Origin of the sequence: Actinomyces sp. oral taxon 170 str. F0386, assembly GCF_000195595.1 — a bacterium.
Taxonomy (GTDB): Bacteria; Actinomycetota; Actinomycetes; order Actinomycetales; family Actinomycetaceae; genus Actinomyces.
The window spans coordinates 57672-113367 of sequence record NZ_GL882511.1 but is presented as its reverse complement, the minus strand read 5'-3'; the positions used below and the strand labels follow the sequence as shown (position 1 = coordinate 113367).

The window sequence follows — 55696 nt, the reverse complement described above, 5'->3', positions numbered from 1 at the left end:
CGGGTGACGCGCGCGGCCGTGGCCGCCGGACCGGGAATGCGTGTCCTGGACCTGGCTGCGGGAACCGGCACCTCCTCGGTGGAGTACGCCGCCGACGGCGCTGAGGTCGTGGCCTGCGACTTCTCCACCGGTATGGTGGCCGAGGGCAAGCGCCGCCACCCCGAGATCGCCTTCGTGGCAGGGGATGCGACCTCCCTGCCCTTCGCCGATGAGACCTTCGACGTCGTCACCATCTCCTACGGGCTGCGCAACGTGCAGGACACGGCGCGGGCGCTGGCGGAGATGCACCGGGTGACGGTCCCGGGCGGACGGATCGTCATCGCGGAGTTCTCCACCCCGGTCTCGCGAGTATTCCGTCGCATGTACCGCTTCTACCTGGGCAGCGCCCTGCCGGCCGCGGCGCGCCTGGTCTCATCGAACACGCAGGCCTATGACTACCTCGGCGAGTCGATCCTGGCCTGGCCGGACCAGAGGGAGCTGGCCGGTCTCATGCACGAGGCCGGTTGGCGAGGCGTGGGGTATAAGAACCTCTCCGGCGGAATCGTCGCCGTCCACCGGGCAACTCGCGGCGCGCAGACCGCGCAAGCCGAGTCGTGAGGGCCGATCACTGCCGGGCAGCTCCGCCGCGGCTGTCCTTCCGCACCCACGAGCTGCCTGACGGAGCACTGGAGGGGCTCGAGCTCATTGACCTGCTGGCGGGCCGCACCGATGTCTGCTCCTGGGTCCACGAGAGGCACGGGCTCATCGGTCTGGGACGCGTCCTGACGGTCGAGGCGCGCGGCGACGAGCGCATCGAGGCACTGAGGACGGCGTGGCGGTCCGTCGTCGGCGCGGCCTGGTGGCGCGACGCGCTGGTACGCCCCGGGACCGGGCCGGTCGCCCTGGGCGCGATCACCTTCTCCCCCGCCTCAGAGCTGGCCTCGGTGATCCTGGTCCCCGAGGTGCTCATCGGGCGCGATGACGACGGCGCCTGGCTGACAACCGTCATGTCCGCGGCATCCGAAGGAACGGAACCGGAGCACCCGGATCCCCAGGCGCTCATCAAGACGCTGGTGGCCAGGGCCCGCACCGCCCTCGGCCAGGAGCACGCGCACGGCGGCAGCGACCCGGACGAGGCTCGCGCCGCCGTCGAGATGGGGGCGCTCAGCGAGGAGCAGTGGTGCCGAGCGGTGGCGGACGTCCAGGAGCGGATGCACTCGGGGCGGGCCCGCAAGGTGGTCCTGGCCCGAGACGTCCTGACCTACCCATCCGCACCGGTCGCCACCGGCACGGTACTGCGGCGCCTGACCGCCGACTACCCCTCCACCTGGACCTTCGCTGTCGACCAGATGGTGGGAGCCAGTCCCGAGCTGCTGCTGCGGCTGCGCGACCGGCGTCTCATGAGCCGGGTGCTGGCTGGTACCGCCCGACGACGCACCGGTGAGGACGCGCTGGCCACAGCCCGCCTAGCGGCCTGGCTGGAGGGATCGGAGAAGAACAATCGGGAGCACGAGCTGGCCAGGGCCTCGGCGATCACGGCGCTGGAGCCGCTGTGCTCGGTGGTGGAGGCCCCGGCGCGCTTCGTCCTGACGCTGCCGAACGTGCTGCACCTGGCCAGTGACGTCACCGGGGTCGTCGCCGGGGACACCGGCGCCCTGGCACTGGTGGACGCTCTGCACCCGACGGCGGCCGTGTGCGGGACACCGACGCCGGCGGCCGCGCGCCTCATCGAGGAGGCGGAGTCCATGGACCGGGGGCGTTACGCCGGCCCCGTGGGCTGGGTCGACTGGCACGGCGAGGGCGAGTGGTGCATCGCGCTGCGCAGCGCCCAGCTGCCCGCCGACGGCGTCGGCCCGCACGCCCCCGCTCGGGTCTTCGGGGGCTGCGGCATCATGCCGGACTCCGATCCGGTCGATGAGCTGGCCGAGACCACCGCCAAGATGCGCCCCGTGCTGGGCGCGCTGGGCGTACTCCCCTGATCAGGAGTCCTTGCGCTCAGCCAGGGTCACATCGATGTCCTGCTTCTTGGAGTCACGGATGACCGCGAGCTTGACCTTGTCGTTGGCGGAGTACTGACGCACGTAGCCGGTCAGTGCCGAGCCCTGGGAGGTGGTCTTGCCATCGATGGCGATGACGACGTCGCCCTTCTTGAGGCCGGCCTTGTCGGCGGGCGAGCCGCTCTCAACCGAGGTGATCCTGGCACCGGCTCGCTTGGCGCCGTCGGCCTCAGCGGCGTCGGTGTCGAGGCTGACCCCCAGGTAGGCGTGGGTGGCCGACCCCGACTCGATGAGCTGCTTGGCGACCTTGTCTGCCAGCTTGACGGGAATGGCGAAGCCGATCCCGATGCTGCCCGAGCCGGCCTCCCCGGAGCTGGAGCTACCCATCGTGGCGATCGAGCTGGTGATACCGATGACCCGGCCCTTCTCGTCGAACAGGGGGCCGCCGGAGTTGCCGGGATTGATGGCGGCATCGATCTGGATCGCGTTGGTGTACACCGCCGAGGCCGATGAGCCGCCGCCCGAGTCTCCCTCGCCCCCCTCCCCCTGGGCGTTGACGACCGGGCGGTCGAGGGCCGAGACGATGCCCGTGGTGACGGTGGAGGACAGACCCAGCGGGTTACCGATGGCCATGACGTCCTGGCCGGTGGTCAGCTTGTCGGAGTCGCCGAGCTGGGCGACGGTGAGGTCGTCAGGAGCGTCCTTGAGCTGGATGACCGCCAGGTCGGTAGCGGGGTCGGTACCAGTGGTCTCGGCCTCGTAGACGCGGCCGTCGGCCAGCGTCACCTGGATCTGCGAGGCGCTGGCCACCACGTGGTTGTTAGTGATGATGTGCCCCTCCTTGTCGAAGATGACGCCGGAGCCGAGGGCGGTGCCCTTGTCCGTGGCGATGGCGATGGACACGACGGCGTTGGACACCGCGGCCGAGACGGCCTCCCAGTCGGGGGCCTGGCCGGCGCTGTTGACGGTCTTGGTCGTGTCTCCGGTGGCGATCGCGGTGGGGGCGGCCGAGGAGCGCTGTGACGCGCCGCCGTCCCGGGCGTCGAGAGCCTTGATCGCTCCTACGGCACCGCCGGCCCCCAGCAGGGAGGCGACCACCACGGAGGCGACCAGGGCGAACCATCCCGGTCCCCGGCGCCGCTTCGACCCGTTCTCGCTGCCGGTGACGTTCGAGGTCGCGTAGAAGGACTCCCCGGCGCCGGCCGACGCGTAGCCACCGGGCGTCGTCGGAACGCTCGTGTAGGGCGAGCCGAGGTGGGCCTGCTGGCCCGGGTGGGACTGCTGGGAGGCTGACTGGTTGTAGGGCGCCTGCTGCCCCTGGGAGTAGGCGGGGTACTGGCCCTGCTGCTGGGACGCGGCGTAGACCGACGTCGGCTGGTCGGCGGGCATCTGCGACGTGGCCTGGCCCGCGGGCAGCTGCTGGGTGTACTCCGTGCGCCCGCCGGCCACGGCCGGAGCGGCCCCGGGCAGGGCCGGTGCGTCCTGGGAGGCGCCGGCGCCGTAGGCCTGTGACAGATCCTCATAGCCGGCCTGGTGCGGGGGCACGCTCGGGGGCTCACTGCCGGAGGCGGCTGCGGCCGATCCGCCCTGGCTCAACGCGGACGGGGAGCCGACACCGGTGTGACTGCCCTCTGCCGCCTGTCCGGGCTCAGCGGGCCGGTAGGCCTCCGGGTTCGTCTCGTCGTATCCGCTCATCTGTGTGTTCCTCCTCGGGCCGTGTGCCCTGTCCAGGTCCGCAGGTAGACAACATCAGGGCTCTGCGCCGTTTCCGACTATTTCCTGAGGCTCTGCTGTGGATCGTGTAACCGTTGTGTCGCAGCGCGCTGAGACGGAGGGGCGCGGGCCCGGAGTGAGCCGACGATCGCCCTCTACGGATCTCATCGTGCGCGGTGGTGTCTATCTCTATCGTCGTTCATGTTGTCTCAGCGTGAAGCGTGCGCATCCTCGACCGCCCAGACGACGACGCTGAGGCCTTCGACCGGCTCTGCCAGGAGCGTCTGAAGGGCCGCGGCATCCTCGGGGATGCCGACACGAGCCCCCAGGGCGGTGGCCAGTGCAGAAATACTCGCACACTGCGGGGCGGCGAAGAGGCGTTCGAACCGACCGGATGCCGTGGTGCGGGCATACTCGAGGTGGGAGAAGATCGTTCCTCCGCCGTCGGCGACGACGATAACCTGAAGGTCGGCCTCCGCCTCACGGACTCCTCTCCCCATTGACATGGCGTCGTGCAGGAAGGCGAGATCTCCCATGACGGCACGAACCGGCCTGCCCGAGGCCATCCACAGTCCGATACCGGTGGCGATGGTGCCGTCGATTCCCGCCAGGCCGCGGTTGGCGGTGGCCCTCGGGGCCGCATCCGCGGGACGGGCGAGGCGGTCGAGGCGACGCACCGTCATCGAGGAGCCGACCAGCAGGGCGGGGGCGTCGGGCGCCAGACTCGCCTCCCACACGGCACTCACCGCGGCGTTCGCGACGGCGTCGGCACTGCCGGGATGCTCCGGCTCGGGCAGGTCCGCGACGGCCCGGCGCCAGGCCGCGGTCCAGGCGGCGTCGGCCCGCACCAGGCCGAGGCCGGCGATCAGGCGGGCCGCCCGGGAGCCGACCTCCTCGGCGGGGGCGAGCCCGGTGCCGTCAAGGGGGATGACGCGGTCGGCGCACCCGGAGACGTCGGTCCACCGGGCACGCTCGGTCAGGACGGTGATCTCCAGGTCATCACGCCCCAGGAGCGCGGTGACGGATCGGCTGAGGCTGGGGTGGCCGACGACGATGAGGTGTCCGGCCTGCTCAACGAGATCTCGTCCCGGTCCGGTGGCCAGGAGCTCGGCGTAGCGGGTCAGGGCCTGGGGGCCACTGCGGGCATGGGACGTGGGCTCGGCCAGAAGCGGCCAGTCGAGGAGCTCGGCCACGGTCCTGGCCAGGGCGCCGACGGCGGGACGGGCGGTATCCCCGGCGACGACGACACCCGGGCGTCCCCCGTCCGGTCGGTTGCGGTCGACCTGCTCGATGCCCCTGGGAACCTGCAGCGGCTCGGCGCCCGGCACTACGTGAGCCGTCGACGGCGTCGGGAGCGGCACAGCCGCCGGCGCCGCGTCGCTCACCGCCAGGGGCGGGCGGAAGCGGGCGTTGATCTGGGCGGGACCAGGGTCTCGGCTGAGGGTCCCGGTGGCCGCGGCGACGGCGCGGCGCACCTGCCCGGCGATGGCGGCGCGGGCCGCGTCACCGCCAAGGTCGCAGGACAGGTCGGCGGGCAGGTCGACGGCCAGGCGCAGGGCCGGGGCGAGAAGACCGATCTGCTCAGTGGTCTGGCTGGCGCCGGTGCCGACCAGCTCGTGGGGCCGGTCGGCACTGATGACGAGCAGGGGGACCCCGGCGGCGTCGGCCTCGCTGACGGCCGGGTGGAGGTTGGAGACGGCCGTCCCCGAGGTGGTGACGACGGCGGCGCACCGGCTGCGCCCGGCCAGGGCGTGGGCGCGGGCGGCGCCCAGTGCGATGAAGCCGGCGCTGCGCTCATCGAGAACGACTCGCAGAGCGAGTGCCCCGGCATCGGCGGCGTCGGCCAGGGCCTCCGCCAGCGGGGCGCTGCGCGACCCCGGGCACAGGACGACCTCGCTGACGCCTTCGGCCAGGAGGGCGACCACGATGCTGCGGGCGTCGGCCAGGGCGGGCGGGAGCTTCGGGCACTCCGGGGAGTCGGTCACAGGGGTGAGGATACGAGAGCGTCCGGCCCGTGCTCCGCAGCGATTCGTCACAGTTCGGCGGGGCTCCCGCACCGATCAGCGGGTTCTACAGCGGCAGCCCGGCGACGGCCCGGCTCGGGTCGCGGGCCTCGCGCTGGCGGCGGGCGTGCAGGGCCCCGGCCAGGTGCAGCAGGCGCGTCTGCCAGTGCTTGGTGAGGTAGGGGCCCGCCTTGGCCTCGTTCAGGAGGCGCTCGGAGACGGGCGCGGCGTCATCGACGCGTAGGGCCCCGTTGCTGGGGAGGACGCTGGGCTCGGCGACGTCCCGGGTCAGCAGGCGGGCGGTGCCAAGACCGCAGGCGTGGCTGAGGGTCGGCAGGCTGAAGGCGAGGGTGGCGCCGGCCATGATGCCCACAGAGGTGTCCAGGGCGGAGGAGACGACCGCCGGTAGCCCGAGACGCTCGGCCATGTCCAGGGCCCGGTGCACTCCGCCCAGCGGGGCGATCTTGAGAATAGCGACGTCGGCCGCGCGCCGGTGGACGATCTCCAGCGGGTTGGCCGACAGCCGGATGGACTCGTCCGCGGCGATGGGGACGTCGACGGCGCGGCGCAGGTCGGCCAGGTCGTAGACGGTGGCGCAGGGCTGCTCGGCGTACTCCAGCCCGCCCGCGGCCCGGTCCATCCGTGGAAGGTTCTCGCGGGCGGTTTCCAGGTCCCAGGCCCCGTTGACGTCGATGCGCACCTTCCCCGAACGCCCCAGGGTCGAGCGGACCGCCTCGAGGCGAGCCAGGTCGGCGGAGCGCTGCTCTCGGCTGCCGGAGACCTTGACCTTGGCGGTTCTGGCCCCGGAGGCGCGCACCACCTCGGCCGCCTCCTGGGCGCCGATCTCGGGGACCGTCACATTGACGGGGATGGTCTCGCGGTAGCGGGGCAGGACGGAGTTGCCCAGGGCCTGGGACAGCCCGGATGCGAGCCAGGGCGCGCTGGCCTCCGACCCGTAGTCCCAGAACGGCGCGACCTCGCCCCAGCCGCCGGGGCCGTGGAGCAGGACACCGTCGCGGCGGGTGATACCGCGAAACGGCGTCGTCAGGGGGATGTCCCAGACCACGGCGCGGTCGATCCGGTCCAGCAGACCGGTGGAGTCCTGCGCATGAAGAGCGGCGATGTCGATCTCGCCGCTGGCATGCTGATGGTCCGGACTCACTGGGACAGAATACGCACGATCTTCAATCAACATGATGAAACCGGGACAAGGGTGGCGGGCCCCACCTCGACAAACGTCCGACGGATTCCGTCCGACGTCGTCGATCAGGGCCCCACCCCGTCCCGGTCCGGCTCGCCGGTCAGTCGCCCAGGGTGGCGACCATGACTGCCTTGATGGTGTGCATGCGGTTCTCGGCCTGGTCGAAGACGATGGAGGCCTCGGACTCGAAGACGTCGTTGGTGACCTCGACACCATCCATACCGGTGGCCTGGAAGATCTCCTCACCCACGGTCGTGTTGCGGTCGTGGTAGGCGGGCAGGCAGTGCATGAACTTGGCCTGGGGGCCGGCGATCGCCATGAGCGAGGTATTGACCTGGTAGGGGCGCAGCATGGCGATGCGCTCGTCCCAGACCTCCTTGGGCTCGCCCATGGAGACCCAGATGTCGGTGTGGACGAAGTCGACGCCGGCGACACCCTCCTCGACCGACTCGGTCAGGGTGATACAGGCGCCGGTAGACTCGGCGACCTGATGGGCCGCCGCGACGCACTCCTCATCGGGCCACAGCTCCTTGGGGGCCACGATGCGCACGTCGGCGCCCAGGAGCGCACCGTTGACCAGCAGCGAGCGGCCCATGTTGAAGCGGGCGTCGCCGACGTAGGCGTAGGAGATCTCGCCGGCGGGCTTGCCGGCGTGCTCCAGCATGGTCAGGGAGTCGCACAGCATCTGGGTGGGGTGCCACTCGTCGGTCAGGCCGTTCCACACCGGCACCCCGGACAGGGCGGCGAGCTCCTCGACCTTGGACTGCTTGTCGCCGCGGTACTCGATGCCGTCGAACATGCGCCCCAGAACCCGGGCGGTGTCCGCCACGGACTCCTTGTGGCCCATCTGGGAGCCCGACGGGTCCAGGTAGGTGACGTGGGCTCCCTGGTCGTGCGAGCCGACCTCGAAGGAGCAGCGGGTGCGCGTCGAGGTCTTCTCGAAGAGGAGAGCGATGTTCCTGCCCGCCAGGCGGCGTTCCTCCTGGCCGGCCTTCTTGGCCGCCTTGAGCTGGGCGGCCAGCTCGATGAGCGCCATCCACTCTGCGGGCGCGAAGTCGAGCTCCTTGAGGAAGCTGCGGCCCTTGAGGCCGGCGAGGACGGTGGAGTCGGGTGCGGCGAGCGCGGTCATAGGGGTCCTTTCAGTGCGGTGAGCCGGGATGATGGTAAGGCACACCCCACACCGACACCGACCACAGCCGTTGGTGCGAGACGCCTTCCACAGGCTTTGTAGAATGGCTCGAACGGTTGAATTCACGATCAGACCGGACAGAAGGGCCCCGGACAGAAGGGACGACATGATCGAAGGCAGTACAGGACGGGGCAACACAGAGCATGGTCGCTGGAGGCCAGTCACCCCCATCTCAGCGATGGTGGTGGGCCGCCTGGTTCTCGGAGTGCCTGGAGTCATCGGGCTGACGGTCATCGTGCTGGCCTGGTCCGCGATGACCGGGGCGGGTTTGGGGATCGGCCGAGCACTCTTGTTCTCCCTGGTGGCGGTGACTGTGCGCGAGGTCATCGACGCCTCCGCGCACCGGCTCATCATGCGGGCCTGGCGCTCCCGGGACGCTCACGGCCTGCTGCTGACCCTCGTTGCCGTGCTCTGCCCAGCGGTAGCCGGGTTCCTGGCCGCCCGCCTCCTCGCCCCGGCGTCGACGACGGCGCTGACGGTTCTCACGTGGCTGCCGTTCATGGCCTTCGTCGCCATGGTCGAGAGGCCGTGGGACACGTCGCTCGGTTACGACGCCGTCCAGGAGCGCATCCACCAGCCCCAACCGATCCCGCCGGAGTACGTCACCGCCGACTTCCGCGACGGCCGCAGGTTCCTCCCCGAGCTCAGACGGGTCGCACTGGCTCACACAGCGCCGTAGCCGCCGAGGCACCGCCGCAGACTGAGTCAGCGCCCGGGGAGCAGCACGTCCTCACCACCTCGACAGACATCAACTGCGACGACGATCACAGCCTTGTTAGGGTGAGGGTGCGTCACCCGTGGGCTGCGAAGCGGTAGGAGGAGCACATGAGCGCGCGCAGCATCGCTCACGCGTCGGACCACCGGCGCTGGACACCGGCCGTCCCCCTGTCGGGGGTCGTCGCGGGAAGAGTCTTCCTGGGGGTCTTCGGAGCGCTCGTCGTCGGAGCCGCGGTGGCCATCTGGTCCGTTCTCACCCACTCCGGGCTCACCTCCGACCAGATCACAGGATTCGCCATCCTGGCCACCGCGGTACGCGAGACCCTCGACGCCTCCTCGATGCGCCTGACCATGCGTATCCTGCGGACCAACGACATGAGCAGGGCCGAAAGAGTCGCCGCTGCCATCATCTTCCCCGCCGCCGGGGGCGCGGTCGCGGCGATGCTCTTCGCTCCGGTACTCCTCATCCCCCTCACCGCTCTGACGTGGATCGTTTCCATCGTCTCGACCTGCGCGCTGGAACAGCCGTGGAAGACCGCGATGTCCTACGAGGAGATGAGGGAGCGTGGCCGACAGACCCGCCTCATGACCCGGGAGCACTTCACCGAGGAGATCGCTGACGGCCGGATGACCCTCCACCCGATCGACGACGAGGGCTACTACCTCGACGAGGACGGGAACCGCATCGAGGAGTAGGGCTCCCCATCGGAAGAGACTCCTTGACTCGACAGTGATCCCGCCGTCGACATGCTCGGCGGCGGGATCACAGGCGTGTCAGGAGCCGCCCCGAGTACCACGCTCAGGACGGGCCGGCGACCGCAGGCGTCAGGACTTCTTGAAGTCGTACTGCGGGTACTTCTGAGACCAGGCGATGGCGGCCTGGTCCTCCTTGCCCTCGCCGTAGGTGTTGACAACGAGGTCCTCGAGGTTGCCGTAGGTGGCCTCATCCATCTTGATGGAGCCGAGCCATGAGGCGATCTCGGGATAGTCCTGAGCGAACCCCTCGCGTCCTAGGAAGTGGAGCCCCTCCCCCTTTCCGAAGGCGTCCTTGGGGTCCTCCAGGTCGCGCATGTTGAAGGTCGTGTTCGCCCAGAAGGGGTGCCACAGAGTGACAACGATCTCCTTCTTGGCATCAACGGCCTTCTTGAGCTCGGTGAGCATGCTCGCGGTCGAGGAGGTCAGGAACTTCATGTCCTGCAGTCCGTAGGCCGGAATCACCTTCCCCTCGGAGGCCTTGACCAGGCCGGACCCCGACTCGATGCCGACGATCCGGTTGTCGATCTGGGAGGCGTGGGGCTTGATGTCCTCGATCGAGGTCATCTCCGAGTAGTCGGGGACTGACCAGCACAGCTTGGCCGAGTCGTAGTAGCTCCCCAGGTCCTCGATGTACTTGCGGTACTTGTCCATGTAGTCCTTGTGGGTGACGTCCGGCCACGCAGAGGGGTAGAGATCGACAGCCCCCTGGCTCAGCCCCGCGTAAAGCGGTCCGGCCTCGCTCAGGTCGGTCAGCTTGATCTGGTAGCCGGCCTTCTCCAGCTGAGTCTTGAGCAGGTGGGTCATGGACAGGCCATCGCTCCAGGACGGAACGAAACCGAGCCGAAGCCGTTTTCCCCCGCCGGAGCTCCTACCGCAGGCGGACAGAGCGCCCGCTGCCGTCAGAGAGGCGAGGGCGGTGGTGAACGTGCGGCGGGAGGTTTGCATGGCGTTCCTTCGATGTGCGCCCGGCGCCGGTGAGGACGGGGCGGAAAAGCGTCGTCGAGTCATGAGTCACCGCTTCTTGATGAGTGAGAGCAACGAACCCTCCTCACGCGGCGCTCCGAGAGCCGCGGTCACCCGGTCCAGGAAGATCGCCAGGAACACGATGGACAGTCCCGCCTCGGTGCCCTTGGCGATGTCGATGGTCGACAGAGCGTTGACGACCTCCTTGCCCAGGCCGTCAGCACCGACCATGCCCGCGATCACGGCCATCGACAGGGCCAGCATGATGACCTGGTTGACGCCGGCCATGATGGTGGGAACGGCCAGTGGCAGTTGAATGCCGCGGAGGATCTGCCAGTCGGTCGCGCCGAAGGAGCGCCCCGCCTCGACGGTCTCCTTGTCCACCTGCTTGATGCCCAGCTCGGTCATCCGCACCCCGGGGGGCATGGAGAAGATGAGCGTGGCGAACATGCCGGGGACCACACCGATGGAGAAGAACAGGACCGAGGGGATGAGGTAGACGAACGCGGGCATCGTCTGCATGAGGTCGAGGACCGGACGGATGATCGCGCTGACGTACTTGTTGCGGGCGGCCCAGATCCCCAGAGGAATGGCGAAGACGAGAGCGGTCAGGGTGGCGATGGTGACCAGGACCAGCGTCTCCATCGCGTTCTCCCACTGCCCCAGGGAGATGATGAGCAGGAAGGTGATGGCCGTCCCCAGGGCCAGTCTCCACGACTTCGCCATCCACGCGATGAGCGCGAAGACGATCACCATGAGGAGCGGCGGCACAGCCAGAAGCACGTCCACCAGGGTGTCGTTGACCGAGGTCCCGGCCTGGGAGATCGCCGCGAGAAGGCCGTGAAGATGGTTCTGGATCCAGTCAATGAGGACCTCGACCGTCTTGCCCAGAGGAATCTTGGGAATGAAGGTCTGCACGGGAATCATCAGGCGTCGGCTCCTTCGGCCTCGGTGGTCTCACTGGCCTCTCCGGCCTGCTCATCGGTCTGCCCCGCCGCAGCGTCCCGCTCGACGCTGTCGGGGACGTCATCGCTGGTGGCACTCACGTCCAGGCTCTGCTCGCTGATGGCCGCCAGCAGAGTGACACGCGGGATGACGCCGGAGATGTGGCCGGCGTCGTCGACGACGACGATGGGGGCGGCGTGCTGCGCGGCATGGGCGAACAGCTCGTTGATCGGAGTCGAGTGCGACACCACGGGCATCTCGTGGATCGTGGACTGCGGAAGGACGTCGGAGCCCTCCTTGACCGCACGGGCGACGTCGTCCTCCCAGACGTATCCGAAAGGAGTCCGGTCACGGTTCTGCACCAGCAGCCACGGGGGCTGGTTCTCCCGCAGGAGCTTGTGGGCGGCGCGCGGGCTGCGGTCCGAGCCCAGGACGGCGTACGGGGGCTCGGCGATGGAGCCGGCCGTCAGCACCCGGGTGCGGTCGACGTCGGCCACGAACCGCGAGACGTAGTCGGAGGCGGGGTCGCGCAGGATCTCCTCGGCGGTGCCGACCTGCTCGACGCGTCCGTCACGCATCATGGCAATCCGATCCCCCAGCCGCATGGCCTCGTTGAGGTCGTGCGTGATAAACAGGATGGTCTTGCCGAGCTTGCCCTGGAGGTCGATGAGCTGGTCCTGCATCTCACGACGGATGAGCGGGTCGAGTGCGGAGAAGGCCTCGTCCATGAGCAGGATATCGGTCTCAGCGGCCAGGGCGCGGGCCAGGCCCACGCGCTGCCGCATCCCGCCGGAAAGCTCGCCCGGCTTGTAGCCGCCCCACCCCTCGAGGCCAACCATGGACAGGGCCTCCTCGGCCCGGCGCTCGCGCTCGGAGCGGCTCACGCCCTGGATCTCCAGACCGTAGGCTGCGTTCTCCCCCACCGTCCGGTGAGGCAGGAGGGCGAAGTTCTGGAAGACCATGGAGACGCGCTCGCGGCGAAGGTCGCGCAGCTTCGGCTTGGAGATATCGGCCAGGTCCTCCCCGTAGAGGGTCATGCTTCCCGACGTGATGGGCAGCAGGCCGTTGACCATGCGGATGAGCGTGGACTTGCCTGAGCCCGACAGCCCCATGACGACGAAGATCTCGCCCTTGTCAACGTCGAAGGACGTGTCGATGACGGCCGCGGTCTGCCCCGACTTCCTCAGCTCGTCCCGCGTCCTGCCGGCTTTAAGCTTCTTGACGCCGTCGGACGGTCGCCGCCCGAAGACCTTGTAGACATGGTTGGCCTCTATGACTTTCACAGCACTCCTCGCGATCTAGCTCCTGGGCCTGCGCCGCGAGGATCCGGAGGCGAGTTGTGTCGCCCACTTCGGGCCTCCAGGCGGCCGCAAGCCCGTTTTATAGTGCTGCGGAGCATTCAGGTGGTCAATTTGACGGTATGTACAAATTCGTTGATTTGCAGGCCCTCAGGCCTTGACACGCCTGAGGGCGTGGCCGGGGACACGCCTGGAAGGCGGGGCGGAGATCACCTCGGACGCAGAGGCGGACCCCACCGCTTCGCAACACCAGAAATGATTGAAATCATCACGGATAACGAGAACTCGCACGGGCCATGCCCATCAGGACTACAGGCCTGGCACATAACCAACAACTCGAGCATCTGCAACTGGAACTCTTCAAGACGACTGTAAGTGAATATAATCACATTTCGTTCTGGATTCCGATCCTGCTGTCTCCAGGACGGTGAGCAGCATGAAGATCGCCTACCCACCCGGCCGCATCTGCCGGCGGGATGTGAGCGAACAGTCACCGATCACGCGGATCTCCTGCGAACCAAGGCCGCCCGTCCTTGCGAATCACTAGGCTGAGGGGCGCGATCGCAACTCAGCGAGCCAACCAACGGAGGAGACCGGCGTGCCGGCTGCAGGATGGACCCCGGCGGACGGGGCGGGCCCCAGGGATTCCTCAGAGGCCCGCAGGCACAGGGTCCCAAGGCTCACGCCGATGTGCGCATCTCGAACATGTCGCTCATCCTGCGCAGCTCCGAGCTCGTCGGCGACACCGGACGCCACTCCGACAGGATGATCGAGCACGTGGCGGCCATGCTGTCCCAGGCCCTGGACGAGCTGACACGGCAGGGGACGACGGTTCCGGGAATCGTCCTGGCTCAACCCGGGATCATCGACTACGCCAATGACACCGTGCGCTACTCCTCCACCCTGGGGCGGTACGACGTCGCCCTGGTGGACAAGGTTCGCGACGCTATCGCCCGCCGCACGGGCTCCGGCCGGGACGTCCCCGTCATCACGCTGGAGAACGACGCCAAGCTCGCCGCACTGGCCACCTACGAACGCTATGCGCCGGCCGGGGTACGCAATCTGCTCTACCTGTCGGGCGGGGAGGGCATCGGTGCGGGCATCATCGCCGACGGCCACCTCTTTCGGGGCTGGCTGGGCCTGACCGGCGAGGTCGGGCACATGCCCGTGGAGCCCGAGGGCCTGCTGTGCCGGTGCGGACGACGCGGCTGCTGGGAGACCCGCTCCGGCCTGGAAGCGCGCCTCCTGGACAGGCGCGCCCAGGTGAAGGTAGAGGTTTCCCACCTGGGGCAGTGGGCGTCGTCGCACGGGGCAGCTCTCGTGGCGCTGGAGTCGGTACTCGACACCCCCTGCCTGGGCGGAGGCCCATCCGCAGGAGGCCACCAGGTTCTTCCTCATGTCCGACCGGGTCACGGCCACCGCCGACGGTCCCGTAAGCATCGACCTGCTGGCCTCCTGGTTCGCCGACCAGGCCCAGCCGGACACCGGTTGCGACGTCTCACGCTGGTGGCAGGCCCACGACCGCACCACCGGTCGGGAACTGCCCATCACGGGGTGGAGCCTGGAGGCCGACGGACGCACGGTCACCGTGCAGGAGGCACTCGCCGGGCACGTCTACACCGTCAGCTTCCTGGCGACCCAAGGTCTGGGACCCGACCCAGATGTACAACTACCTCACCAACGGCTGGGGCGACGACCCCTCGCGCGTGAGGGAGAAGCTCTTCGACGTGCGCCATGAGGTCACGTGGGCCCATGTGCGCTCCCACCTGAGTGCCTGGCTCTCCACACACCCCGAGGTGGACGTGGTCCGCTTCACCACCTTCTTCTACCACTTCACCCTCGTCTACGGCACCGACGCCGCTGAGCGCTACGGCGAGCACTTCGCCGCCACCGGCATCGACGCCGTCGTCGGCTCCGTCGGCCCGGGGGCGACCTGCAGGATGATCGCCGACATCCCCCACGTCCGTTACACCGAGGGCCGGTTCCTGCCCTACTTCTTCCCCGACGTCTTCCACCCGGGCGGCGACCCGGTCGCCGAGGCGAACCACAGCTGGCTGGAGGCCCGGCGCGCCATCGTGCGGTCCCCTCTGGACCGGATCGGCTACGGCGGCTACCTGTCCCTGGCCGTCGAGCACCCCGACTTCATCGACTGCATCGAGCAGATCGTCGCGGAGTTCCGCGTCATCGGTTACGACCGCCGTTTCCTGTCGGACACCGCCGCCTGGTGGGCCGTCGAGGTGCTCGTCGGCTTCAAGTGGATCAGCGCCAAGATGGCCGAGACCGGCGCCGTCATCGGAGGCGAGTCCTCGGGCGGACTGACCGTGCGCGGTCACATCCCCTGCAAGGACGGGGTCTACGCCGGCTCCCTGCTGGTCGAGGCGGTGGCGGCCTCGGGCAAGAAGCTCTCCGAGCTCTACACCGACATCGTGGCCAGGTACGGTGAGCTCGTCATGGTGGAGGGTGCCTACGGCTTCACCTCCGAGCGGCGCGCCGAGCTGGAGGAGCGCATCTTCTGCGCCCACGATCTTCCCGCCTTCGCCCACGACGTCGAGCGCGTCTCGTGGGAGGACGGCTGCAAGGTCTACTTCACGGGCGGCGGCTGGGTGACGATCCGCTTCTCGGGCACCGAGCCGCTCCTACGGGTCTTCGCCGAGATGTCCACCGGTGACGAGGCCCGGACGACCGCGGCCGCCGTCGCGGGCCACTACGGCCTGGACGCCTGAGACGAGCAGGAGGAGAGGATCCACATGACTGACACGATGACTGACGCAGCGGACCGGACCCGTACCGCCGTCATCCTGGCCCGGGGTCTGGGGACCCGCATGCGGGCGGCCGGCCCGGCCGGCTCCGGCCTGACCTCCCAGCAGGCCGCTGCCGCCGCCAGCGGCTACAAGGCCCTCATGCCCATCGGCGGGCACCGGCTCATCGACTACGGCCTGGCGGCCCTGGCCGACGCCGGGATCGAGCGGGCCGTCCTGGTCGTCGGCCCTGAGCACGAGGACTTCCGCCGTCACATCGACTCCTTGGAGCTCAGGCGGCTCACGATCGACCTGGCCGTCCAGAGAGAACCCCTGGGAACGGCCGACGCCGTCCTGTCCGCCGAGTCGGCCGTGGGCGGGGAGCCCTTCCTCATGGTCAACGGGGACAACTACTACCCTCGCCGGGCGCTGCGCGACCTGGCCCGTCACCGGGGCAACGCGCTGGCCGGCTTCGATCGCGCCGCGCTCGTGACCGACTCCAACATCCCCGCGGAGCGGATCGCCGCCTTCGCCCTCGTGCGCGCCCGCGACGGACTGCTGGAGGAGATCGTCGAGAAGCCCTCCGCCCAGGCCGTCCAGGCCGCCGGGGCCCACGCCCTGGTGTCGATGAACGCCTTCGGCTTCACGGCCGAGATCTTCACCGCCTGCCGCCGGATCACCCCCTCGCCGCGCGGCGAGCTAGAGATCGTCGACGCCGTACGCGCCCTACGCGGCCCGGTGTCGGTCCTCCCCTCCACCGGTGCGGTCCTGGACCTGTCGCGCCGCGAGGACATCGGTGAGGTCGAGGCCCGCCTGGCCGACGTGGAGGTGTCCCTATGAACCAGGAGGTGGGGCAGGAAAAGACCCAGGGCCCCGAGGAGGTCGCGTGGAGGGTGCCGGGGCGCGTCGAGGTCCTGGGCAAGCACACCGACTACGCCGGCGGCCCGGTCCTGGTCGGCGCCGTCGACCGGGCGATCACGGCGCATGCGCGCCGCGCTCGGGGACCGCAGTCGTCCCTGACCGCCACCACCGACGGCGGCGATCCCATCACCCTGCGCGCCGGGGTGGACCCCGCTCTGGAGCCGGGCCACTGGGGGCACTACCTTCAGACGGTGCTGGACCGCCTCACCCTCAACTTCGGGGCCGGAGCGGCGGCCCATGTGTCCGTCTCCTCGGACCTGCCGCCGGCCTCCGGGATGAGCTCGTCCTCCGCGCTCGTGTGCGCCACCGCTCTGGCCCTGGCTTCCCTCAATGGCTGGGACCGGGATCCTCGGTGGATCGAGGCGATGCCCGACCGGCTGCCCTTGGCCGGCTACCTCGCCGCCGTGGAGGGCGGACGGAGCTGGCGGGACCTGCCGGGGACCAGCGGGGTGGGCACCCACGGTGGCAGCGAGGACCACACCGGCATGCTGTGCGGCGCCCAGGACCGGCTGCTCCTGGCCGGCTTCGACCCGATGCGCATCGACCAGAGCCTCCCTTTCCCCTCGCAGTGGGCACTCGTCATCGGTGTGAGCGGAGTGCTGGCGCACAAGACCGGCGCGGCCCTGGAGGACTACAACCGCGGACCGAGCACCGTCCAGTCGGTGCTGGCCAGGTGGAACAGGGCCACCGGGCGCGCCGATGCCTCCCTGGCCGGCGCGGTCCGGCACCTGGTCGGGGACGCCACCGGCGAGCAGATGGCCAAGGATCCCGCGCTGCGGGACCTGCTGGGGCTGTGCGAGCCCGGCTACGAGCGGGAGAGGATCGAGCAGTTCCTCATCGAGTCACTCGTGCTGGTGCCGGCCGGCGCCCGGCTGATCGCCGCGGCAGATCCCGGCATCGGCGAGGTCCTGGAGCGCTCCCAGGCGCTGGCCGACCGGGGGCTGCGCAACCAGGTGCCGCAGACCCGGCTCATGGCGTCCCTGGCCCGTGGGATGGGGGCCATCGGCGCCTCCTCCTTCGGTGCTGGGTGGGGCGGGTCGGTGTACGCCCTCGTTCCGGCCGATGACGCCAAGGACTTCGCCTCGCGGTGGCTCCAGGCCTATCGGGATCGCGAGCAGGAGGCCGAGCGGGCCGCCACGATCGTGACCAGGCCGGGCCCGGGGGCCTGCCGGCTGCTGTGACCGGCAGCAGCGCTCACACGGCGTCGCGGGTGACGGGGCAGGTCATGCAGTGCGAGCCGCCGCGTCCGCGCACGAGCTCGACGCCGGGGGTCTCGACGACCTCGATGCCGGCCTTGCGCAGGGCGTCGTTGGCGCGCTGGTTGTGGGCGTATCCGATGACCCGCCCGGGCGCCAGGGCGACGACGTTGCAGGAGTCGCGGGCGAGCTCGCGCAGGGCCTCAGCCTCATCGGAGGCACCGGGGCTGATGACGCGGAAGGAGTCGATGCCGGCGGCGCGCGCGAGGACAGCGTCCATCTCGGAGCCGTCGTGGACCGTCACCTTGAGGGCCCTGCCCGCTTCTCCGGGCTCGATCTCCACGGTGGTGACCTCGGTGAAGCCGGGGAAGCGCAGGTAGGTGTCGGGGCTGACCTTGGTCATGAGGGTGTCCAGGTGCATGACGGCCTCGAGCTGGGTGTAGAAGGCGGCGTCGGGCATGTGGACGCCGATGACCCTGTCCGCCACCCCGGCCTCGAAGAGCTGGGAGGCCAGGCGCTCCACGCCGGCAGCGGTGGAGCGGTGGGTGAGCCCCATGACGAGGGTCCGGTTGCCCAGGATCTGGAAGTCGCCGCCCTCGATGGTGGAGGCCGCCGAGACCCGCCCCTGCTCGCGCCACAGACGGGCGGCCGGGTCGGTGGAGCCGCCGAGCTCGGCCAGGCGGGGGGCGAAGGCGGGGTGGTGGCGGTAGACGGCCTCGTAGCCGACGGCCTCGCGCCGGCGGGGCTCCAGGGCCATGGAGTTGACGGAGGCCCCGCCGTAGAGCCAGGCGGAGGTGTCACGGGTGAAGAGCAGATTGGGCAGGGGGGTGACGACGAACTGCCCCTCCAGGGTGGATAAGTAGGTGGAGGAGAACAGGTCGCGTCCGTCGGCCGAGCTGAGTCGCTCGCGCAGGTCGGTGCGGGTGATGCCTGCCAGGAGCACCTCGGCGAGCTCGGCGTCGGGCAGGGACTGGAAGTAGTCGATGAGCAGCTCGGAGGCTGAGACGCCGACGACGTCGGGGCCGACGGCCTCGTCCAGCACGAGGCCTCGGGCCTCGGGGACGGCGAGAACCTCGGTGAACAGCTCGCGGAAGTCGTGGACGATGACGCCCTCGGAACGGAGGATGGCGGTGAAGGCGTCGTGCTCGGCCTGCGCCCGGGGAATGTTGAGGGCGTCGTCGAAGAGCAGGGAGTCGGCGTTGATGGGGGTCAGGCGGGCGATCTCCCCGCCGGGCCGGTGGACGATCACCTCGCGCAGGGCGCCGGTCTCGGAGTCGACTCGCCCCCCGCCATCGGCTACGGGAATGAAGGGGCGGCTGGCGGTCTCACCGGTCTGCGTCATGGTCACAGGGTAGCGGGAGGTAGCGGGAAGCAGAGGGCGCACCGGCCTCCCGGCCGGGCGGCTCATGGAGCGGTCGCTGCCATCGTCAACGGCTTTTGTTGAGCGACGAATCAACTGGGGCGTCAAAGATGCATACTTGTCGCAAACCGCAAGAATGGTAAGATAAATTGTCCTTTGAGGCCTCTTTCCAGACAGGAGTTCCCCTAATGAAAACCGCCGCCCGCCTCACCCTTGTTGCTCTGCTCTTAGCGGGCCTCGCCGCACCGGCCAGCGCCGCACCAGCCGCCGCTCCTGTGAACCAGGACGACTCACCAACGACATTCGCCAGAGCCAGGATGTACCCGGGCTACTGCCTCATCAACCCAGGAGTTTGCTACGAGCCCTGGGGGAAGCCGTGGCATGACTGGTGACATGGAAGGTCGACGCCTCTGGGCTTGCCTGCTCGTGATGGTAAGCTCAGAGGCGTCGACATCTATATAATTTGACGTTCATACACTAATTTTTCGGCAACACAATATCGTTTTATTGCAGAATGCAGAGTACTAGTTTATTCTACGCAACCTGGGTGCGACTTAACAAGTTCTTGCCGCACCTAAGGATCGCCATTCTCTTGTCGTCCGTGCTGCCAATATTTTCTTTAGACTTAATTATCTTAGCCAACTACAGCGATCGATCTTTTTTAATTCTGGAGGCCGTTCAACTTTCTACCTTCTTTATATATTGTGCCACAAAAAAACGAAACGTTGGCGCATTTATTTTTTCGGCGACACTGCTGTTCGGCTTCATCCATCCTACATTACGTCCAGGATGGAGCTGGTGTCTTGTTTTTGCTGTTGTTATCGACCTCCTCATCTCTAAGTACATAAAACTAGCCATCATTCAGTTCCTTGTACTGTACATTGCACAATTATTAGCCGGCTATCGACCACTTGTGGCCACTGTTTCTATATTTTTCGCTGCTTTGGTGTGTTCATCCGCCAGCATCGTGATTCGCGACGCCAGGGAACGTCTTGAGAAGATGCAACGCGAGGCGGAACGCTCCAAGGAAATCGCCGCCGAGCTCATTCAGCAGCTGCGCCGCGACATTGCCGACAGCCTCCACGACGACCTGGCCGCCGACCTCACCCGCATGCTCATCATCTCCCGCTCCATCAGGCTCCCCCACGGCGACGACCGCGATCGTATGCTCGATCTTCAGGACCGGACCCAACAGGCCCTCACCCACCTGCGCCTCCTCATCCACAACCTCGCTGTCTCCCAGGGACCGCCCAAGGAGGAGCCCACCCTCCAGGAGATCGTCGAGTCCAGCGCCTCCACGTTGGCTCAGCGTGAGATCGTCCTGGACGCGGACCTCGACGGTATCGAGAGGATTCCCTCGTTGCACCGCTCCGAGCCCGGCCGGCTCCTGGTCGCCTTCATCCGCGAGAACACTCTCAACGCCCTCAAGTACAACTCCCCGCACGATCTGGTCTCCCTCTTCGTGGAGCAGGAACGGGACACCCTCTTCATCAGCTGCAGCTCACCCTGGCGGGAGCAGAAGGTCCCCGAGGAGATGCACGGAGGGTACGGTTTATGGGCGCTTCGGGATCGGTTCGAGAACGCCGGAGGGTCGCTGAGCTCCAACCGGATCGGAACCTCCTGGACCGTTCTCGCCAGTCTCCCCTGGAGTGAGACCGCCATACCAGCCACTAATGCGAGATCCCTCATTTCACCGCCGGACGGAGTCGCTTATGCCTAGTCACACCCTGCGTTCCCTGCGAGTCCTCATCGTCGACGACGATCCTCTCATCCGTACCACCTTCGCCGAGCAGCTCGATTCACAGCGGGCCATTACCGTCGTCGCCGCCGCCTCCGGTGGGCGGCAGGCCATCAGTCTGCTTATGACCGGGCAGCAGCCCATCGACGTCGTCCTGCTGGACAGCGACATGCCGGATATGGACGGCGCCCGGACGGCCAGAGCGATCTATGAGCGCTTCCCCAGGATGCCCATTGTCATGTTCACCGTCTTCAGCCGCGACGAGATGCTCACCGACGCCCTGGCCGAGGGCGTCAACGGGTTCATCACCAAGGATGAGAGCACAGAGAATGTCGCCGCCGCCCTCCTGCGCGCCAGCCGCGGCGAGCCCGTCATGTCCTCACGCCCCACGAAGATGCTTGTCGACGCCTACCAGTCCGAGCAGAAACGCGCCACCGCGGAGGCTCGTATCCAGGAGCTGGTCAACGAGCTGCCGCCCCGGCTCCAGGACGTCTACACCTGTCTTCTGGAGGGCCTGACCAACCGGCGGATCGCCCGCAAGCTCGGTATCTCGGAGAACACCGTGCGCATCTACGTCTCCGAGGTCCTCCACCGCCTCGGCCACACCTCACGCACCGAGCTCATCGCCGCCGCCCTGGGGGGCTAGGACGCCACGGCGGTCGGCACCGGCCACCTGGGGCGGAGGAATCCCACGCCCTACGCTGAGGTCATGAACGCCACCCTTACCCCGGCCCACCCGCTGCCGCGCCGCGTCTCAGAGATCTTCGACCCCGCTCGCTGGCGGGAGGTGCCCGGCTTCACCCATGCCGAGCCCGGCACTCAGAGGGCCGCTGAGGGGCCCCTGGTGGACGCCCTCACAGACGTCACCTACCACCGGGGCTGCCTGCGCGATGAGAACGGGACCTGGATCAAGGACCTGCCGGTGGTCCGCGTGGCCTTCAACCGCCCCGAGGTCCGCAACGCCTTCCGCCCCCGCACCGTCGACGAGCTCTACCGGGTCCTGGACCACGCACGCATGAGCGGCGACGTCGGCGCCGTCATCCTCACCGGCAACGGTCCCTCCCCGCGCGACGGCGGCTGGGCCTTCTCCTCCGGCGGCGACCAGCGCATCCGCGGCCGGGACGGCTACCGCTACGAGCGGGATCAGGCACCCGATACGCCCAATGCACCGGCCACGGCCACTGGTAACGCGGGTGCCGGCACCTACAGCCATGAGGCCGACGTCGCAGCCGCCCAGGCCCGTCTCGACACCGCCCGGGCCGGTCGTCTCCACATCCTGGAGGTCCAGCGCCTCATCCGCACCATGCCCAAGGCCGTCATCGCCGCCGTTCCGGGCTGGGCCGCCGGGGGCGGACACAGCCTCAACGTCGTCTGCGACCTGTCCCTGGCCTCCATCGAGCACGCCCGCTTCAAGCAGACCGACGCCGACGTCGGCAGCTTCGACGCCGGCTACGGCTCAGCACTCCTGGCCCGACAGGTCGGGGACAAGCGCGCCCGCGAGATCTTCTTCCTGGCCCGCACCTACGACGCCGTCGCCGCCGAGCGCTGGGGAGTGGTCAACGAGGCGGTCCCCCACGCCGAGCTCGAGGAGCGGGCCCTGGAGTACGCGGCCACCGTGGCGAGCAAGTCCCCGCAGGCCATCCGCATGCTCAAGCTCGCCTTCAACCTGGCCGACGACGGCCTGGCCGGCCAGCAGGTCTTCGCCGGCGAGGCCACGCGCCTGGCCTACATGACCGATGAAGCCGTCGAGGGGCGCGACGCATTCCTCCAGCGCCGCACCCCCGACTGGTCACCTTTCCCGTACTACTTCTGACGCAGAATCGATAGTTGTTCTTCGTGCCCAGTTCGTAATGACCACCAGTAACCAAGAGCGCCGAGACCGGCCATCAACCATAGGACTGGATTCCTCATGGTGAATAGGACCTCGGAATGTCGTATCAAGGTGAGCACCGGAACAGAAAGAGCGAAGAGGAGAATAAAGTATTCCAGCGTCTTCCACAGCGTCTTGCCGGAGACGAATGAGAAAATGTCCACCGTTTTCTCCGGACCACTCCGAGCGACAGGGCTATTCCTCACAGTCTATTGATGTGCATGCGGGAAGCCGCGTCAGAACAGGCGATCACACCCCAACCCCTGACGTTCGTCAGGGGTTGCGCTCACCCTCTCGAGGGCCAGTTTGATGTTGTGTACATCACAGCAACGGGTCGACTCCCCTTCCCGACTGTCAAGCGGAGTCCCCAACGGGACTGGGCGAGGGCCCGGGGGCCGGGGAGCCGGTCGTGGCACTGGACTGCCCATCGTCCTCGCCCACCCGCAGGGTGACCAGTGGCGGCGTCGTCGGCTGGGCGGACCCACCTGCCGGCTCCAGGGTGATGACGATCTGCTGACCGGGCTTGGGCATGATGTCCAGGAAGGAGAAGCCGGCTCCGCCCCGGGGGTCATAGACGCCCAGCGAGGTAGCCCGGTCCTCCTCCTTGAGCCAGACCTGGAGACTGCGGTCGCCGGCCGTCTCCTTCATCGCGGCTGGCAGGGTCAGCGCGGTCATACTCATGTCGTGCGACCAGGTGAGGGTTGCGACGTGACCGTCCGGCATCGTGTCGGTCACCCGTTGGACGTCCTGGGCCTGGTTGAGATGGGCGTAGTGCTGGGTCGGGGCCATGGAGTCCATCGCCTCATCGACCGCGCCTCGCGCGCTCCAGCGCCCCACGCCGACACCCACGCCGAGCAGGACCACGGCGGCGGCCGCCCGCACCAGGCCGGTGCGCCAGGCGGAGCGGCGCCTACGGCGCGCATCAAGAGACACGACGGCGGAATCCTCAGAATCCAACGGGTCGGCTGAGCGCACTGAGCCTGCTGAGTCCGCACCCGCCACACGGTCGGCGGCAGAATCAGGATCCACGGCTGGGCCGGCGGAAGGAGCACCGCCGGCCTCTGCCGCATCGCCGTCGGAGGCGGCGATGACGGCACCGGCCACCGGGTCCATCTGCGGCTCACGCGCAATCGCCTCCAGCAGGGCGGAGCGGATCCCGGCGGGAGGGGTTACCGGTCTGAGTGAGGCTCCGAGCAGTGCGGCCACCTCCGAGTCGAGCTCCTCACCTGTGCCGTCGGCGCCGGCAGCGCCGTCGGGATCCTCAGCGCCCTGCACACCGGCGGCACCGTCGATGGCGTCCTCGTGAGTGTTGTCGCGGTCCGTCATGACTGCACCCCCAGCTCTCGTCGCAACCGTGTCATTCCGTCTCTGATGCGTGTCTTGACCGTTCCCAGTGGTGTGCCCGTGCGGCGGGCGATCTCCCGGTGGGTCAGGCCGGTGAAGTAGGCCAGCTCAATGGTGGAGCGGTAGGGCTCCCCGACAGCATCGAGCGCCCGACGCACCTGCTCGCCCATGAGCCTGTCCTCAACCTGCTGGACCGTCAGGTCGACGTCGGGCATGTAGCCGTGCCACCGGCTCTCCCGATCCCGGGAGGACTGGGCGGAGCGGACCCGGTCGATGGCCCTGCGCCTGGCCAGGGTCACCAGCCAGGCCCGCGCACTGCCCCGAGCCGGGGAGAAGGCGCCGGCGGTGCGCCACACCTCGAGGAAGACCTCCTGGAGGACCTCCTCGCTCTGGGCACGGTCGACGACGATCTGCAGAATCAGCGCGAACAGGCGACCTGACCAGGCGTCGTAGAGGCGGGCGAAGGCGTCGGCGTCACCGTCGGCCACCTGCGCGATCCACTCCTCCTCAGAGCTGGGAATACTGCTTGCCACAGGGGAATGGTAGGCCCATACGGTGCGCGCTACGGCCGATGGCTTCAGCGTCGCCACACTCACTGCCTCATCTCCGCCATATCTCCCGGGTCATCTCCTGAGACCACCTCTTTCATCCTCACCTCACCCGAAGGTGAAGGAGTAGAGCTGCAGCCCCGGCGAGGCCTCCAGCTCGAGCACGCCCGAGCCCGCCTCGTCGGTGCTGACCAGCTCCATCCCGTTGGGCACGCCGGAGACATGGGCGGTGCGGGTCTGGCCGTTGACCGTCCAGGTCAGATCACCCTCTCCAGAGATGACGAGGTTGACCTGCTTACCGCGGTAGGACAGGCGCAGACGGCCTTTGCCCTCGACCGGAGCGATGGACTGCCGCTCAACCCTCCACGTGCCATCCAGGGCGAAGGCGTCGGCCTGGAGGCCGGCGGGGAAGGAGAAGGCGTGCTGCCCCTCCTGCAGGGAGCCCTGGGCAAAGCCGGAGGCCCGCTCCGCGCCCAGGTAGGTCTCGGGGGTGCGGGGGCTGTTCGCGCCCGCGTCGTCGTCGGCATCGGAGAAGACGGGGGCCGGGAGGGAGACGCTCGGGTTGGCCTGCTTGAGCAGCTCGCGGACGTGCTTCTCCGTGGTGGCCTCCCCGCCCTCGCCGACGTGGGTCTGGCGAACGTTGCCCTGGGCGTCGGCCAGGTAGTGGGCGGGCCAGTAGTGGTTGTTGAAGTTGGTCCAAGTGGTCAGGTTGGAGTCGACGGCCACCGGGTAGGTGATGCCCAAGCGCTCGACGCCGCCGCGCACGTTGTCAACCTCCTTCTCGAAGGCGTACTCCGGGGAGTGGACGCCGATCACCTGCAGGCCGTACCTGGCGTAGGTCTGGTGCAGCTTCTCAATGCCGGGTACGGAGCGCTGACAGTTGATGCAGGAGTAGGCGAAGAAGTCGATCAGAGTGACCTTGCCGGCACGGTCCTTCTGGGCCAGGGGCTGCTCACCAGGAGTGTTGAGCCAGGCCACTGCGCCGTCGATGGCGGGCAGAGGACCGCAGTCTCCAAGCGTGGCGGATCCGGGCCGGCAGGCCTCGGAGGAGGAGTCACCGTGCAGAAAGGTGTCGGTGCGGGCCTGAAGAGAGGCCGTGTAGTCGGGCAGACGCCGCTGGAGAGCAGCCGGGGCGTCCAGGACCAGTGCCACGGACAGGCCGAGCATGACGACGCCGGCGGTGACGCGGATGGCGCGCTGGCGAGTGCGGAAGGCCCGGATCCGCTCCGTGATGCCGCGCCCGGCCAGGGCGAAGCCCAGCAGGGGGATCGCCGTCCCGACGGCGAAGGACACCGCCAGCGCCACCGTGTCAGCACCAATCCGCCCAGTGGCACCCGCCACAGCGACGGCCGCGAGAACCGGGCCGGCGCAGGGCACGTAGGCGGCCCCCAGCACCAGGCCGAGGAGGAATCCGTTCGAAGGGTTTCTCGAACCGCCGAAACGTTGGAAGCGTGCAAAGGGACGTTCCAGGACCTCCATGACCTTCGGAACCATCATGCCTAGGCCGATGAGTGCGAGCATGACGATTCCGACCCATCGGATGAAGTCCTGCGGCAGGTGGAGCAGGCTCAGCAAGGTCGATCCCAGGAGTGTGAACACCGTGAAACTGACCACAAGGCCGGTCACCACGAGATAGGGATGGAAGCGGGAGGCGAAGCCGCCGTCGGGCCCCTGCTCGTCGCCGCGTGCGCCCTGTGCTCCCGCGGAGAGGAGGATGACGGGGAGTACGGGCAGGACGCACGGGGAGATGCCTGTGATGAGCCCTCCCAGCAGTCCGATGACCACCAGACTAGAGATAGTTGTCACGATGATTCACCCTTTCGGTCCGTTTCTTGTTGCTAGTCTCGAAAGAGGTTCGGAGCCATCGGCAACAGGGATTGTCGAATAACCACATAGCCGTCTATGACGATCGTCACTCACGACGGGCGCCGTCGGACTCCCCCACGAGCTCTGTGGACGTGGACGACGGCGACTCCGGATCCGCAAGAGCGGGCCATCCCGCACTGACACTGCACCAGCAACCGCATAAGGAGATCTCATGCGATTCACCGCTACACGTGCCAAGACCCTCGCCACCTCACTGCTCATCGTCACCGCCGGACTCGGTCTGGCCGCCTGCTCCGGCTCCGGCTCGAGCGACTCGACCACCCCCGCCACCCAGCAGACCGCGGGCAAGACCAGCGACGGCGGTTCCGCCGCTCCCGGCGCTGACAGCAAGGGCTCCGGCGGCGCTGGCAGCACGGGTGGCGCCGCCGGTGGTGCCTCGTCGAAGCCCGGCGGCGGCGCCGAGGGCGGAGCCAGCCAGCCCGGTGGTGGCGCTGAGGGCGGGGACAACCACTCCGGCGGTGCCGAGGGTGGCGACAGCCAGCAGGGCGGCGACAACCAGCAGGGTGGGGACAGCCAGCAGGGCGGTTCCGGCTCCTCCGAGGGCAGCGGCTCCATCCAGGGTGACAACCAGCAGGGCGGCGGCAACTGAGCCGGTAGACCTGACACCCATCTGTCGAGGACCCCGCCACAGTGGCAGCTGCGGCGGGGTCCTCGTCGTGCTCCGCGTCGTTCCAGGCCCCAGCCGTCCGGACGTTCTCACGTTGCACCTGCGATGCAGCCAGACGCGGATCATGACAACGTTGCGGCCCGGCTGTCTCCCGTGCCAGGCTTCCCGAGGCCGGGTCGGTGGACAACGGACGACTAAGACACCGTTCGATCTGCAAGCCGTCCACCGACCCGGTCATAATGCTTGTTCCCCACCATCTGGAGACACCCATGCTGTCCACCCTGCTGGAGAAGACCGACCCCGCACGACGACGGATCGGGACCGCGATCGTCGTCGGCATCATCGGAGGGTTCCTCTCCGCCATCGTCAAGTTCGGCTGGGAGGTCCCCTTCCCGCCCCGCACCCCGGAGCGCAATGCCACCAACCCACCCCAGAGGCTCCTCGAGCAGCTGGGGATGAGCCCCGAGCAGTCCCACACCGGCGTCACCTTCAACGGCAATGAGGGCCTGCCGATCTACTCCTTCATCATCCACTTCAGCTTCGCGATCGTCCTGGCCGTCTTCTACTGCGTCATGGCGGAGTACTACAAGTCGATCACGCTGTGGCAGGGCGCGGCCTTCGGTCTGCTCGTGTGGGTGGGCGCCCATCTGGTGCTCATGCCGCTGACGGGCACAGTCCCCTCGCCCTTCCCGTGGGTCGCCGGCGGGCAGACCTGGGCGGAGCACTTCTCCGAGGCGCTGGGGCACGTCGTCTGGCTGTGGTCCATCGAGCTGGTGCGCAGAGACGTGCGCAACCGCATCACCCACCAGCCCGACCCGTGGGTTCCGCTCGACGCCGAACCGGCCCGCTGAGCCGTCAGACCTCGTCACGTCTCTCATAGCGTGGGCTGCACCGCAGGTGGCGGTGCAGCCCACGTTGTTTCGTCGCCACACGCCCATTCACCCGAGCAGGAAGAGGAGCCATGGTCACTCTCATCACCGGTGCGTCGTCGGGGATCGGCGAGGAGTTCGCCCGCCGCTACGCCGCCAAGAAGCATGACTTGGTGCTGGTGGCACGCCGACGGGACAGGCTCGATTCCCTGGCCGAGGAGCTCCGCGACCGGGATGGCGTCGAGGTGACGGTCATCCCTGCGGACCTGTCCGAGCCGGACGCCGCCGAGCACCTGTGGAACGAGACGAGCCGCATGGGTCTGCGCGTTGACGTCCTGGTCAACAATGCCGGCTTCGGCACCGGGAAGGACGTCGTCGACGACGATCCTGAGCGCCTGGAGCAGGAGGTGCGCCTCAACTGTCTTGCGGTGGTGGGGCTGACGGCCAGGTACCTGCCGGCGATGCGCGAGCGCAGAGGCGGGACCATCATCAACGTCTCCTCCGCCGCGGCCTTCCAGCCGATGCCCCACATGGCCGTCTACGGTGCCACCAAGGCGTTCGTGCTCTCATTCACCGAGGCGCTCTGGCGGGAGACCAGGAAGGACGGCATTCGTGTCCTGGCCGTGTGCCCGGGATCCACGGACACCCCCTTCTTCGAGGTCTCCGACGAGGGCACTGTCGTCGGCAGGATGCGTTCCACGCGCCAGGTCCTCGATACGACGATGCGGGCCCTGAGGACGAGCAGGCCCAGCATTGTCGATGGACTGGGGAACGCCGTCGTCGCACGATTCATCACCCGCGTCCTTCCCAAACGCGCCCTCCTGGCGGCAGTGGACCGGGTGTTTCGTCACTGAGCATCCCCCTCATGCCCCCGGTCGATGGGTACGGTGCGGTCCACCCTCTAGTCGGCACTAACCCGGCCCTCGCGGAGTAGCCGGCCCACACCCATGGGGCCTGTCAGGCTCATCGGCTGCGGGGCCGGACATGTCTGCAGCATGGATACCAAGCACTACCGCGTCATAGGAGCAAGGGCGGATCCGATCGTACATCCGATGAATAGACCTCAAAGTGCGGCTACCAGGGAAGAAATCCTGGGAAGGACTCGAAGGGGTAGAGGCGCCTGGGAAGGTATGATTCTGCTCCGCCCACTCAATAAGGGCGCGCCAGTCGCGAGCGATGCGTTCCTGAGCGCTCTGTCGCCTTTCCATGGAACGGGCAAGACGAGCAAATCCAAGGACGACAGCTCCTTTGTCGTCGAATCGCCACTCCGCCTGCCGATCGAACTCTCTCAGACGTTCCATCCAGTCCTTCTGGAGCACGTCCGACGCCTGAGTAGCACTGGACCCACGCTTCCCCCTCTCCCTCACGAACTGGAGCCACTCAGCCCTGATCTTCAGGCGCAGACCCAGATTAAGGGTGTCAGGCCCCTTAGCGCCACACCCGCCATACCACACAGTCGGGGCCACAAAGTCCAGAACACAGGCCATCTCACGAAAGTCAATCCACGCAACGTCAGTCCGCCGCCACCAACATAGATAAAAATGGAAAACATGAACCCCTGAGGCGTTGGCCACGGTGAAACTCACAAGACGGAACATAATAAATTCAAAAATGGCAGTCCAGGCGAGAAGAATTAACACGAGAAGCATCAGAACAGGTACGCCAGCATTAGAGAATATGCCGCCAGCAAACATCACCGACAACAGCATGATCGGCAGAAGAACAAGATGCAGAAGAAAGAACCCCGGGCTACGCAGCGCGGTGAAGACGAGGAAGCGTCGCTCGATCCAGCGCGACGGAACGGGCGCCCAGTCGATGTACTTCGTTGACTGCCTGAGGTCCCCGCCCATGAGATCGATGCTCAACTGGTCCCGGGCTCACAGGGTGATGAGGACGGTGGCCGCGGCGAAGACGATGCCGTAGGCGAGCTCCAGGAGCCCGACGTCACGCAGGGAGCCGATGAGGTCGCGGCCCCTGGCACCGGCGCGGACCGGGGCGGTCGCACGCCGGACCAGCGGAAGCAGCAGGAGCGGGGCAGCCAGTGCGATGACCAGCGTCAGCAGCGGGCTGATGTGGCCTCCGCCGTCGGCGGGACTGGCCGATCCGGTCTCACGAGCCCACACCAGGGAGACGGCCCCCAGCAGCAGGGGGAGGTGGAGCATGGTTGAGAAGGCGCGCCGCGCACCCGCCTCCCCCAGGCGGACGGCCAGGGTCATCTTGCCGTGGGCGGGGTCGGTATCGATGTCGCGCAGGTTGTTGACCATGAGCAGGGAGCAGGCGAGCAGGCCGATTCCACAGGCCGAGGGCCACAGCCACCCCGGTACCGTATCGGCCTGGACGTAGGTGGTGCCCACAGTGGCCACGAGGCCGAAGAAGATGAAGACGAACACCTCCCCCAGGCCGGCGTAGCCATACGGACGGGCGCCGCCGGTGTAGAACCAGGCGGCCGCGATCGCCGCAGCGCCGACGGCGAGCAGCCACCACTGGCCGCTCAGCACCACCAGGACCAGGCCCAGGAGACCTCCCAGCCCGAAGCAGCCGAAGGCGGCGAGCTTGACTACGCCGGGGGCGACCTGGCCGGAGGCGGTCAGACGCGGCGGCCCGGTGCGATCATCGTCGGTGCCGCGCACGCCGTCGGAGTAGTCGTTGGCCAGGTTGCAGCCAATCTGCAGCGCCAGGGCCACGCCTGCAGCCAAGAGGGTTCGCACCACCACGAGGTCCCCCGTCGCGGCGGCGGCCCCTGCGCCCAGGATGACGGGGGCGACGGCGGCCGGCAGGGTGCGCAGGCGCACCACCTCGGCCCAGCCGGTGGCGCGGCGGGATCCGCCGTCCTGCGCTCTTCCGCCATTGTCGCCGCTCACGGCTTCCTCCGATCCTCCAACATTCCTCTAGGGTGGGCGGCAGCGACCCTACCAGCGCCGTGGCCGCTACCGGCGCCGGCGCAGGGACCCGCACCTCAGCCGGCGAAGCAGCCGGCGCCCCTCGCCATCAGGAAGACCTCCGTGAGACAAGCCGATCCCAGTCCTCGCACTCCCGCAGACGGGCCCGCCCCCGAGGCGACTGGGTCCTCGATACACGAGCGCGCCCTGGGGGCGCTGACCGGCCTGGCCCTCGGCGACGCACTGGGCATGCCCACCCAGTCCATGAGCCCGGCACAGATACGCCGGTACTACGGCGCGATCACCGGGCTGCACGACGCCGTCGCCGAGCAGCCCGTCGCCCCCTCCATGCCTGCGGGCAGCGTCACCGATGACACCGAGCAGGCCCTCATCCTAGCCGGTCTCCTCACCGACGGCGGCGGCCGCATCGACCCCCACCGACTCGCCGAGGCCCTCCTGACCTGGGAGGACGACATGCGCGCCCGCGGCTCCCTGGACCTGCTGGGGCCCTCCACCAAGCACGCCCTCGAGCAGGTGCGCGCCGGCGCCGACCCTCGCCGCACCGGTCGGGAGGGCACTACCAACGGCGCCGCGATGCGGGTCGCCCCGGTGGGTATCGCCTTCTCCCTGACCACCAACGGCGACGCGCTGGCCCAGGCCGTTCACGCCTCCTGCCTGGTCACCCACGACACCCGGCAGGGCTTCGAGGCGGCCGGACTCATCGCCGCAGCGGTCAGCGCGGCCATCGACGGAGCCGACGCCGCCAGGGCCCTGGAGGCGGCGCTGGACTTCGTGGCCGCTCACCCTCAAAACGGCCACTGGACGGAGAAGGCCTCCGTCGCTGCCCGCACCCGTCTGGCCCTGGAGACGAGTCAGGGCCTGCACGGGGACGCCCTGGCCGAGCACCTGCGAGCCTACGTCGGAACCTCGGTGGAGTCGGCGGAGTCGGTCCCCTGTGCCCTGGTCATCGTGCGCGAGTTCGCGCGGCGGCCCCTGGACGGGCTGTGCTTCGCCGCCGAGCTCGGGGGCGACACCGACACCATCGCCGCGATGGCCGGTGCGGTCCTGGGGGCAAGCGCGCCCCGTCTTCTTCCCGCCGAGCCGGTCCATCGGGTGCTGGAGCGCTCCGACCTGGACCTCGGCCTGCTCTGCGAGGCACTGCTGGCGATCCGTCGCGGCGCCGGGAGGCCCCGGGAGACCGTTGCGGGGCAGAGGCAGCCATGACGGGACGGGTCATTCACACCGGTCAGGTCGTCATCGATCTGACCCTGCGCATCGAGGCGATTCCCGAGCCGGGCGGTGACGTGTTCGCCGACGAGTCCGCCATGGCCGTCGGCGGCGGCTTCAACGTGCTGGCCGCTGCCCGCAGGCTGAGCGTTGAGACCCTGTACGCCGGGCCGCTGGGCGCGGGCCCCTTCGCCGAGGCGGCCCGTCAGGCGCTGAAGGAGATCGGGGTGGACCACATCGGCCCGATCGCACCGGGCGACCAGGGCTACTGCGTGGCCATGACCGACGCGCGGGCCGAGCGCACCTTCATCTCCACCTGCGGGGCCGAGACCCGAGGCCCGGTCGACGCCTTCGATCACCTGGAGGTGGCCGGCGACGACGTCGTCTGCCTCTCCGGCTACTCCCTGGCCGACGAGGCCTCCAGGACCGCGCTGGAGCGGTTGGCCGGGAGACTGACCGAGGCCCGGACGGGGTGCACAGCACTGTTCGACGTCTCCCCCATGGTCGGTTCGGTCCCCATGAGCTCGCTGGAACGCCTCGGTGCGCTGGGGCCGATCTGGTCGCTCAATGAGCGTGAGGCCGGGCTGCTCGCCGACCGCCTGGGGCTGCGGGTGGAGGCCGGTGACCACACCGGTGTCTGCGAGGCGCTATCGGGTCGGCTCGGCACGGTGCTGGTGCGGGCCGGGGAACAGGGCTCCTGGTTCTCCGACGGCGGCGAGACGGCTCATACCCCGAGCATCCCGGTGACCCCGGTGGACACCAACGGGGCCGGGGACGCGCACTCCGGTGTCTTGGCCGCGGCCCTGGCCCGCGGCGTCGACCTGCCGACGGCTCTGCGCTGGGCGAATGTGGCCGGTGCCCTGACGACCACGCGCTTCGGCCCGGCCACCTGCCCGAGCGAGGGCGAGATCAGGGCCCTGGTGTAGAGGGTTCCGCAGCTCCGTCGGCTGCAGCCGCGGCGATGAGCCGGGCGACCGCGCGCCGGTCGACCTTCCCGCTGGGACGCAGCGGCAGGGCCTCCAGGGCCACGACCCGTTTGGGGGTGTGGGCACCGTCCAGCCGGCCACGGGCCATCGTGCGCAGGGCGGCAGTGTCCCACCGGTTCGAGCCGCCCCGCTGCCCGCCCGGTTCGAGCACGACGGCGGCGGCCACGACGCTGCCCCACTGCTCATCGGGCAGGCCGACGACGCATGCCTCGGCAACGGCGTCGATGCTGGTGAGGGCCTCCTCCACGCGGCGGGGCTCGACCTTGACGCCGCCGGTGATGATGACGTCGTCCAGGCGCCCCAGGACCTCCAGGCGCCCGTCGGGGCGCAGGCGGCCACGATCGGAGGTGGCCAGGAGGCGTCTGCCGGCGCTCTCATGAAAGTCCTCGGCGGCGCCGGGCATCCGGTCGGCGGGGTGCAGGTAGCCCTCGGCGAGGACCGGTCCGGAGATGAGAATGCGGCCGGCGCCGTCGGCGTCGGGATCCTGGATGGCGAGCTCGACGCCGCCCAGGGGACGGCCGTCGTAGACACAGCCACCGCCGGTCTCACTCATGCCGTAGCTGGTGACCACGGTGATGCCGGCCCGCCGGGCCCGGGCCAGCAGCGCCGGATCGGCGGCGGCGCCGCCCAGGAGAACGGCGTCGGCCTCCGCCAGGGCCCGGCTCGCCGCAGGGTCCCGCAGGACGCGCACCAGCTGGGTGGGGACCAGGGAGGTGTAGAGGCGGGGGGCATCCGAGCCGACCGATGGGTCCGTCGGGGCCCGGACGGAGCGCAGGGCCTCGGCGAGCGCCGTCGGGCTGAATCCTGTGCTCGCGTCGACCACCACCGGTGCCGTTCCCGACAGGAGGGACCGCACGAGGATCTGCAGCCCGGCGACGTGGTGGGCGGGCAGGGGCAGGAGCCAGGTGCCGGGGCCGCCCAGGCGCTCGTGGGTGGCGCGGGCGGAGGCCGCCAAGGCCGCGGCGCTCATGGCGATGAGCCGGCCGGTGCCGGTGGTGGAGCCGGAGGTGCGCAGGACCAGGTCGGCGCGCGGGGGCACCTGAGCGATGCGGCCGGCCAGGTCGGCCCGGACCTGATCGGGGTTCTCGTCAGAGCCGACGGGTACGAGCAGCGCAAGAGGACGCGCGGTGCCCCCTCCTCCGTCCTCCCTGTGGTCGGTGGTGCCGGTGACGGCGGCCGGACGGTCTCCATGGGGCGGGAGCAGGCCGCGCTGGGCCAGGCGCTCGGCGACGGCGGCGCGCAGGGCGGCGACGTCGTCGGGGGCGGTTCCGCCGACAAGGAGACGAAAAGCGGGCGGGCTGGACACGGGATGATCGTGCCACGCCTTCGCAGGGAGGGGTATGCGCAGGTGCAGGGGTCTGCGGGACCGGTCGGCTCGGTTAGGGTTGGCCCATGCGTATCGTCCTCATCGTCCTGGTGCTCGCCCTGACGCTGTACGCCCTGCTGGACTGCGCGCGCACGCCGGAGGAGAGCATGCCGGCGCGGATGCCGAAGTTCCTGTGGATCACCCTCATCGTGCTGTTCCCGACCATCGGTCCGATCGCCTGGATCATCGTCTCGCGGGTCAAGGCCGCTGAGGAGCGCGGCGGCTATGTGGAGCCCACCGTGTGGTCGTCCAAGGAGGGGACGATCTTCCGTCGCCCGCAGCGGGCCCGGCCCATGGCTCCCGACGACGACCCGGAGTTCCTGCGGGACCTGGAGCAGGACATCCGCCGTCGTAAGCACCACCCGAAGGAGTCCGCCAGCAGCGGTGATGCCGGCAATGACGCCGAGGAGCCCGATGCCGGGGAGGCGGGCGACTCCGACCGCTCGGGTACCGACCAGCACTGAGACCGAGGCACCCGGACGCGGACGGTCTCGGGGATCTCAGGGCAGGGCTGTCCGCGCCCGGGGCCAGGGGGCGGTGTCGACGTCGTAGCCGTGGGCGGCGGCGTGGATGAGCCAGTCGCCGGGGATCCAGGTGCGCCCCACGATCTGGGGGTGCTCGGGCATGTAGCGCACCGCCCACAGGATGAGGACGAGCTCGGCCCACTGGGCGCGGATCTTGAGACGCACCGAGCCGGAGGCGTTGGCGGCGGCGATGACGATCTCGCCGGTAGCGGTGAGCCGGACCTCCTGGACGTCTGCGTAGGAGATGGGCATGACGCCCTCCCCCGTGCCCAGGTAGATGCCGTGGGTGGAGACGGTCAGCCGGGCTCCTGCCAGGTGGCGCCACTTCTCGACGGCGTCGGCCTCGGCGGCGCGACGACGCCGGTGGTTGAGGTAGGCCTGCCCGCCGAAGAAGGCGGCCGTCAGGGCCAGGCCGACCGGTCCACCGGCCAGGAAGAAACCTCGGGAGGGGTTGTAGGTGGCGTCACCGCGCCGCCACAGGAGCAGCTCGGCGTCGCAGGTGGCCAGCATGACCTCGCCGGATCCCAGGGTGGGGCGCACGGGGTCGATGGTGGGCGAGACCGGGTTGGGACGCCGGCCCTGGCGGGTGGCGGTCAGGACGGCGGCGGTGTGCCACCACACGAAGTCCTGCCCGGTCCATGGCCGACGCGGGGTGGGACGCGGGCGGCCGGGTCGGATGACCTCACCGGACGTGGCGATCTGGCTGCCGGTGCGCACCAGCTCACCGCCGGCCGGCCGCGAGGGCGGCTGCTGGGTCACCGCGCCGCCTCGGTGCTGGCGGTGCTGTTGTCGCTGTCGGCGCGGAGAGAAAGGCCGACGGCGGCCTGGGCGGCGGAGGCACCGGGCACCATGTCGAGGGCCTGGCGCAGCAGGTCCCCGGCGGGCTCCCAGTAGGCCAGCCCCACCAGGGTGCGGCCTTCGAAGGTCAGTGAGGTCAAGGAGGCAAGAGCGCACTGGCGTCGGCGCGGGTCGTGGGCCAGCGGGCGCCCCTCCAGGAAGAGGCGCAGCGACCAGATGGGCAGCTGGTGGGAGACGAGGAGCGCCTCGTGGCCCTCGGCAGCGTCGAGCGCGGAGACGACGGCGCCGCGCATGCGCTCGACGATCTCGCGGTAGGGCTCCCCCCAGGAGGGGCGCAGCGGGTTGACGTAGCTGGACCAGTAGGCGGGGTGGGCCAGGCTCCAGCGGTTGCGGTTGACGGCGACGCCCTCGAAGCTGTTGCCGGCCTCGATGAGCCGGGGGTCCATCGTCGGCGCCAGGCCGAAGGCTGCGGCGGTGGGGGCTCCGGACTCGCGGGCCCGCTCCAGGGGCGAGGTGGTGACCCGGGTGATGTCGTGGCCGGAGGCGGACAGGACGTCGGCGACCTGCTGGGCCATCTGGTGGCCCAGGGCCGAGAGGTGGTAGCCGGGCAGGCGGCCGTAGAGGATGCCCTCGGGGTTGTGCACCTCGCCGTGCCGCATGAGGTGGATCGTCGTGCGCGCCATGCGGTGATTCTCGCACGCTCTCCGGCGACGGTCAGCCACCGGGTCCCGTAGGGTGTTCCGCATGACGACTCGCAGCGCATGGGGTCTCGGTCTGGCGACCGTGACCGACGACGGCAACACCCTTGACGTGTGGTACCCCCGCCCGGTCCTCGGCGACGAGCCCGAGGACGGGCACGCCGATCTCCTGGGGACCCTGAGCGCCATGGAGCGTCGCGACGAGGCCCGGGGCGTGCACACCACCGTGGTGCGCACCTGGGCCGACCTCGACGACGCCCCTCAGACCGTGGCCGGCGCCTATCTGCGCCTGCACGCCCTGTCCCACCGACTGGCCAAGCCCAACACCATCAACCTGGACGGAATCTTCTCCCGGCTGCCCAACGTGGTCTGGACCTCCGCCGGTCCCTGTCGCGCCGAGGACTTCGAGACCACCCGCATGCGCCTTCGCGCCGCCGTGGGCCGCCCCGTCCAGGTGCACTCGGTGGACAAGTTCCCCCGTATGACCGACTACGTCCTGCCCTCGGGCGTACGCATCGGCAACGCCGCGAACGTGAGACTGGGCGCCTACCTCTCCGAGGGCACCACGGTCATGCACGCCGGCTTCGTCAACTACAACGCCGGGACGCTGGGGCGTTCCATGGTCGAGGGCCGCGTCTCGCAGGGCGTTGTCATCGGTGACGGCTCCGACGTCGGAGGCGGCGCTTCCACGATGGGCATGCTCTCGGGCGGTGGACGCCAGCGGGTGGCGCTGGGCGAGCGCTGCCTGCTGGGTGCCAACTCGGGTCTGGGGATCCCGTTGGGTGACGACTGCGTCGTCGAGGCGGGCCTGTACCTGACGGCCGGTACGAAGGTCTCGCTCATGCCGCAGGGTGGCGTGGTGCCCGGAAGCCACGGCCTGTTCAAGGAGCCGCGCGTGGTCTCGGCCCGCGAGCTGGCCGGTGCCTCCAACGTCCTGTTCCGCCGCAACTCCCAGTCCGGTGCCGTCGAGGCGCTGGCCCGCGGCGGCAAGGGCATCGAGCTGAACTCCGCGCTGCATGCCAACCAGTGAGCCGCTGAGGCAGTTTCCTTACTGGCTAGTGGGATCCTGGCCAGTGGATCGCATCGTGTCGATCTACTCAGTTAGGACTTCCCCCTTCCGCACGTCTGGCTTTGATCAGAGCTTCTTCGAAGGGTGTGAGCTCCTGGTCCACGACATCGAGGACTACAGACACGTTGATGTCGAAGTACTGATGAACCAGAACATGCCGCATTCCGACGACGGCTCGCCAGTCCACCTCAGGATGTCGCGCAGTACTGCATCCAGCGCCATCTCCGCCAGACGCGAGTCCGCCTCCTCCAGAAAAGGACGATAGGTACGGCACGCCTGAATTGCCGCCAGGATGTCTGCGATCCGTTCTGTCTCAGGACGAGTCATAGAGCTACTGCATCAGTCATGGCGGTGGAGTGAACCGAGTCTCGCAAGATCTCGGAGGAGACCACGTCAACCGGATGATTGAGCGCTTGTCGGAAGCCCTCAGTGATACCACCGAGGCGCAATAGCACGCTGCCTCCACCAGCATTGAGATCGACGATGACATCGATGTCACTGTTCTCCGTCGCATCACCTCGAGCAACTGAGCCGAACAGGCGCGGGTTACTAGCACCGTACTGGTGCAGTACCTCGACCAACTCCTGCCGATGCTCGTCAATCGTCCGCCGAAGGGCGGCCGTCTCAGCCGTCATCATGCTCATCGTCCTATGGTACAAGTCATAGCCGCTAGGCCTCACGCTGACTTACCAACGCCGAGCCCAGGAGGAGCCGGGTACAGGGGTGGGTGGGGTGCTCCATGAGCTCGGCCGTGGGGCCGGTCTCCACGAGGCGGCCCGTCTGAAGCACCGCCGTCGTGTCGGCGAGGTAGCGGGCCGAGGCCAGGTCGTGAGTGATGTAGAGGATGGACAGGCCCCGTTCGTCACGCAGCTGTGCCAGCAGGTCGAGGATGCCGGCGCGCAGCGGGGCATCCAGCATCGAGGTGGGCTCGTCGGCCACCAGCACCTCGGGCTCACGGGCCAGGGCCCGGGCGATGGCCACGCGTTGACGCTGCCCGCCGGAGAGCTCGTGGGGGCGCGCCCCCACTAAGCCGGGCTCCAGGCCGACGACGTCCAGCAGCTCGGCGGCTCCCCCGTCGGATTCCGACACGCTCCGGTGCAGGGCGAGGGCCCGCCCCAGCGTGTGCCCTACGGTACGGGCGGGATTGAGGGAGGCGAAGGGATCCTGGAAGACCATCTGCACCCGGTTGCGGTATCGCTGTGAGGCTCGGTGCGGCTCGCTGGCCAGAACGTCGCGCCCGTCCAGGAGGAGACGCCCGGCGGTGGGGCTCTCCAGGCGCGAGATGATGCGGGCGAGCGTCGACTTGCCCGAGCCGGTCCGCCCCACCAGGGCGAGGATCTCGCCGCGGTTCAGAGTCAGGTCGACGCCGTCGAGCGCACGGATACTGCGCCGTGAGAGCAGTCCCCCGGCGGGGAAGTCCTTGCACAGTCCCTCGACCTCAAGGATCGGCTCGGCCGGCGCCTCCGTTCTGTGGCCGGGGCCGGGACGGCCCGGCAGCCCGGCGACAAGAGCCCTTGTGGCCGGGTGGAAAGGAGACCCGAGGACACTGGCGGCCGGTCCTTCCTCCACGAGGCGGCCCGCCTCCATGACACCGATGCGGTCGCAGGTGCCGGCCATGAGGGACAGGTCATGGGTGATGAGCAGGACGGAGAAGCCCAGACGCGCCCTGAGGTCGAGGACCAGCTCCATGATCTCGCGCTGGACGACGACGTCGAGGGCCGTGGTCGGCTCGTCCAGGATGAGCAGACGGGGCTTCAGCGCCAGGGCCATGGCGATGACGACGCGCTGGCGCTGCCCGCCGGAGAGCTGGTGGGGGTGGGAGCGCAGGCGGCCGGTCGGGACGCGGACAGCGTCGAGCAGCTCGGCGGCGCGCTCAAGTGCGGGGCGGCGTCGCAGGCCCTCGTGGGTGGTGAGGATGTCAGCGATCTGCTCGCCGATGGTGATGACGGGGTTGAGGGCGTTCATGGCGGCTTGGGGGACGATGGCGACCTCCCGCCAGCGCAGCCGGCGCAGCTCGCCCGTCTCCAGGGCCGGCACGTCGCACCCGCTCACCGTGATGCGGCCACCGGTGATGCGCGCCGTGGGACCCAGGAGCCGCATGATCGCGGCTGCGACCGTCGTCTTGCCACAGCCGGAGGGACCGGCCAGGCCCACCACCTCACCGCGCCCTACAGTGAGGCTGAACCGGTCGACGCCGACGACGCGGCCACCTGCGCCGGAGCGCTCACCGGCGTCGTACTCGACGCTCAGGTCCTCGATGTGCAGGACCGGCTCAGGGACGGCGCGGTCACCGCTGTCCGGCTCGACAGGTCGAGTCGGGGGTCGCCGCCTGTCAGGCTCCCCGAGATCGACGCGGCGCAGACGGGGGTTGGTGGCCTCGTCAACACCGGCGTTGATGAGGGCCAGGGCGTAGGCGACCAGCGCGATGGCGAGGCCAGAGGGCACGAAGGTCCACCAGCGTCCAGTCATGAGTGCGCCGTCGGTGGCGGCCCAGTAGAGGTTGGTGCCCCAGGACACGGAGCCGGAGGGGCCCAGTCCTAGGAACTCGAGCCCGGCCTGGGCGCCGATGGCGGCGTTGACGCAGCCCAGCAGCGTGGACATGACGACCGAGGCCATATTGGGCAGCATCTCCCCCACCATGACCCGCACCGGCCGCTCCCCGTTGACGATGGCGGCCTCAACGAAGTCCGTGCCGCGCAGGCTCATGGCCTGGGCGCGCAGGACGCGGGCGGCCCCGGCCCAGCCGGTGATGACGAGGACGATGAGAGTACTGGCCCACCCCGGCGGCATGTAGGCGGCCAGGACGACGAGCAGCGGCAGCCCCGGCAGCAGGAGGAAGACGTTGGTGACCACGGACAGCAGGCCATCGACCGCGCGCCCCGCGTAGGCCGAGGCCAGGCCGACGACGAGGGCCACGAGGGTCGCCAGGACTCCGGCGCCCAGGCCCACGGCCAGGGAGGAGCGGGCGCCCCACAGGGTCATGGCGAGCACGTCCTGCCCCTTGGGCGTCACGCCGAGCCAGTGGGCGGGGCTCGGGGCGGCGGCCGGCGCGTCCGTGATGCGGGCGGGGTCGCCGGGGCTGACGACGGGAGCCAGGAGTGCCGCGATGACGAGCAGAGCGAGGATCCCCGCCCCGGCCCGGGCCCGTCGGGAGCCGATCAGGGAGGCGAGCAGGTCGGTCAGGGGGCTGCTGCGCCGTCGGATCGGTCTCATGTCTCCCCCGGACCGCCGGCGCGCACGCGGGGGTCGAGGCGGACGTAGACGAGGTCCACCAGGAGGTTCGCGGCCAGGACGGCGGCGGTGATGGTCAGGAAGATGCCCTGCATGAGCGGGTAGTCCAGGGCACCCACGGCACTGAAGAGCTGGTAGCCGATGCCTGGGTAGGCGAAGACGACCTCGGTGAGCATCGAGCCGCCGACGATGAAGCCGAACGACATGCCGATGTTGGTCACTGTGGGCAGCATGGCGTTGCGGGCGGCGTAGCGCAGCATGATCCGCGAGCGCGTGAGCCCCTTGGCCTCGGCCAGGAGGATGTAGTCCTGGGAGGCGGTGGCGATCATCGTGTTGCGCGTCCCCAGGGCCCAGCCGCCCAGGGAGACCGCCACGATGGTGAGGGCCGGAAGCGCGAGGTGCTGGGCGACGTCGGCCAGGAAGACCGGGCTGGACCAGTCGACGACGCTCCCGGCCGTGTAGGCGTGGCGCAGCGGGAACCAACCCAGCTCCAGGCCCAGGACGTAGAGGGCGCCCATGGCCAACCAGAAGTAGGGGAAGGAGCCCAGGAGGACCAGGAGGGGTACGAGGACCGAGTCGGCCGCTCCCCCGCGCCGCCAGGCTGCCAGGATCCCCAGCAGGCTGCCGGCCAGCGCAGCGATGACCAGGGCGACGCCGCCCAGCAGGATGGTCCAGCCGATCTGGCTGCCGATGACCTCACTGACGGGGGCCGGGAACCGGGAGATGGACACGCCCAGGTCCCCGGTGAGGACGGATCGGAGGTACCCGAGGTACTGCTGCCACAGGGGTGCGTCGTCGAGCCCGAGCAGCCGGCGCAGCTGGAGGGCCTGTGTCTCGGTGAGGCGGGCGCCGGAGCGGGCGAGCATGCGTGAGACGGGGTCGCCGGGCATGAGCCGGGGCAGGAGGAAGTTGAGGGTGATCGAGGCCCAGAAGGCCAGGAGGTAGTAGCCCAGGCGCTTGAGGATGTAGGCCACCGGTGTGTGTCCCCTCCTTCCCGGGCATGAGCGGTAGGTTGCTGCGGGCGGCTCGGCCGACCGCCCGGGACAGTGTCCCCGCTTCGGCTGAGAGCCCGGTAGTCGCGCGCGGCCCCGCCGGTGCGGGGCGAGGGCCCTGAGACGACGGCTCAGGCGCGGGGCCGAAGGGAGTTGAGGACCAGGACGGTGGTGGCGGCACGGGTGCTCAGTGAGGCGTAGGGGTTGTCCTGGCTGGGCCAGCCGGTGAAGTGCTCGTCGGTGTAGGCACCCCAGACAGGCCCGGGGAACAGGGGGATGACGGGGAGCTGGTCGGCGTAGCGCTGCTGGATCTGGTGGCAGATCTCGATCTGGCGGGCCTGGTCGGTGGTGGCGGCGAGCTGGCCGAGCAGGGCGGTGGCCTGCTCGTCACCGAAGCGGTGGTAGTTCTCCAGGGCGTGGGTGCCGATGGGCTTGACCTTCTGGGTGCTCATGGTCGCCTCGTAGTAGGTGTACGGGGTGGCGCCCAGGGAGGACCAGCACACGGCGGTCTCGAAGGTACCGGTCTCCAGGGCGGCGGTGACCTCGGTCCAGTCCGGTGAGTCGACGGTGGCACTGATGCCGATGTCGGCGAGGTTCTGGACAATGATCCGGGCGACACTGAGCCAGTCCGACGACGTCGAACCCACCTGGATCGTCAGGGCCAACGGCTTGCCGTTCAGGTCCATGCGCTTGGAGTCGGCCCCCAGCCGGTAGCCGGCGGCGTCGAGGGCGGCGGTGGCGGCGGCCTTGTCATAGGTGCACAGCGGCAGGGCGGCCACGGCCGGGTCCTTCCAGGCCCGGAAGCCCTCCCCCAGGCCGGTGGGGTCGGCGGGCTGGGCATAGCCGGACATGCCGGTGGCGCAGATGGTCTTGCGGTCGATGGCCTGGCTGAGGGCCTTGCGGAAGGCGGGGTCGTTGTAGGGGGCCTTGGTGGTGTTGAGGGTCCACTGGATGGTGGAGTCGGCGCCGGGGAACCAGTAGTGGCGGTGGGCGGGGTCCTTGTCGATGTAGGCGGTCTGGATGTCGGCCATGTACTGGGGCGCCCAGTCGACGTCGCCGCTGACGGCGGCCAGGTTGGCACTGTCGTTGCCGGCGAAGGCCAGCATGCGGATGCCGGGGAGCGAGGTGTGGTCGGCGGTGTGGCCGGTGCTGGGGGTGCCGGTGGGGTCATCACCGGAGGCGCTGGCGTCGTCGCCCTGATGGTTACTGCCCCAGTAGGTGGGGTTGGGCATGAGGTCGAAGGACTGGGTCTGGAAGCTGGTGACCTTGGTGAAGGGGCCGGTGGCGATGGGGGCGGGGTTGGGGTACTTGGCGGGCTCGGAGATGGCGGACCACACGTGGTCGGGGGCGATGAGCTGGCTGCCGAGCTCCTGCAGGGCGACAGAGTTGGGGCGGGTGAAGGTGAGGGTGACGGCGGTGGCGTTGTTGGCGGTGACGGAGTCGAGATAGTCGTAGCCGCCGGCGACGGCGCGGTGGACGGCGAAGGTGGTGACGACGTCCTTGGCGACCAGGGGCCTGCCGTCGGACCAGGTCACGCCGGGGCGCAGGTGGAAGGTGAGGGAGGCGGCGTCGTCGGACATGGCCCAGGACTCGGCGAGCCAGGGGGTGATCTCGCCGCTGAGGGGATTGACGATGAGGAGGGGCTCGTAGATCGCCTGCCCGGTCATGGGGGCGCTGTTGGTGGTGAAGGGATTGAAGTTGCGGGTGAAGGTGCCCATGTCCTCGCGCGGGATCGTCAGCAGACGTGGGCCGGCGGCGCTCCTGGAGCAACCGGAGGCGGCCAGCAGCGAGGCGAGGCCGGCGGCGCCCCCGGCCAGGACCTGGCGGCGGGTGGGGCCGGGCCAGCGGGGTGAGACCTCGATGGGCACGGCTGGTCCTTTCGTCCAGGGAGTTCCTACTTCCTGGGCAAGATTATCGCGCTGCTGGGCCGTTCACCCTGGGCGCAGAGGCCGCCGGCGCGGACACCGCGCCTCAGGCGGACGGCGAGCGCGAGATGTCCGAGCGCATGCCTGAGCCGGGACTATGAAATACAACGTTCACACTCTATGCCAGTATCAAGGTTTTCGTTATCATAGTGATGAGTTCTTCTGCGTCGGCGAGGGAAGGACGGGTGACGATGACGCCCATGGCCGCCCAGGCCCCCGAGGTCGCTCGACCCGTCGGTGACGCGTTGCCGCCCCGGCGCAGGCGTCGCACCCCTGTATGGGCCTCGCAGCGGGTTCTCAAGGCGACCATGGCGGTCACGGGCACGATCATGGCCCTGTTCGTCGTGGTCCACATGATCGGCAACCTCAAGGTTCTGGCGGGTCCTGAGGCCTTCAACGGCTACGCCGCCTGGCTGCGGGAGGTCGCCTACCCGCTCCTGCCGCACGAGGGCCTCCTGTGGGCGATGCGCCTGGCGCTGGGCGCGTGCATCGTGCTGCACGTGGCCGCGGGAATCACGCTGTGGCGGCGCGCGAGGGGTGCGCGCGGGCCCTTCCGACGTCGGGCTCTGCCCGCCCGCACCATCGGTGCTCGCTCCATGCTCGTCACCGGCGCCCTCATCGGGGTCTTCGTCCTCGTCCACATCCTCGACCTGACCATCGGCCGCCTCGTCGCCCCTGAGAGCTTCCAGGCGCCGACGACGTCGAACGGCGAGCTGCAGGTCAGCGCCTACCACAACCTCGTGGCGAGCCTGTCGCGCCCCGGCATGGCGGTCTTCTACAGCCTGGTCATGCTGGCGCTCGCCCTCCATCTGGCGCAGGGCCTGTGGAACGTGGTCATCGACCTGGGCGCCACCGGCTCTCGGCTGCGCAAGGCGTGCCGCGCCGTCGCCCTGGCCGTGGCCCTGGCCATCGCGGTCGTCAATGGTCTGCTGCCGGTACTCATCTGCACGGGGGTGATCGGATGAGTGCGAGTGCGCAACCGGCCGTCGGCGGCCTGTACGACGTCGGCGAGGACCTCGACGCGCGCCTGCCGGACTGCCCGCCCGAGCAGGCCTGGGAGCGTCGGCGTGACGAGTACCGCCTGGTCAACCCCTCCAACCGCCGCAAGCTGACCGTCATCGTGGTGGGCGCCGGGCTGGCCGGTTCCGGGGCGGCTGCGACCCTGGGACGCCTGGGCTACCGGGTGGAGTGCTTCAGCCTGCACGACGCCCCGCGCCGCGCCCACTCGGTGGCCGCGCAGGGCGGGATCAACGCCGCCCGGGCCCGCAAGGTCGACGGCGACTCCCTGGCGCGCTTCGTCAAGGACACCGTCAAGGGCGGGGACTACCGGGGCCGGGAGGCCGACGTCGTGCGCCTGGGGCTGGAGTCCGGCCGGGTCATCGACCACATGGAGGCGATCGGGGCGCCCTTCGCCCGCGAGTACGGCGGCCAGCTCGCCACCCGCTCCTTCGGCGGGGTGCAGGTCTCGCGCACCTACTACACGCGCGGGCAGACCGGTCAGCAGCTGGAGATCGCCTGCGCCCAGGCCCTCCAGGAGCAGATCGCCGCCGGGAGCGTCCACATGCACACCCGCACCGAGATGCTCGACCTCATCGTGGCCGACTCCCGCGCCCAGGGCATCGTCACCCGGGACCTGCTCTCCGGCGAGGTGAGCGCCCACACCGCTCACGCCGTCGTGCTGGCCACCGGCGGCTACGGCAGCGTCTACCACTACTCGACCCTGGCCATGGCCTCCAACGCCACCGCCACCTGGCGCGCCCACCGGCGCGGGGCGGCCTTCGCCTCCGCCTGCATGGTGCAGTTCCACCCCACGGCGCTGCCGGTGAGCTCGCACTGGCAGTCCAAGACCACTCTCATGAGCGAGTCCCTGCGCAACGACGGGCGCATCTGGGTGCCCGCGCGCCCCGGGGACGAGCGGCCCCCGAACGACATCCCCGAGGATGAGCGCGATTACTACCTGGAGCGCAAGTATCCGGCCTTCGGCAACCTCACCCCGCGCGACGTGGCCTCGCGCAACGCCCGTGAGCAGATCGAGTCCGGCCGCGGCGTCGGGCCGCTGCGCAACTCGGTCTACCTCGACTTCCGCGACGCGCTGGAGCGGCTGGGCAAGGAGACCATCGCCTCGCGCTACGGCAACCTGTTCGAGATGTACCTCGACGCCACTGGCGAGGACCCCTACGAGGTGCCCATGCGCATCGCCCCGGGCGCCCACTTCACGATGGGTGGGCTGTGGGTGGACTTCGACCAGATGTCCACGATCCCGGGACTGTTCGTGGGCGGGGAGGCCTCGAACAACTACCACGGCGCCAACCGCCTGGGGGCGAACTCGCTGCTGAGCGCCAGCGTGGACGGCTGGTTCGTGCTTCCGCTGACCGTGCCGAACTACCTGGCCGGGCTGGTGGGCAGTAGGCCCCTGAGCCCCGACGCGCCGGAGGCGATCCAGACCGTGGCCGCAACCCGCGAGCGCATTGAGGCGCTCATGGCGGTGGGCGGGACCCACCGTCCCGTGTGGTTCCACCGCCGTCTGGGTGAGGTCCTCTACGCCGGCTGCGGGGTCAGCCGCTCCGAGGCGGGGCTGCTGCACGCCCTGGAGGAGGTGCGCGCCCTTCGCGAGGAGTTCTGGGCCGACGTCACCGTGGTCGGTGGTCAGGCGCGGCTCAACCAGGAGCTGGAGAGGGCACTGCGGGTCGCCGACTTCCTGGAGCTGGCGGAGGTCATGATCCTTGACGCCCTGGACCGGCGCGAGTCCGCCGGCGCCCACTTCCGCGAGGAGTACGCGACGCAGGGCGGCGAGGCCCAGCGCAATGACGATGCCTGGTGCTCCGTGTCGGCCTGGCAGACGGGGCCCGACGGCGGGCACACGCGCCGGTCCGAGCCGCTGAGCTTCTCGCTGGTGCCCATGCAGGTGAGGGATTACCGATGAGGGTCGAACTGGAGATCTGGCGGCAGGACGGGCCGCAGGCGCAAGGCTTCTTCGAGAGCCACGTAGTGGAGGACGCCGAGCCGCAGATGAGTCTGCTGGAGCTGCTCGACCGCCTCAACGACCAGATCATCGAGGCCGGCGGTGAGCCGGTGGTCTTCGAGTCGGACTGCCGGGAGGGAGTGTGCGGGGCCTGCGGCTTCCTCGTCAACGGGGTGCCGCACGGGCCGCTGGACACGACGCCGGCGTGCCGTCAGCACTTGCGGGCCTTCCCGGGGGTGACGCGCTTCCGGCTGGAACCGTGGAGGTCGGCGGCCTTCGCGGTCATCCGGGACCTGGCGGTGGACCGGACGGCCCTCGACGAGCTCATCCGGGTGGGCGGGACCGTCGACGTGGCCGCGGGGACCGCACCGGACGCCGACGACGTCGCCCAGGGGCACCTTCAGGCGGAGCGGGCTCTGGACTTCGCCGCCTGCATCGGCTGCGGGGCCTGCGTGGCGGCCTGCCCGAACGGGGCGGCGGCACTCTTCGCCGGGGCGAAGCTGGCGAACCTGTCGCTCATGCCGGCCGGACGCATCGAGCGGGGGCGCCGGGCCCGGGCGATGACGCGGGAGCTCGATGAGCTCTTCGGACCGTGCTCGGTGTACGGCGAGTGCGTGCCCGCATGCCCGGCGGGGATCCCGATCGAGGCGATCGCGCTACTCAACCGGGAGGTGCTGCGCGCCGGTCTGCGCGGAGCGACCCACGACGACTAGGGCCTGTTACACAAGTAGGGACGCATCCGCGAGTTCGTACCTTAGGTCGCGCGTTCGTACCCTTTACCCCTCGAACGCGCGAACTAAGGTACGACCGCGACGTCGACGACCGGCGAGAACCGGGCTCCACCCCGACATATGCAACACGGCCTAACGCCGGTCGCACCTTCCGGATCGACTGCCATCCCCCTGCCCCTGCACTCACTCTGCCGGAGAAGCGGGGCTCAGGATGCGGGCTTGTGGGCGACGAGGGCGATGCCGACCATGTCCTTCTCGTAGCGCTTGAAGGTACGGGCCATCCCCTGGACGCGCCGGCGCAGTGCCTTGTCCGCGGCGACGTTGCGCGCGATCCGCAGGAAACCGCCCACCCCCTCGTCACGGATGTTGCGCCCGACCTTGAGCAAGGCCATGGGGGCGGTGTCGACCCAGTCGACGACGAGCCCGGCGCCCTCCATGAGCTCCTTCCAAGCAGCGGCGGTCATGGGGCGGGCGTTGACGTGGATGGAGCGGGCCAGGTCGCGGCGCAGCTCGGCGTAGTACTCCTCGTCGATGTCGTCGGGGGTGACGCCGAGCTCGTGGATGGCGTAGCGCCCGCCGGGACGCAGGACGCGGGCGGCCTCGGCGACGATGGCGGCCTTCCCCTTGTCCCCCTGCATGGTAAGCATGGCCTCGCCGACGACGACGTCGGCGCTGGCCTCGTCCAGGCCGGTGTCGGCGGCCTCGCCCTGGCGGACGGTGCCGAGGTCCCCGACGACGGCGGCCACGCGCCGGGCGGCGTCGGGGTCGCGGTCGATGGCGGTGTAGGAGGCGGGACCTGCCTTGACGATCTCGGCGGCGGTGCGCCCCAGGCCCGGGGCGAGCTCGACGACGTCGGCGCCGGCCAGGCGGGCGTGGCCGAGCATGGAGGCGGACAGGGCGGCGCCGCCGGGGCGCAGGACGCGCTTGCCGGCCCGGGCCAGGACCCAGTGGCCGGGCGCGGAGGCGATGGGGCGGTCGGCGTAGGGCAGCGGGAGATCTGCCGAGGTGGATGAGGAACCGGAAGAGGTCGAGGCGGCGGTGTCTGTGGAGTCAGCGGGCTTCTCGCTCATGAGGTCAGCCTAACCACAGTGGTTGCGGTTCGGACAGAGTTCGCCGTCGATGACTCTGCAACGCGAGCAGGACTCCCAGACGGCTCAGGCCTCAGAAGATGAATGCCGGGCGGCAGCCGAGTTCGGCACGCGCCCGTTGAGTACGACACCAGCACCGCGACTATAAGGCAGGTTAGGCAGATGCGACGTCTTGGAGGTTGTCGAGGAAGCTCCTGATGACCTCGGCGCCGCTCGCGAGCGTATCAATCTGTTCTTCGACGTCGCGGAGCCGACGGCGCAGCTCGGGTGCAACGGAGGGGCAGGCTCTCAGCGCACCGCTTTCCGTGGCACAGGGCAGCACCGTCCTGATGAGTGAGAGCGGGAATCCGGCGTGAGACAGCGCAACGATCTGGCGGGCGGCTAGAACCTCTTCAGCGCCGTAGTCACGATAGCCGTTGTCACGGCGCGTGGGCGCCAGCAGTCCCTCGGTCTCGTAGTAGCGCAGCATCCGCGGGCTGGTGCCAGCGCGCCGAGCAGCTTCGGAGATGCGCATGCGCGACTCTCCTCAATCGTTTTACTGGACTGCGTCAGCATCTCTTGACATTGACAGCGCTGTCAAGGCTTAGCGTTGAGGCGCTCTCTACGGACTGGAGGACGGTATGGGCAGAAAACTTTCACTACTCGGGTTCGCGGTCATGTTCCTGATCGGCTCGGACACCTTCGTCGTCGCGCCACTGCTGCCGTCACTGGCCAAGGCATTCGACGTGTCGACGACGCAGAGTGGCTGGCTGGTCAGCGTCTATGCGATCGGGTACGCGCTCACCGGGCTGGTGTCCGGGCCGATCTCGGACCGAGGTAACCGCAGGATCATTCTTACGCTTGGGATGGTGGTCTTCGCGTTGGCAACAGCCGCCTGCGCAGTCTCCCCGGGATTCTGGACGATGTTCATCTTCCGTTTCATCACTGGCGGTGCGGCGGCCATCGCTGCACCGCAAGTGTGGGCAATGATCCCCACCCTCGTCGGCCCGGATCAGAAAAGCGTTCTGCGCGTCATGGGATACACGACCGCCGGGCTGTCCATCGCTCAGGTCGTCGGGGTTCCTCTCGGAAGCCTCCTCGCAATCATCGACTGGCGCATTGTCTTCCCCATCATCGGGGTCTGTTCGTTGGGGTTGACAGTCACGCTCTGGTACCAGATCCCTGATATCCACCCGACCGCGGCGGCTAAGAAGGTGCCATACCTGACCCTGCTCCACGCGCCGCAGGCGATCACACGATTCCTTTCCTACCTCGTGTACACCCTGGCGTTCTTCACCGTGTTCACCTACGCACCAACCTGGCTGGAGGACGGCCTGGGCACGTCGAAGGTCACCGTGGCGCTCATCATCCTGGCCGGCGGGATCGGTAATACGATCGGCAGCCTTTTCGGCGTCCGCCTGACCGGCCGTATGACCCCGGTCCGGTCCATCTACCTGAGTGCCGCGGTGATGGGCATCGCCTACCTGGTGCTCGCCGTCTCCCCACCTCCGATCGTTGTGGGGTTGATGTTCCTACCTCTCTTCGCCTGCGGAGGAGCAATGCTCAGCGTCCGTATGCTCCACTTGCAGCAGCTCGACAGCACAGCACGCGGCACCATCTCCACTCTCACCAGTGCGGTGATGTACCTCGGCACAACGGTGGCCGGGCTTATCGGTGGCCCGTTGCTCACTCTCACCGGCAACTTCACCGCTATCGGCATCACCGCGTTCCTCCTGAGTACCATCAGCGCACTGATGATCCGTCCAAGCCCCCTCAGAGCTTGAGGTCGATGATCTGACACCGACTCATCGTCTCGGGGAACTGTAATGCGCAACCAGCTCTGAGCCGATACGGGCGAGTTCAGACCGCAGACAAGGCGGCGACAAGACATCGATGCGGTCACCCCACCCCGCAAGCCTCTCAGCCAATCCGACTAGCATGTGGGCACGAACTTCGACAATACTCACGTCACCCTCCTCAATGAGGCTGACATACCTTCCGAACTGATGACGCAGCGCAGGAACGATCGATGAGTGCACTCTCAGCACCGCAGCAATACCGGACCTCTTCCTTTCAATAACCTCAGCTTGAGTACTCCAATAGGTCGCGACATCAAAATCTGACGGAGGATCGAATCCCTCATCGGTAACGACAATATCCTCAAGCCTCGACACTCGATACGTCCGCACTCCATGCTCACCATCAGCGACGAGATACCACACACCAGCTTTATTCACCAGCCCCAGAGGAAGCAGACGTTTAACACTACGCTCCGCATTTCTCGACTTATAGGAAGCCGTCACTATTCGGCGCCGAGCGACTACGTCACATAGCCGGCTCAGGACCGACGTCACAACATCCGCTGATTTTCCCCAGGCAACACGGTCATCATGAACCGATGCCATCAACCGTTCAGCCTCATCGCGCAGAGAAGACGGCAATGCCTGGAGGAACTTCATCGTGGGCACCCGAGTTTCCGAATCGTTCAGCGCCGCCGTGCCCAGTATCCGCGACAGCGCCCACACTTCACCCGCCGACATACCAGTCAGATCAGTTCGAGCACCTCCGACAAGAGCCCAGCCACCACCTCGGCCTGGCCGCGCATAGACCGGGATGCCCGCCATCGAGAGGGCCTCGAGGTCTCGTCGGGCAGTAGCCGGTGAGACCTCGAGCTCTGCGGCCACCTGAGAGGCAGTCATCCTCCCACGCGACTGGAGGAGCAACAGCAGGGCGATCAGGCGGTCTGCACGCACAGTCAGATCATCTCAGACAATGTGTGCACCGGATGAGCACTTTCAGTTCTAGGTTGAGAGCCACAAGGCACCTCACCGAAAGGACATGCCATGACCATCCTGCAAGGACTCACCACAATGGTTCTTACCGCCGACGACGTCGACGCCGCCTCTCGCTGGTACGCAGACCTACTGGGCATCACTCCGTATTACCGCAGTCCGCAAACCGGCCCTTGCGCCTACACCGAGTTCCGCATCGGTCCGGACGAGGACGAACTGGGAATAATGGATCGCTCCTTCATGACACCATCCCCGACTCCGACAGCATCCCCCATCACCTACTGGCACACCGACGATATTCACACGACGTTCACCACCCTCGTTGCGCACGGGGCATACAGTCACACGCCCACCACCGAGCGCGGGGGTGGATTCACGACAGCCTCTATCGTTGACCCCTTCGGAAATATGATCGGCATCATGTACAGTCCTCACTGGAGAGCGCGCCACTAAACTGGCATCGCAACACTTCAGTACCCTCAGCACAGTGGCCGTCATTCGCGATACGGTGTCCGCATGGATCAGCACATCACCCCCGCCATCTGGTGCGACGGCACCGCCGACGAAGCGGCCCGGTTCTACGTCGACGTCTTCCGCGAGGGCTCCATCGTCGAGCAGGTGCCCGGGCTCGCCGCCACGGTCAGCATCCATGGCTTCCGCCTCTCACTCATCAACGGCGGAGACCAGTACGCCCCGAACCCGTCGATCAGCTGCATCTTGAACTTCGACCCGCTCCTGTTCGGCGGCGAGGAGCAGGCCCGGGCCTACCTCGATGAGCTCTACGAGCGGCTCTCCGCCGGCGGCGTGCTCATGGAGCTGGGAGAGTACCCCTTCTCGCCGCGCTACGCCTGGGTCCGCGACCGCTTCGGCATGACCTGGCGGCTCATGCTCACCGACCCTGCCGGCGAGCCGCGTCCCTTCATCCTGCCCTCCTTCATGTTTGGCGGAACCAACCACGCCAACGCCGAGGAGGCCACTGACGCCTGGATCGCCCTGTTCGACGACGCCCACCGCGGAGCCCTGCGCCGCTACGAGGAGGGTGGGCCGATGGAGGCGGGCACCATCATGTTCACCGACTTCACGCTGCGCGGCACCTGGATGGCGGCCATGGACTCGGGGGCCTTCCACGACTTCACCTTCACGCCCGGGGTCTCCATGATCGTCTCCTGCCGGGACCAGGAGGAGATCGACCGCTACTGGACGGGACTGTCAGCCGTGCCCGAGGCCGAGCGCTGCGGCTGGTGCGTCGACCGCTGGGGCGTCTCCTGGCAGGTCGTCCCCCACAACATCGCCGAGCTCATGGCCGACGCCGCCACCCGCGAGAAGATCCTGCATATGGGCAAGATCGACCTGACCGGGCTGTAGGCGAGGGACTGCCCAGGACGGCCCGACACCCAGATCGAGGACGTACTTTTCCCGCAAACCCCTGGGGGCCGACCTCAGTCGTCCGCGGGAAGACCCAGTCCTCACGGGGAAAGTACGTCCCTGGTCCGGACCGCCGCGGCCTCGAGCAACCAGCGTGAGCCCGGATCAGACCCTGGTGACGCGGTCGAGGCTGGGGACGCCGGCACGGATGGCCGGGTACTGTCCGTCGTCGTGCTTGCGACGGTGCATGGCCACGTAGTGGCGCTCGGTGGAGCCGTCGTAGACCTGGCGGGGCCGCCCGATGCGCTTGGCCGGATCGGCGATCATCTCGCGGTACTGGGCGATCCAGCCCGGCAGCCGCCCGAGGGCGAACAGGGGCGTGAACATCTTCGTGGGGAAGCCCATCGCCTGGTAGATGAGGCCGGTGTAGAAGTCGACGTTCGGGTACAGGCTGCGCGAGACGAAGTACTCGTCGCGCAGCGCCGTCTCCTCCAGCTCCATGGCGATCTCGAGCTTGCGGTCGCCGTCGTCGGAGCCCAGACGGGTCAGGACGTCGTGGGCGGTCTCCTTGACGATCGCGGCGCGCGGGTCGTAGTTCTTGTAGACCCGATGGCCGAAGCCCATGAGCCGGACGCCGTCCTCCTTGTCCTTGACCTTGCGGACGAACTCGGCCGTGCTCATCCCCGAGCTCTGGATCGTGTCCAGCATCCGCAGGACGGCCTCGTTCGCCCCGCCGTGCAGCGGCCCGGACAGCGCGCCGACGCCCGCGGCCACGGAGGCGTACATGTTGGCGTCGGAGGAGCCCACGAGGCGCACGGTGGAGGTCGAGCAGTTCTGCTCGTGGTCGGCGTGCAGGATGAGGAGCATGTCCAGGGCCCGCACCACGGCCGGGTCGATCTCGTAGGACTGGTAGGGCATGCCGAAGGTCAGGCGGATGAAGTCCTCGACGTAGGAGCGCTGCGGGTCGGGGTAGAGCAGCGGCAGGCCGATGGCGCGCCGGGCGATGTAGCTGATCATCGTGGGCATCTTGGCCAGCAGCAGCACGGTGGCGAGCTCGCGCTCGTAGGGGTCGTGCGGGTTGAGGGTGTCCTCGTAGTAGGTGGCCAGGCCCGCGATCCCCGCCTGGAGGATCGCCATCGGGTGACCCGAGGAGGGGAAGGAGGTGAAGAAGCCGCGGAAGTCCTCGTGCAGGAGGCGGTGACGCGAGATGCGTCGCTCCATGCGCTCGAAGGACTCACGGTCGGGCAACTCGCCGTTGATGAGGAGGTAGGCGACCTCCAGGAAGGTCGAGGACTTGGCCAGCTCCTCGATCGGGTAGCCGCGGTAGCGCAGGATCCCGGCCGCGCCGTCGATGTAGGTGATCTGCGAGGTGCACGACGCCGTGTTGGTGAAGCCCGGGTCGAGCGTCACCACGCCGGTGGAGCCCAGCAGCTTGGAAACGCCCAGGCCGTCGGAGCCGTCGGTCGCCCGGGTGCGCGGCAGCTCAAGGCTCTTGTCGTCGACGCTCAGCAGGCCGGGGGCGCCGACGACGCCTGACTGGCTCTGCTCCGGCTGCTCAGCTGGGGCCGCGGCGGGGGTGGGGGTGCTCGTCATCATCTCTCCTGGGCTCGGGGCCGCGCGCATCGCGACGGCGAGGCCTGGGTCCACGGGGCGGTCCTGTGGATCCTGCGCACACTGTACGGGGTGTGCTGTCACGGCGTCGTCTCATTGGCCCGACTCACAGCCCACTGCGGTTACCCGACTCAGCGGGCACTCCACCTTCAGGCGCGCCTTGACGAATTTATCAAGTCCGACGTCGGCCGAAGAACTTATCAAAGCGTTGGTCGGGCGCTGAACTGGCCGCCTGTTCCGACCTCAGCCGGCGAAGAGGGCGGCGGCCTCAGGTGAGCGCAGGCGCGCGGCGGCGGCCTCCACGCGCTCATCGGTGTCGGTCAGGCTCATGCGCACCCGCCCGGCCCCGGCCTCGCCGTAGAAGTCACCGGGCGCCACAACGATCCCCAGCTCGGCGAAGGCCCCCACGAGGTCGTAGGCACTCATCGACTCGGGCCCCTGGAGCCACAGGTACAGGCCGGCCACGGAGGCCGGGTCGTTGACGAGCCCGGCGGCGGCGGTCGCCTCCACAAGCACCTCGCGGCGCTCCCGGTAGACCTCCTTCTGCACCTCCATGTGCGCCTCGTCCCCGAGGGCCGCCACGAGGGCGGCCTGGACCGGAGTCGGCACGAGCATCCCGGTGTGCTTACGCACCTCGGTGACCGCGCCCACGAGAGAGGCGTCCCCGGCGAGGAAGGCCGCCCGGTAGCCGGCCAGGTTGGACTGCTTGGACAGGGAGTACAGGGCGAGCAGACCGCTCCGGCCCGCCTCTCCCCCGACCCGGGGGTCCAGGAGGCTCGGGATCGGCTCGGCGTCCCACGGCGCTTCCCAGGCGAGCTCGGCGTAGCACTCGTCGGAGATGACGATCGCGCCGCGCCCCCTGGCCCAGGCGACGACCCGGGCCAGCTGCTCGGTGTCCAGGACGTGCCCGTCGGGGTTACCGGGGCTGTTGAGCCAGACGATGGCCACCCGCGCGTCGTCGGCGACGTCCCAGGTGGCGGGGTCGGCGTCGGTGTCCACGGGGACCGGGGTCGCACCCACGAGGCGAGCGCCGACGTCGTAGGTGGGGTAGGCGGCCCGCGGGTGCAGGACGAGGTCGCCGGGGCCCACGCCCAGGTGGAGCGGCAGGAGGGCCACGGACTCCTTGGAGCCGATCGTGGGGATGACCTCGTCGTCGCTCAGGCCGCCCACGCCCCGGCGGCGCTCCATCCACTCGATGATGGCGGCACGTACCACGGGGGCACCGACCGTCGTCGGGTAGCCGGGGGCGTTGGCGGCCGCGGACAGGGCGTTCCGGGCGATCTCGGGGGTGGGGTCGACGGGTGTGCCCACGGCGAGGTCGACGACGCCGTCTGGGTGCTCGGCGGCGCGCTCCCGGTAGGGGCGCAGGGAGTCCCAGGGGAAGTCGGGTAGGGCGAGGCGGCGGGGCAGGTGGGGGCTGGGGAAGGTCTCAGGTGTCGCGCTGGTGCTCACGGCGCCGATTCTTCCTCACACGCGGGTGCGCCTCCACCCCCTCCCGGCCCCGCCCACTGGCTCAGTAGCCGTTGGCCTCTTTCCACTCCTCGTTCTGCGGAGGCAGGGCGGCGATCATGGGATCGTCGTAGTCCAGGGCACCGGTCCTCTGGGCACCACCGGGCGACCCCAGCCCCTTGAGC

The 55696-nt window shown here is 69.0% G+C and carries 52 protein-coding genes and 1 pseudogene (2 of these 53 only partly in view); 25 read left to right on the top strand and 28 right to left on the bottom strand.

Going from position 1 to position 55696, the window contains the following annotated elements:
- Together HMPREF9056_RS01260 and HMPREF9056_RS01255 are read left to right on the top strand one after the other, a co-directional pair.
- Window positions 1-597, top strand: the 3' portion of a protein-coding gene (locus HMPREF9056_RS01260; RefSeq protein WP_009402129.1) for a demethylmenaquinone methyltransferase. 132 nt of this gene lie to the left of the window's left edge; only the last 597 of its 729 coding nucleotides appear in the window; its start codon lies beyond the left edge, outside the window; it ends in the stop codon at window positions 595-597.
- Window positions 594-1958, top strand: a complete 1365-nt coding sequence (locus HMPREF9056_RS01255) for an isochorismate synthase MenF (RefSeq protein ID WP_009402127.1) — start codon at window positions 594-596, stop codon at window positions 1956-1958. The genes HMPREF9056_RS01260 and HMPREF9056_RS01255 overlap by 4 nt, the downstream gene beginning before the upstream one ends.
- Here the strand turns inward: HMPREF9056_RS01255 and HMPREF9056_RS01250 are convergent, their stop codons facing one another.
- The 4 genes from HMPREF9056_RS01250 to argF form a co-directional block, all read right to left on the bottom strand.
- Entirely contained in the window at window positions 1959-3671 is a 1713-nt protein-coding gene (locus HMPREF9056_RS01250; protein WP_009402125.1) for a S1C family serine protease, read from the bottom strand.
- 227 nt (window positions 3672-3898) lie between these two features.
- Window positions 3899-5674 carry a 2-succinyl-5-enolpyruvyl-6-hydroxy-3-cyclohexene-1-carboxylic-acid synthase gene (gene menD, locus HMPREF9056_RS01245; protein ID WP_009402124.1) on the bottom strand — a complete coding sequence of 592 codons (1776 nt, stop codon included), beginning with the start codon at window positions 5672-5674 and terminating at the stop codon, window positions 3899-3901.
- Between the two features lie 85 nt (window positions 5675-5759).
- Window positions 5760-6887 carry an o-succinylbenzoate synthase gene (locus tag HMPREF9056_RS01240; RefSeq protein WP_009402122.1) on the bottom strand — a complete coding sequence of 376 codons (1128 nt, stop codon included), beginning with the start codon at window positions 6885-6887 and terminating at the stop codon, window positions 5760-5762.
- Between the two features lie 106 nt (window positions 6888-6993).
- Window positions 6994-8022 (bottom strand): ornithine carbamoyltransferase, encoded by a 1029-nt coding sequence (gene argF, locus HMPREF9056_RS01235; protein WP_009402120.1) that lies wholly within the window; start codon window positions 8020-8022, stop codon window positions 6994-6996.
- Between the two features lie 166 nt (window positions 8023-8188).
- On the opposite strand from argF, the gene HMPREF9056_RS01230 reads away from it, so the two are divergent.
- Entirely contained in the window at window positions 8189-8761 is a 573-nt protein-coding gene (locus HMPREF9056_RS01230) for a hypothetical protein (RefSeq protein WP_157184971.1), read from the top strand.
- A gap of 146 nt (window positions 8762-8907) precedes the next feature.
- Complete coding sequence (locus tag HMPREF9056_RS01225; protein WP_009402114.1) at window positions 8908-9495, top strand: hypothetical protein; 588 nt, start codon at window positions 8908-8910, stop codon at window positions 9493-9495.
- A gap of 129 nt (window positions 9496-9624) precedes the next feature.
- Here the strand turns inward: HMPREF9056_RS01225 and HMPREF9056_RS01220 are convergent, their stop codons facing one another.
- The 3 genes from HMPREF9056_RS01220 to HMPREF9056_RS01210 form a co-directional block, all read right to left on the bottom strand.
- A complete protein-coding gene (locus HMPREF9056_RS01220; RefSeq protein WP_009402112.1) occupies window positions 9625-10500 on the bottom strand; it encodes a glycine betaine ABC transporter substrate-binding protein in 876 nt (291 codons plus the stop codon).
- Window positions 10501-10566: 66 nt separating this feature from the next.
- Entirely contained in the window at window positions 10567-11445 is an 879-nt protein-coding gene (locus HMPREF9056_RS01215) for a proline/glycine betaine ABC transporter permease (protein WP_009402110.1), read from the bottom strand.
- Window positions 11445-12746 carry a glycine betaine/L-proline ABC transporter ATP-binding protein gene (locus HMPREF9056_RS01210; protein ID WP_009402108.1) on the bottom strand — a complete coding sequence of 434 codons (1302 nt, stop codon included), beginning with the start codon at window positions 12744-12746 and terminating at the stop codon, window positions 11445-11447. The genes HMPREF9056_RS01215 and HMPREF9056_RS01210 overlap by 1 nt, the downstream gene beginning before the upstream one ends.
- Before the next feature lie 627 nt (window positions 12747-13373).
- Here HMPREF9056_RS01210 and HMPREF9056_RS14510 point away from each other — a divergent pair.
- The 5 genes and pseudogenes from HMPREF9056_RS14510 to HMPREF9056_RS01190 all read left to right on the top strand — a co-directional run.
- Window positions 13374-13925 (top strand): annotated as a pseudogene (locus tag HMPREF9056_RS14510) (ROK family protein); the annotation flags it as partial.
- A 232-nt stretch (window positions 13926-14157) separates the two neighbouring features.
- Window positions 14158-14499, top strand: coding sequence for a 1,3-beta-galactosyl-N-acetylhexosamine phosphorylase N-terminal domain-containing protein (locus HMPREF9056_RS14505; protein ID WP_253269895.1), 342 nt, complete (start codon window positions 14158-14160; stop codon window positions 14497-14499).
- Window positions 14423-15484, top strand: coding sequence for a 1,3-beta-galactosyl-N-acetylhexosamine phosphorylase N-terminal domain-containing protein (locus HMPREF9056_RS14500; RefSeq protein ID WP_009402100.1), 1062 nt, complete (start codon window positions 14423-14425; stop codon window positions 15482-15484). The genes HMPREF9056_RS14505 and HMPREF9056_RS14500 overlap by 77 nt, the downstream gene beginning before the upstream one ends.
- Before the next feature lie 24 nt (window positions 15485-15508).
- Window positions 15509-16339, top strand: a complete 831-nt coding sequence (locus tag HMPREF9056_RS01195) for a nucleotidyltransferase family protein (protein ID WP_009402098.1) — start codon at window positions 15509-15511, stop codon at window positions 16337-16339.
- A complete protein-coding gene (locus HMPREF9056_RS01190; protein WP_009402097.1) occupies window positions 16336-17601 on the top strand; it encodes a galactokinase family protein in 1266 nt (421 codons plus the stop codon). The genes HMPREF9056_RS01195 and HMPREF9056_RS01190 overlap by 4 nt, the downstream gene beginning before the upstream one ends.
- Before the next feature lie 13 nt (window positions 17602-17614).
- Here the strand turns inward: HMPREF9056_RS01190 and HMPREF9056_RS01185 are convergent, their stop codons facing one another.
- Window positions 17615-18958 carry an arginine deiminase family protein gene (locus tag HMPREF9056_RS01185; protein WP_009402096.1) on the bottom strand — a complete coding sequence of 448 codons (1344 nt, stop codon included), beginning with the start codon at window positions 18956-18958 and terminating at the stop codon, window positions 17615-17617.
- A 985-nt stretch (window positions 18959-19943) separates the two neighbouring features.
- On the opposite strand from HMPREF9056_RS01185, the gene HMPREF9056_RS14495 reads away from it, so the two are divergent.
- The 3 genes from HMPREF9056_RS14495 to HMPREF9056_RS01170 all read left to right on the top strand — a co-directional run bounded on the left by HMPREF9056_RS14495 (window position 19944) and on the right by HMPREF9056_RS01170 (window position 22527).
- Window positions 19944-20696: a hypothetical protein gene (locus HMPREF9056_RS14495; protein WP_253269887.1), complete on the top strand. Its 753-nt coding sequence runs from the start codon at window positions 19944-19946 to the stop codon at window positions 20694-20696.
- The gene (locus HMPREF9056_RS01175; RefSeq protein WP_009402093.1) at window positions 20689-21360 is read left to right on the top strand and encodes a response regulator transcription factor; all 672 of its coding nucleotides are present in this window, start codon (window positions 20689-20691) and stop codon (window positions 21358-21360) included. Before HMPREF9056_RS14495 ends, HMPREF9056_RS01175 begins: the two co-directional genes overlap by 8 nt.
- A 63-nt stretch (window positions 21361-21423) precedes the next feature.
- The gene (locus HMPREF9056_RS01170; RefSeq protein WP_009402092.1) at window positions 21424-22527 is read left to right on the top strand and encodes a 1,4-dihydroxy-2-naphthoyl-CoA synthase; all 1104 of its coding nucleotides are present in this window, start codon (window positions 21424-21426) and stop codon (window positions 22525-22527) included.
- Window positions 22528-22938: 411 nt separating this feature from the next.
- On the opposite strand, the gene HMPREF9056_RS01165 is transcribed toward HMPREF9056_RS01170, so the two are convergent.
- The 3 genes from HMPREF9056_RS01165 to HMPREF9056_RS01155 are packed head-to-tail and all read right to left on the bottom strand — an operon-like array spanning window position 22939 to window position 26282.
- Window positions 22939-23910: an anti-sigma factor gene (locus HMPREF9056_RS01165; protein WP_009402090.1), complete on the bottom strand. Its 972-nt coding sequence runs from the start codon at window positions 23908-23910 to the stop codon at window positions 22939-22941.
- Window positions 23907-24524 carry a sigma-70 family RNA polymerase sigma factor gene (locus tag HMPREF9056_RS01160; RefSeq protein ID WP_087942152.1) on the bottom strand — a complete coding sequence of 206 codons (618 nt, stop codon included), beginning with the start codon at window positions 24522-24524 and terminating at the stop codon, window positions 23907-23909. The genes HMPREF9056_RS01165 and HMPREF9056_RS01160 overlap by 4 nt, the downstream gene beginning before the upstream one ends.
- A gap of 60 nt (window positions 24525-24584) precedes the next feature.
- Window positions 24585-26282: a cytochrome c biogenesis protein CcdA gene (locus HMPREF9056_RS01155; protein WP_172635225.1), complete on the bottom strand. Its 1698-nt coding sequence runs from the start codon at window positions 26280-26282 to the stop codon at window positions 24585-24587.
- A gap of 232 nt (window positions 26283-26514) precedes the next feature.
- Here HMPREF9056_RS01155 and HMPREF9056_RS01150 point away from each other — a divergent pair, with 232 nt between their 5' ends.
- From HMPREF9056_RS01150 to HMPREF9056_RS01140, 3 genes are all read left to right on the top strand, one after another.
- The gene (locus HMPREF9056_RS01150) at window positions 26515-26952 is read left to right on the top strand and encodes a hypothetical protein (protein WP_009402086.1); all 438 of its coding nucleotides are present in this window, start codon (window positions 26515-26517) and stop codon (window positions 26950-26952) included.
- 287 nt (window positions 26953-27239) lie between these two features.
- A complete protein-coding gene (locus HMPREF9056_RS01145) occupies window positions 27240-27821 on the top strand; it encodes a DUF1440 domain-containing protein (RefSeq protein WP_034513278.1) in 582 nt (193 codons plus the stop codon).
- A 110-nt stretch (window positions 27822-27931) separates the two neighbouring features.
- Entirely contained in the window at window positions 27932-28693 is a 762-nt protein-coding gene (locus HMPREF9056_RS01140; RefSeq protein ID WP_009402084.1) for an SDR family oxidoreductase, read from the top strand.
- A 57-nt stretch (window positions 28694-28750) separates the two neighbouring features.
- Here the strand turns inward: HMPREF9056_RS01140 and HMPREF9056_RS01135 are convergent, their stop codons facing one another.
- Window positions 28751-29704, bottom strand: a complete 954-nt coding sequence (locus tag HMPREF9056_RS01135; protein WP_009402083.1) for a hypothetical protein — start codon at window positions 29702-29704, stop codon at window positions 28751-28753.
- A gap of 12 nt (window positions 29705-29716) precedes the next feature.
- On the bottom strand, window positions 29717-30700 hold the full coding sequence (locus HMPREF9056_RS01130; protein WP_009402082.1) for a 1,4-dihydroxy-2-naphthoate polyprenyltransferase: 984 nt from the start codon (window positions 30698-30700) through the stop codon (window positions 29717-29719).
- A 210-nt stretch (window positions 30701-30910) separates the two neighbouring features.
- On the opposite strand from HMPREF9056_RS01130, the gene HMPREF9056_RS01125 reads away from it, so the two are divergent.
- Together HMPREF9056_RS01125 and HMPREF9056_RS01120 are read left to right on the top strand one after the other, a co-directional pair.
- On the top strand, window positions 30911-31942 hold the full coding sequence (locus HMPREF9056_RS01125) for an ADP-ribosylglycohydrolase family protein (protein ID WP_034513341.1): 1032 nt from the start codon (window positions 30911-30913) through the stop codon (window positions 31940-31942).
- Window positions 31939-32871 (top strand): PfkB family carbohydrate kinase, encoded by a 933-nt coding sequence (locus HMPREF9056_RS01120; protein ID WP_009402080.1) that lies wholly within the window; start codon window positions 31939-31941, stop codon window positions 32869-32871. The genes HMPREF9056_RS01125 and HMPREF9056_RS01120 overlap by 4 nt, the downstream gene beginning before the upstream one ends.
- On the opposite strand, the gene HMPREF9056_RS01115 is transcribed toward HMPREF9056_RS01120, so the two are convergent.
- Window positions 32855-34237, bottom strand: coding sequence for an AMP-binding protein (locus tag HMPREF9056_RS01115; RefSeq protein WP_009402079.1), 1383 nt, complete (start codon window positions 34235-34237; stop codon window positions 32855-32857). The genes HMPREF9056_RS01120 and HMPREF9056_RS01115 overlap by 17 nt on opposite strands.
- Window positions 34238-34323: 86 nt before the next feature.
- On the opposite strand from HMPREF9056_RS01115, the gene HMPREF9056_RS01110 reads away from it, so the two are divergent.
- Window positions 34324-34761 carry a PLD nuclease N-terminal domain-containing protein gene (locus HMPREF9056_RS01110; protein WP_009402077.1) on the top strand — a complete coding sequence of 146 codons (438 nt, stop codon included), beginning with the start codon at window positions 34324-34326 and terminating at the stop codon, window positions 34759-34761.
- Between the two features lie 36 nt (window positions 34762-34797).
- Here HMPREF9056_RS01110 and HMPREF9056_RS01105 read toward each other — a convergent pair whose 3' ends face one another.
- Together HMPREF9056_RS01105 and HMPREF9056_RS01100 are read right to left on the bottom strand one after the other, a co-directional pair.
- The gene (locus HMPREF9056_RS01105) at window positions 34798-35580 is read right to left on the bottom strand and encodes a hypothetical protein (protein WP_009402075.1); all 783 of its coding nucleotides are present in this window, start codon (window positions 35578-35580) and stop codon (window positions 34798-34800) included.
- Entirely contained in the window at window positions 35577-36302 is a 726-nt protein-coding gene (locus HMPREF9056_RS01100; RefSeq protein WP_009402073.1) for a histidine phosphatase family protein, read from the bottom strand. Before HMPREF9056_RS01100 ends, HMPREF9056_RS01105 begins: the two co-directional genes overlap by 4 nt.
- Window positions 36303-36363: 61 nt before the next feature.
- Between HMPREF9056_RS01100 and dapD the strand changes: the two genes are divergently transcribed.
- Window positions 36364-37347 carry a 2,3,4,5-tetrahydropyridine-2,6-dicarboxylate N-succinyltransferase gene (gene dapD, locus HMPREF9056_RS01095; RefSeq protein ID WP_009402071.1) on the top strand — a complete coding sequence of 328 codons (984 nt, stop codon included), beginning with the start codon at window positions 36364-36366 and terminating at the stop codon, window positions 37345-37347.
- Between the two features lie 67 nt (window positions 37348-37414).
- On the opposite strand, the gene HMPREF9056_RS14950 is transcribed toward dapD, so the two are convergent.
- The 6 genes from HMPREF9056_RS14950 to HMPREF9056_RS01070 all read right to left on the bottom strand — a co-directional run bounded on the left by HMPREF9056_RS14950 (window position 37415) and on the right by HMPREF9056_RS01070 (window position 43477).
- Window positions 37415-37549 carry a HepT-like ribonuclease domain-containing protein gene (locus HMPREF9056_RS14950; RefSeq protein ID WP_087942151.1) on the bottom strand — a complete coding sequence of 45 codons (135 nt, stop codon included), beginning with the start codon at window positions 37547-37549 and terminating at the stop codon, window positions 37415-37417.
- A complete protein-coding gene (locus tag HMPREF9056_RS14300) occupies window positions 37501-37713 on the bottom strand; it encodes a hypothetical protein (protein ID WP_009402069.1) in 213 nt (70 codons plus the stop codon). Before HMPREF9056_RS14300 ends, HMPREF9056_RS14950 begins: the two co-directional genes overlap by 49 nt.
- A complete protein-coding gene (locus HMPREF9056_RS01085) occupies window positions 37710-38030 on the bottom strand; it encodes a nucleotidyltransferase family protein (protein ID WP_034513275.1) in 321 nt (106 codons plus the stop codon). The genes HMPREF9056_RS14300 and HMPREF9056_RS01085 overlap by 4 nt, the downstream gene beginning before the upstream one ends.
- 25 nt (window positions 38031-38055) lie before the next feature.
- Window positions 38056-40599, bottom strand: coding sequence for a nickel ABC transporter ATP-binding protein NikE (gene nikE / locus HMPREF9056_RS01080; RefSeq protein ID WP_009402064.1), 2544 nt, complete (start codon window positions 40597-40599; stop codon window positions 38056-38058).
- Complete coding sequence (locus tag HMPREF9056_RS01075) at window positions 40596-41591, bottom strand: ABC transporter permease (protein ID WP_009402062.1); 996 nt, start codon at window positions 41589-41591, stop codon at window positions 40596-40598. Before HMPREF9056_RS01075 ends, nikE begins: the two co-directional genes overlap by 4 nt.
- A 149-nt stretch (window positions 41592-41740) precedes the next feature.
- A complete protein-coding gene (locus HMPREF9056_RS01070) occupies window positions 41741-43477 on the bottom strand; it encodes an ABC transporter substrate-binding protein (protein WP_009402059.1) in 1737 nt (578 codons plus the stop codon).
- A gap of 248 nt (window positions 43478-43725) precedes the next feature.
- Here HMPREF9056_RS01070 and HMPREF9056_RS01065 point away from each other — a divergent pair, with 248 nt between their 5' ends.
- From HMPREF9056_RS01065 to HMPREF9056_RS01055, 3 genes are read left to right on the top strand one after another with little or no spacing between them, the layout of a single operon-like run.
- Complete coding sequence (locus HMPREF9056_RS01065; protein WP_009402055.1) at window positions 43726-44499, top strand: succinate dehydrogenase cytochrome b subunit; 774 nt, start codon at window positions 43726-43728, stop codon at window positions 44497-44499.
- Entirely contained in the window at window positions 44496-46457 is a 1962-nt protein-coding gene (locus tag HMPREF9056_RS01060) for a fumarate reductase/succinate dehydrogenase flavoprotein subunit (protein WP_009402054.1), read from the top strand. Before HMPREF9056_RS01065 ends, HMPREF9056_RS01060 begins: the two co-directional genes overlap by 4 nt.
- Window positions 46454-47209, top strand: coding sequence for a succinate dehydrogenase/fumarate reductase iron-sulfur subunit (locus HMPREF9056_RS01055; protein ID WP_009402053.1), 756 nt, complete (start codon window positions 46454-46456; stop codon window positions 47207-47209). The genes HMPREF9056_RS01060 and HMPREF9056_RS01055 overlap by 4 nt, the downstream gene beginning before the upstream one ends.
- 224 nt (window positions 47210-47433) lie before the next feature.
- Here HMPREF9056_RS01055 and HMPREF9056_RS01050 read toward each other — a convergent pair whose 3' ends face one another.
- Together HMPREF9056_RS01050 and HMPREF9056_RS01045 are read right to left on the bottom strand one after the other, a co-directional pair.
- A complete protein-coding gene (locus tag HMPREF9056_RS01050) occupies window positions 47434-48297 on the bottom strand; it encodes a class I SAM-dependent methyltransferase (RefSeq protein ID WP_009402052.1) in 864 nt (287 codons plus the stop codon).
- 172 nt (window positions 48298-48469) lie between these two features.
- Window positions 48470-48829: a MerR family transcriptional regulator gene (locus HMPREF9056_RS01045; protein ID WP_003787255.1), complete on the bottom strand. Its 360-nt coding sequence runs from the start codon at window positions 48827-48829 to the stop codon at window positions 48470-48472.
- 106 nt (window positions 48830-48935) lie between these two features.
- On the opposite strand from HMPREF9056_RS01045, the gene HMPREF9056_RS01040 reads away from it, so the two are divergent.
- Complete coding sequence (locus tag HMPREF9056_RS01040; protein WP_253269886.1) at window positions 48936-50078, top strand: MFS transporter; 1143 nt, start codon at window positions 48936-48938, stop codon at window positions 50076-50078.
- Window positions 50079-50099: 21 nt separating this feature from the next.
- Here HMPREF9056_RS01040 and HMPREF9056_RS13325 read toward each other — a convergent pair whose 3' ends face one another.
- Entirely contained in the window at window positions 50100-51047 is a 948-nt protein-coding gene (locus HMPREF9056_RS13325) for a YafY family protein (RefSeq protein ID WP_009402047.1), read from the bottom strand.
- 90 nt (window positions 51048-51137) lie between these two features.
- Between HMPREF9056_RS13325 and HMPREF9056_RS01035 the strand changes: the two genes are divergently transcribed.
- Window positions 51138-51539 carry a VOC family protein gene (locus HMPREF9056_RS01035; RefSeq protein ID WP_009402045.1) on the top strand — a complete coding sequence of 134 codons (402 nt, stop codon included), beginning with the start codon at window positions 51138-51140 and terminating at the stop codon, window positions 51537-51539.
- 63 nt (window positions 51540-51602) lie between these two features.
- Window positions 51603-52451 carry a VOC family protein gene (locus tag HMPREF9056_RS01030; protein ID WP_009402043.1) on the top strand — a complete coding sequence of 283 codons (849 nt, stop codon included), beginning with the start codon at window positions 51603-51605 and terminating at the stop codon, window positions 52449-52451.
- A 165-nt stretch (window positions 52452-52616) separates the two neighbouring features.
- Here the strand turns inward: HMPREF9056_RS01030 and HMPREF9056_RS01025 are convergent, their stop codons facing one another.
- The 3 genes from HMPREF9056_RS01025 to fdxA all read right to left on the bottom strand — a co-directional run.
- A complete protein-coding gene (locus HMPREF9056_RS01025) occupies window positions 52617-54044 on the bottom strand; it encodes a citrate synthase (RefSeq protein ID WP_087942150.1) in 1428 nt (475 codons plus the stop codon).
- A 261-nt stretch (window positions 54045-54305) separates the two neighbouring features.
- Window positions 54306-55514 (bottom strand): succinyldiaminopimelate transaminase, encoded by a 1209-nt coding sequence (dapC, locus tag HMPREF9056_RS01020; RefSeq protein WP_009402039.1) that lies wholly within the window; start codon window positions 55512-55514, stop codon window positions 54306-54308.
- Between the two features lie 61 nt (window positions 55515-55575).
- Window positions 55576-55696, bottom strand: the final stretch of a protein-coding gene (gene fdxA / locus HMPREF9056_RS01015; protein WP_009394099.1) for a ferredoxin. It continues 230 nt past the right edge of the window; 121 of the gene's 351 nt are visible here — the last part of the coding sequence; its start codon lies off the right edge, out of view; its stop codon occupies window positions 55576-55578.

Bases quoted from the DNA above. Each gene is read 5' to 3' on its own strand.
- HMPREF9056_RS01250 (WP_009402125.1), bottom strand. From the start codon at position 3,671: ATGAGCGGATACGACGAGACGAACCCGGAGGCCTACCGGCCCGCTGAG.
- HMPREF9056_RS01240 (WP_009402122.1), bottom strand. From the start codon at position 6,887: ATGTTGATTGAAGATCGTGCGTATTCTGTCCCAGTGAGTCCGGACCAT.
- argF (WP_009402120.1), bottom strand. From the start codon at position 8,022: ATGACCGCGCTCGCCGCACCCGACTCCACCGTCCTCGCCGGCCTCAAG.
- HMPREF9056_RS01230 (WP_157184971.1), top strand. From the start codon at position 8,189: ATGATCGAAGGCAGTACAGGACGGGGCAACACAGAGCATGGTCGCTGG.
- HMPREF9056_RS01225 (WP_009402114.1), top strand. From the start codon at position 8,908: ATGAGCGCGCGCAGCATCGCTCACGCGTCGGACCACCGGCGCTGGACA.
- HMPREF9056_RS01220 (WP_009402112.1), bottom strand. From the start codon at position 10,500: ATGCAAACCTCCCGCCGCACGTTCACCACCGCCCTCGCCTCTCTGACG.
- HMPREF9056_RS01215 (WP_009402110.1), bottom strand. From the start codon at position 11,445: ATGATTCCCGTGCAGACCTTCATTCCCAAGATTCCTCTGGGCAAGACG.
- HMPREF9056_RS14505 (WP_253269895.1), top strand. From the start codon at position 14,158: ATGTCCGACCGGGTCACGGCCACCGCCGACGGTCCCGTAAGCATCGAC.
- HMPREF9056_RS14500 (WP_009402100.1), top strand. From the start codon at position 14,423: ATGTACAACTACCTCACCAACGGCTGGGGCGACGACCCCTCGCGCGTG.
- HMPREF9056_RS01195 (WP_009402098.1), top strand. From the start codon at position 15,509: ATGACTGACACGATGACTGACGCAGCGGACCGGACCCGTACCGCCGTC.
- HMPREF9056_RS01190 (WP_009402097.1), top strand. From the start codon at position 16,336: ATGAACCAGGAGGTGGGGCAGGAAAAGACCCAGGGCCCCGAGGAGGTC.
- HMPREF9056_RS01185 (WP_009402096.1), bottom strand. From the start codon at position 18,958: ATGACGCAGACCGGTGAGACCGCCAGCCGCCCCTTCATTCCCGTAGCC.
- HMPREF9056_RS01175 (WP_009402093.1), top strand. From the start codon at position 20,689: ATGCCTAGTCACACCCTGCGTTCCCTGCGAGTCCTCATCGTCGACGAC.
- HMPREF9056_RS01170 (WP_009402092.1), top strand. From the start codon at position 21,424: ATGAACGCCACCCTTACCCCGGCCCACCCGCTGCCGCGCCGCGTCTCA.
- HMPREF9056_RS01165 (WP_009402090.1), bottom strand. From the start codon at position 23,910: ATGACGGACCGCGACAACACTCACGAGGACGCCATCGACGGTGCCGCC.
- HMPREF9056_RS01150 (WP_009402086.1), top strand. From the start codon at position 26,515: ATGCGATTCACCGCTACACGTGCCAAGACCCTCGCCACCTCACTGCTC.
- HMPREF9056_RS01145 (WP_034513278.1), top strand. From the start codon at position 27,240: ATGCTGTCCACCCTGCTGGAGAAGACCGACCCCGCACGACGACGGATC.
- HMPREF9056_RS01140 (WP_009402084.1), top strand. From the start codon at position 27,932: ATGGTCACTCTCATCACCGGTGCGTCGTCGGGGATCGGCGAGGAGTTC.
- HMPREF9056_RS01120 (WP_009402080.1), top strand. From the start codon at position 31,939: ATGACGGGACGGGTCATTCACACCGGTCAGGTCGTCATCGATCTGACC.
- HMPREF9056_RS01110 (WP_009402077.1), top strand. From the start codon at position 34,324: ATGCGTATCGTCCTCATCGTCCTGGTGCTCGCCCTGACGCTGTACGCC.
- HMPREF9056_RS01100 (WP_009402073.1), bottom strand. From the start codon at position 36,302: ATGGCGCGCACGACGATCCACCTCATGCGGCACGGCGAGGTGCACAAC.
- dapD (WP_009402071.1), top strand. From the start codon at position 36,364: ATGACGACTCGCAGCGCATGGGGTCTCGGTCTGGCGACCGTGACCGAC.
- HMPREF9056_RS14950 (WP_087942151.1), bottom strand. From the start codon at position 37,549: ATGCGGCATGTTCTGGTTCATCAGTACTTCGACATCAACGTGTCTGTA.
- HMPREF9056_RS14300 (WP_009402069.1), bottom strand. From the start codon at position 37,713: ATGACTCGTCCTGAGACAGAACGGATCGCAGACATCCTGGCGGCAATT.
- HMPREF9056_RS01085 (WP_034513275.1), bottom strand. From the start codon at position 38,030: ATGAGCATGATGACGGCTGAGACGGCCGCCCTTCGGCGGACGATTGAC.
- nikE (WP_009402064.1), bottom strand. From the start codon at position 40,599: ATGAGACCGATCCGACGGCGCAGCAGCCCCCTGACCGACCTGCTCGCC.
- HMPREF9056_RS01065 (WP_009402055.1), top strand. From the start codon at position 43,726: ATGACGCCCATGGCCGCCCAGGCCCCCGAGGTCGCTCGACCCGTCGGT.
- HMPREF9056_RS01060 (WP_009402054.1), top strand. From the start codon at position 44,496: ATGAGTGCGAGTGCGCAACCGGCCGTCGGCGGCCTGTACGACGTCGGC.
- HMPREF9056_RS01055 (WP_009402053.1), top strand. From the start codon at position 46,454: ATGAGGGTCGAACTGGAGATCTGGCGGCAGGACGGGCCGCAGGCGCAA.
- HMPREF9056_RS01050 (WP_009402052.1), bottom strand. From the start codon at position 48,297: ATGAGCGAGAAGCCCGCTGACTCCACAGACACCGCCGCCTCGACCTCT.
- HMPREF9056_RS01045 (WP_003787255.1), bottom strand. From the start codon at position 48,829: ATGCGCATCTCCGAAGCTGCTCGGCGCGCTGGCACCAGCCCGCGGATG.
- HMPREF9056_RS01040 (WP_253269886.1), top strand. From the start codon at position 48,936: ATGGGCAGAAAACTTTCACTACTCGGGTTCGCGGTCATGTTCCTGATC.
- HMPREF9056_RS01035 (WP_009402045.1), top strand. From the start codon at position 51,138: ATGACCATCCTGCAAGGACTCACCACAATGGTTCTTACCGCCGACGAC.
- HMPREF9056_RS01030 (WP_009402043.1), top strand. From the start codon at position 51,603: ATGGATCAGCACATCACCCCCGCCATCTGGTGCGACGGCACCGCCGAC.
- HMPREF9056_RS01025 (WP_087942150.1), bottom strand. From the start codon at position 54,044: ATGACGAGCACCCCCACCCCCGCCGCGGCCCCAGCTGAGCAGCCGGAG.